Here is a 57,671-nt window from a genome sequence, read left to right as displayed (position 1 = left end):
GGGCGAAGAAAGAAGAAACAGGGGCGACCTTCACATTCGATATGGTGTAAACTCCGGATGCTTCATCGTAAGCTCATACGGAATTTGGCACAGATCCGGTTGCAGCTTAGCCGGTTATCTGCCCGGGTTCAAGCATTACAGGAGCAGGTGAACGAACGGCAAGGAGGTCCAAGCAGCACTGTCACCGCTTTGTTAACTGGAAAATTGAATACTCGGCTGACGGTTGAAACGACGGCGGGCTCCGTATTCGGAACGCTGATCGCGATCGGTGAGGATTTCGTTCAGATCGCAGAGCCGAATGGCAGTATTGCCATCATACCGATGCGCAGCTTCTTATCTATTTCTTGATCACAGTCCGAGGAGGGGAACACAATGGATTTTTCGGAAATTCTGGCGACTTTCATAGGCAGGACGGTAGAGATCATCCAAACCAATCAATTTCTGCAGGGACAGTTACGATCCGCAACGGATGGATTCATTACAGTGGAGGTTGTAAGCTCAAATTATATCCCTACATCACAAGTGGTCACAGTACTTAATGAGAGCATTTCATTTGTTCGCATTTTGCCTCTTTGAGTGATCGGCTTATTCCAATTCATTGAACACATCTTTTGTAGAGTTTCTCCATGCTGAATAGTGCAGAGGATGGCGATGAGTGGTGCTGGAGCTTCGGAGTCTGCGGTGGTATATCGACTCTGGTACATGGTACAGCTTGTGATGAAGGGATAGTCTGGACAGCAGATCGATATCTTCATAGAGTCTTCCTTCAAAAAGCATGTCTTCGTTCCAGCCTTTTACCTGTTTAAGCGAAGAAACATTAAACATGCGCGGAGCTATAGCATATGCATCGTTTCGCAGACTATCGCAATGCAGGGAAGAGGGGGCCGTGTGTACTCTTTGATACACCAGCTGTTTGTTTGCACGCTCAAGCCATTCTACATGATTGCCGTAAATAACGTCAGCATGCTGCACCCTATGGGCTTCTCGCAGAAGGACTTCAAGCGCATTTGGTGCCAGCCAATCATCGGCATCCAGCTCTAGCAGCCAGCGGGCATGGGATAGATGCAATATTCGGTTTAATGCATGCGCTTTACCCCGATTCTTTTGCTGTCTTACTATTGTAATGCGGGAATCTTTGGGCAGATGCTGCAGGCAGGCTTCTGTCTCTTCAGACGTTGAACCATCATCGAGGATTACAAGCTCCCAATCCTTACAGCTCTGTACCAACACGGATCGGACAGCCCAAGTCAGATACTCGCTGTCATTATAAGTACACAGAGCAATTGTGACAAGCGGGGGGCTAACCGCCTCCGCCCGCTGTGAATGGGTATGGGCAGCTGCAAGAAGAAGCGGCGACACCGCCAACCATTCTTCTGCTTCCTTCATCCAGGCAGGGGCCCTGCGATGATGACACAATATGGCTTGGCAATCAATTTCAGACCATTCATATTGGCCGGATAATTGGAGCTGTTTATCAATTAACACATATTTCTGAAACGGAAGCTGATCCTTTGTTGCAAAACCCTTTTGATGGCCGTTCATTACAGCCTGCGTGCGCCATATCAGGGGTCCCCTGGGAATGCGGGGAGGTGAAGCGGCCCTGGAAGACGAAACATGTGGCTGACCTAATGTATGGACGGGATTCAGAATAAAACCTGCTAGTTGGTCAGAGGTGGTTCGCAGCCATCGTTCCAGATCGATCTTTGCATGAGGCTGTACATCATCACCAGCGTAGAGCGTCATAAACCAGGGAAACATCTCCACGGACAAGGCTTCATTCATGACCCATGCAGCGCGTTCTTCACTTGGAATCACAATCGGACGAGCGTCCGGAAAAACGCGTTGAACCGAGGATAGGGTGCTCTCGCTTAATTGAGAATGCGTTCCCGGTAGAATAAATACCAACATCCGCTCACGTTCCTTTCCCTCGTCTTGTCCTTAAGGCTGCATATGTACATAGGTGCAATGGATATGATGCAGGTTCCTTGTTATCGTATGCCCCTACATGAGGGGCGGATACAAATCGCATCTCACATTCTCTTGGGTTGCGACCATCTGGTAAATGGGGAATAATAGAGCTTAGTGTCAGGATTTATAGATGGAGGGGGTTTACGAATCTAATGAAGACAAATGATCATCAGATCATATTGCACGCCCATGAGTTTGCACGTTCGATTCTTGAACGGGATTCGAGCGGTCACGATTGGTGGCATATCCAGCGCGTCACCCGCATCGCCCGTATCCTGGCGAATCTTGAAGGTGCCAATGTATACATATGCGAGCTGTCGGCGCTGCTTCATGACGTGGCGGACGAGAAGTTAAATGAATCCAAGGAAGCGGGTTACGAGCGGGTTCAGAATTGGCTGATGCAAGCCGGTGTTGAGACCTCTGACCGGGAATTAGTACTTGAAATCATAAGCACGATGTCATTTTCAGGTGGAGCGGGAAATACAATGCGGACCCTGGAAGGCCGAATCGTGCAGGACGCCGATCGTCTGGATGCGCTTGGCGTCATCGGCATTGCCCGTACTTTTGCTTATTCCGGCTGGAAGGGGCAGAAGATGTATGATCCTTTCATTCCTCTTCGAGAGAAGATGACGCAAGAGGAATACCGGTCGGGTGAAAGCACGGCCATCAACCATTTCTACGAGAAACTACTGAAGCTGAAGGATCGAATGAACACGGAATCAGCGAGACTTCTTGCAGATAACAAGCATCAGAGTCTCGAACTTTTCCTGCAAGCGTTCGACAAGGAATGGGCGATCGGGAATAACGCATACCTGTCTGAATCTCCCATTCACCGCGGCAATGTAACCAGAGTTCATATTGCGTTTGATGACTCTACCGCCGGCTCGTTAAAATTAATGCTGCAATCGACCCCCGGGGAGATTGTAGTTACACTGGGAGATAACCTCATGGTCGGACCGCTTCCAAACGACCGTGATTTCTCCCATTCGTTCTCCGGCAGAAATGAATGGATTCAGGAGCGATACAGCACTGCATATGCAGACGACAGGAAGCAGAGCATGCTGCAAGCGGCGTTTAGTTGGCACATATGGCCGCAGCAGTTGATGGAGGTGCCTTGTCTTATATGGGCTGGAGATTCCGCTTCTGAACAATTAGGTCTGCGCAGGCTGTTGTCCTTGATGCCAGACCATCCCGATGCCATGGTGATCAATGCAACAAGCATTCTTCATGAACAAGATCCAAATACCTGGTATAAGGGAACATATGAGATGACTCCGAAGAAACTCCAAACCGTACTGAACGTATCCGAGCCTGTGAGGCTATCGCCAGAAGAGCAGGCTGGTTACCGCGAGGAGTGGAGTCGGCTGTTGAACGAAGACGGGACACTTCGGGTGCTGAAAGGCAAGGAGCTGCACACGGTATCGGAGTCTTATTATGATGGTGATATATTAGAAGCCGCATATCGGGTTGAAGCCAGACACGGGTTCTTCAAGAAATCAGCCCGTATCATTGGCGATGTGATCGGCAATGGCGAACTGACCGTTCCGGACTTATTCGTTGAGTACAGGGTTCGCCACCTGATTCGGGAAGGAGCTTTAGTTCATACCGGTGATCTGAGTACAATGCGTAACTACAGCGTGTCTCTTGTGGATCCTTCGATACCTGAGGAGCAATGGAGCCATGAACAGCGATTGGCCAAGGTCGTGAAGGTGAGGTCGCTGCTCCGTGAGATGATGGAGATCAATCTTTCGGAGAAAGACGTGATGGAGCAATTGAGCCAGTTGGATGCTGCCGCTCTCGGCAAACCTCCTTCTCCTCAGCCGGAAGTGGATGAAGGTGGTATCCAAGCTCTATTAGATGAACTGTTGATTACCTACCAACAACATAAAGAACAACGGATATCCATCATGGAATCGCTGGGCAAGATGTTAAGTCACATGCATCAGGATACTCATAAAGAGTAGGCCAGTTCGTACAACCTGGGTGCGGTGTCAATAGAATAGACAGAGAATGACGGAAAGTGGTGGCGACATGTTATTTACGAATCAGCAGCTACGAACCATTAGAGAGCATGCGCTAAGTATGGACAAGGAAAGACAAGTAACTCAGGAAGTATTAGATATCCTATATGATCATCGTCTGTTTCACTTGTTTGTGCCTGATGAGCTTGAAGGTCGAATGACTCCGCTTCCCGAGGCAACACGTATTTTTCAGGAGAGCGCCAGAATCGATGGGAATTTGGGGTGGCTGGTTACGATTGGGGCAGGCGGTGGATTCTTTGCAGCCATGATGAATCCGGAAGTCAGCCGCGGCGTATTCGCATACCGGGAAGCTGTGATTGCCGGCAGTGGGATGCCGTCCGGGACTGCAACAAGGGTAGAAGGCGGGTATGTTGTGAACGGCAGCTGGAAATATTGCAGCGGCTCTACTTATGCGACCACCTTTACAGCCAATGCTGTCATTGAGCCAGCGCCCAACCGTAATGATGCCGTATCCTCTTCAGCACCTGGCGAATCCGAGATTCGTTCCTTCATCCTGAATCCGGAGCAGATTGACATTCTGGCAGATTGGAACGCCTTCGGTCTGCGAGCAACTGGAAGCCATACGATATCGACGGTGGATGCATTCGTACCGGATGACATGACATTCTTGCTCACGGAGACCAAGGGATATGAGCAAGAAACCATCTATCGCTATCCCTTCCTTCCTTTTGCACAAGTTTCTTTTGCAGGTGTTGCGGCCGGGATCGCAGAGCATTTTCTGGAGGCGGCAGAGGCACTTGCGGTCCAGCGGGGAAGCTCATCTTACATCATCGGCAAGCTGGAGGAATGTAAGGCAGCGCTGGAGCAAGCCATGTCCGTCTTTTATGTGACGGTAGAGAAATCATGGGAGGAACTGCTTCGCGTCGGCGGATTGTCAGCTGAGACAGAGGCCGAGGTAACGGCGAAGAGCATAGCAGCGGCAAATACGGCTTTATCCTGTGGTCAGCAGTTGTTTCCACTGCTTGGACTGTCCGCAGCTATGGAGGATGCGGAAGTGAACCGCTGCTGGAGGGACCTTCAAACCGCATGCTCGCATGCGCTGCTAAGAAACTTCTCATGAACAAAAAACCATGAACTGCGTGGTAAGCAGTTCATGGTTTTTTAGTATTACTATCCCGAAGTCTTATATATCTTGGGGTTAAACGAGGAAATAACGCTGTGACAGGGGCAGATTGGCAGATGGTGCGCTTGTCAGCTTCTCGCCATTCACGGTAACTGCGTAAGTCACAGGGTCTACCATAATTTCCGGCGTCTCACCATTGTGGATAAGATCCGCTTTTCTCACGGTCCGGCAGTTCTGAACAGGCAGGAGCTGCTTTCGCAATCCTAATGGATCCAGCGTCCCCATTTCTAGGGAGGATTGCGAGACAAAGGTCGCGCTAAGTGCAGCCTGCGCTCCACCGTAACTGCCAAACATCGGCCGATACATATAGGGCTGCGGTGTGGCGATCGAAGCGTTCGGATCTCCCATGACCGCATGGACAATCATGCCGCTTTTCAGCACCATCTCCGGTTTGGCGCCGAAAAAGGCGGGCTTCCAGAGCACGAGGTCGGCCATTTTCCCCACTTCAATGGAGCCGACATAATTCGAGATGCCATGGGTGATGGCAGGGTTAATGGTGTATTTGGCAATGTAGCGCTTAATCCGGAAATTGTCAGCATTTGTATCCGGACCTAACGGACCGCGCTGTTGTTTCATTTTGTCCGCCGTTTGCCATGTGCGGATGGCGACTTCACCCACACGGCCCATGGCTTGAGAGTCGGAGCTGGTCATGCTGATGGCTCCAATGTCATGCAGGATGTCTTCCGCACCAATCGTCTCTGCCCGGATTCGGGAAGCGGCAAAGGCAACATCCTCCGGGATGCGCGGATCCAAATGATGACATATCATCAGCATATCCAGATGTTCATCCAGCGTATTGACGGTATATGGCATCGTTGGGCTGGTAGAGGAGGGGAGAACGTTCGGCATGGAAGCCACCCGAAGCAGGTCAGGTGCATGGCCGCCTCCGGCGCCTTCGGTATGATAGGTATGAATTGCCCGGCCGTTAAAGGCGCGCAGGCTGTCTTCAACAAAACCGGCTTCGTTCAGTGTATCGGTATGAATATTAACCTGTACATCCAGCTCTTCAGCGACATTCAGGCATTTATCGATGACATAAGGCGTGCTGCCCCAGTCTTCATGAATCTTAAGTCCGGCAGCGCCTGCATGCACCTGTTCCGCCAGCGCTTCAGGGCGGCTGCTGTTCCCGCGCCCCAGAAATACCATATTAATCGGCAATGCATCGGTTGCCTGCAGCATGCGCTGCAAATTCCATACCCCTGAAGTACAGTTCGTAGCCAGCGTACCCGTGGCGGGTCCGGTGCCTCCGCCAACAAATGTGGTCACACCACTTTGAAGTGCAATTTCCACTTGCTGCGGACTGATGAAGTGTACATGCGAATCCACGCCGCCAGCCGTTACAATCAAATTTTCGCCTGAGATGACTTCGGTACCAACTCCGATAATCATGCCGTCGGTAACGCCATCCATCATCAGGGGGTTCCCCGCTTTACCAATGCCGCTAATGAATCCGTCCTTAATCCCGATATCGGCTTTGACGATGCCCCAGGTGTCGATGATGATGGCATTCGTAATGACCAGATCCAGTACGCCTTCCGCACGGGTCGCCAGTGGATGCTGACCCATGCCGTCACGAATGACTTTACCGCCTCCAAAAACACATTCATCCCCGTAAACGGTAAAGTCCTTTTCAATCTCAAGCCAGAGGGAGGTATCGGCGAGTCTTACGCGATCTCCTGTCGTAGGCCCATACATACTGGCGTAGGTAGCGCGATCAATCTTTGTCATAAGCTCACCATCCCATTCGTTTTTCCGTTTATCAAACCAGCAAAGCCATGAATTTCTTGACTGCCTCCAATCTGCACAAGGACAACCTCTGAAGTTTCCCCGGGTTCAAACCTTGTGGATAAACCAGAGGCAATATCGAGCCTGTATCCTTGCGTGCCGTTCCGATCGAATTGCAGGGCCGGGTTGCATTCGTAAAAATGGAAGTGTGAGCCTACCTGGATCGGGCGATCACCGGTATTCGTTACTTCACGCTTAATGCGGGGCCGATCAGGAACCAGCTCGATGGGCTCATCACGAAGATCGTATTCCCCGGCAATCATACCCGCTGAAGCGAGAGTGCCTTGGATCGGATCATGAACACTGACCAACTTGGTGCCATCCACGAAAGTAGCTTCCACCTGGACTTCTGTAAGCAAATGGGCAACTCCATCCATGACTTGATCCGCAGACAGGACATGGCGCGCCTCTTCCATTAGCTCCGCTACAGACTTGCCGTCACGAGCACCTTCAACAACGTAACCTGAAATAAGTGCGGCCGCTTCAGGATAGTTTAATTTCAACCCGCGGGCCAAACGTTTCTGCGCTAATTCAGACGCTAGAAAAAGCAATAATTTGTCTCTCTCTTGGTAAGTAAGATGCATCCAAGTCACTCCCTTTGTAATATTTTGTGTCAGAATACATAACACATAATTGTGAATGCAGACTGACACGCTGCGTAATGGTGTTTATTTTGGATAAATGTAGCACTTCATAGAAAGTTAGTCAATATTTATGTTAGATAAATTAACATAAAATTAACAGAAGATGTTCTAGTCCTCTTAAAATATATCTAACGAATATCCAACGAATGCCACATCGCGCATAGGAACATCTTTAGCGGGAACCTTAGGCTCAGACAGGGTTGATATTGAGGACAAGCAGGAGGGGTTACATGCTGAACAGCATTTTTTTGACAGGGATATTATGGCTCGGGATAAGTCCCGATGATCATCAGAGCATGGAAGAATCCTCGATTAATGACTACCAGCAGGCCATTCTTGAATCCGGCGCCCAGCTCGTCGAAGAGGCCGTGAGGACTTGTGAGGTACATTTCGGAAAGAAGATCCTTTTGCCTCCGCAGCTGCCATCCGTATCTTTCACGCATCAGTATGGTCGCTGCTATGACACACAGGGAGGATTGGACGAGCATTTGGAGATTCATTATCAACATCAACACAAGCCGGAGAATGAGTATACAATCGAGCTGTATCCAAGAAAGAACCGACAACAACTGAATTATCTGTCGTTTGATGAAACGGAGCTTGCGGATCATAACGTGGCCAAGTTCTACAAGGGACCCATCAACTCAATCCAGCTATTGGCATTCGAAAAAGGCGACTGGCAGTATCTGTTGACGGCAGCCAATCAAGCCTCGTCGGCAATCGGTCAACAGGAGTTGACAGAAATCGCGCAGTCTCTAATTCATGTCGTTGATAGCAAAGACCCGACTTATGCGAAGTGGGGGAATCTCGCAGTAAATCAAACGAAGGACCATTATCATATGGACGTAATTGATTATCTCTATATGGGGAGAACCACGAAATCCAGCGAATTGGCGGAGGAGAAATTCAAGCTTTGGTTGAAGAAGGGAACCCGTGAATTCGGCGTTTATGCGATCGTTGTGTTCAATCCGACCACGGATCAATTCATAACGATACGATACGAGGAATTCTAAAAGGAATAACGGTTTGGAAGCAGGGATAACACCATTTTCAGGAAAAAAATTACACATGCTTTTCTGAAAGTCGTGTTTTCCTGCTGTTCAGACGTCTGCTTATGGTGTACCATATTTGGTGATACTTGCCTCCGTTATTTCTACATTTTGCGCCAGTATATAGCGATTTAGGAGTGATTCGCTTTGCCGTTTATTGTCCTTAAGCTCCTATTTGTTCCTTTGATATCGGTCTTTATTATCGTGTCGTCGGTTTATCTGGATTACCAATCATCCATCCCTTTGATGCTGTTATTGGCAGCACTATTGTACTTATCCGTCGTGTTCGATCGAAAGTATGAATCGCTCCGCAATGTTCAATTTCTCTTCCTCGGAGCCTTTCACTATGTTAGCCAATTAAATTGGTGCATTCTCTTGTATTACATATTTATTATTAATCTCATTCATAAGAAAGAGAATTTTAGAGACTCGATGTCGCTGTGCTTTCTCATGATTCTTCAATATTCCGTCATTCGTCTGACCTATTTGCCATTAACGAAGTATCATATATTGGTCTCTGTGTTTGATACCTTGGCGTCTTTTGTCATCGTGATCTCTTTTCATTTCGTGAACTTTCTCGATTCGGAGAAGAAGAAGTTATATAAGCAAAATGATTATCTGACGTATCACGATCCTTTAACGGGTTTGCTCAATTATGATGGATATTTGCATAAAGTTCAGCATTTAATTAAATTGAACAAGCCTTTTCAATTGGTGCTGCTGGATATCAACAACTTCAAATCATTGAATGCCAAAGATATATCGACCGCCAATGAGATTCTTATCAGTTTCTCGCGCGCACTGCGCAAGCTGTTCCTGAACGATATGCTTGCAGCTTCCCGGTACGCAGGAGATCGCTTTGCTATACTGCTCCCGGAGCATGTAAACATCGAGAGCAGCATGTTTAACTTTGAGCATATCGGTGTTCAGGTGACATACAGCATTACGTGTTATCCCCATGAAGCGTTAACCTATCAGGAGATGCTCAGCACCGCGGAGGACCGGATATTTCAGATGCGGCGCAATTCCTGGATGAGAAGCCAGGAGGAGATCCTTCGAACGGAAAAGATGAAGATGGTGGGAGAGCTGGCTGCCGGGATGGCTCATGAAATCCGGAATCCCCTCACTTCGATTAAAGGCTTCATACAACTTTCGAAAAATCAAAGCTATAACATACAGCCCTGGTATGAGGTGATTATGGGCGAAATCACGAGGGTAGGGGAATTGACAGCGGAGTTTCTGCATTTTTCCAAGCCGCATGCCAGCAACATGAAAGTTGAGTCGCTTACGGATTGTATGACCCGTGTCTATTCCCTATGTGAATCCGAAGCTGCTTCCCATGGACATCTTTTTACGCTCGATTTAAGCGATGATCCGATCCATATCGTCATGGACCGCGACAAGATCATTCAGGTGCTGATTAATTTGATCCGGAATTCATTTCAGGCGATGGAGCATACCGGCACGGTTCGTATCTCGCTAGAGGCAGTAGAAGCGCTTGCAGTGGTAAGGGTCGAGGACACAGGTAAAGGGATTGCTGATGAAAATCTGGCAAAGATTTTCGATCCGTTCTATACAACCAAAGAAGAGGGCACGGGTCTCGGACTGTCCCTGTGTCAGAAAATTGTAGAGGATCATGGCGGGAGAATTACCGTACAAAGTGAGCTTGGTAAGGGTACGACATTTACCTTGCGGATTCCGTTGGCCTAGAAAAAATGGATAGCAATATCGTGGAATACATCCTATGATAGGATAGTTATTTAGCAGTCGGATGTTTTAGAGAAGAGATTAATCATGATATGCATCGTTGTGTTGCAGGAAAGGAAGTAACCGTTCGTATGTCGATTTCCACCAATGAAGCCAGCTCTACGATGGTACTAACGCGCAGAAAGAGGCTTCAGTTTGCTCTGATTCTCGGATCACTTTCAGCATTTGGGCCATTATCTGTTGATATGTATTTACCGGCGCTTCCCAAGCTGTCAGAAAGTTTGGGTTCACCTGCCTCATTAGCTCAGCTCAGCCTGACGGCATTCTTGCTCGGACTTGCACTCGGACAATTGGTAGCCGGACCGTTAAGTGACATAAGGGGGAGGAAAGGGCCGCTGATCGTCTCACTGATTATTTATTCGGTGACCTCCTTGCTCTGTGCATTTGCGCCTAGCATATGGGTCCTGGTTGCACTTCGTTTCATACAGGGAGCAAGCGGAGCGGCGGGCATTGTTATCTCCAGAGCAGTCGTCCGGGATTTATACACCGGTTCCGAACTGACCAAATTCTTCACTTTGCTGATGTTAATCAATGGTTTGGCACCCATTATTGCGCCTGTGTTCGGAGCATTTATCCTTAACTTTGTTTCATGGCGCGGGGTTTTTGTTGTATTGTTCCTGATCGGTGTGTTGATGCTGCTTGCTGTCCTCTTCGGTCTTCCCGAGACGCTGAACCGGGAGAAAAGAGCAACCGGTGGCATTAAGCAGACATTTCGCACATTCGGTACACTGATCCAGGACCGTGTATTCGTTGGCTATGCGCTGTCTCAAGCGTTTGTATCCGCCGCAATGTTTGCTTATATCTCGGGATCTCCGTTCGTTCTGCAGGATATATTCGGTGTTTCCCCTCAGATGTACAGTCTGTTTTTTGCCGTGAATGGAATTGGTATTGTTTTGTTCTCGCAGATAACAGGCAGATTGGCTTCTCGCACCGGTGAAACGAAACTGTTAATGACAGGACTTGTGATTGCCGCATTTGGAGGGACCTCGTTATTCGTCATCACATGGCTTGGCGGAGGATTATTATTCATTGCACCGATGCTGTTCCTGATTGTATCGGCCGTCGGTATGGTAAGTGCTACGACAACATCGCTCGCGATGCAGAAGCAGGAAGCCCGTACAGCGGGGAGCGCCTCGGCACTGCTTGGTTTGCTGCCCTTGTTGTTAGGTGCAGCGGCCAGTCCCCTGGTGGGACTGGGTGACGGCACAACGGCGGCACCGATGGGAACGGTAATCGGCATTGCAGAATTGCTGGCGATCAGTTCGTTTTTATTCCTGGTCATGCCGCTCACCCGCCGCAAAGACACTCACGTTGCACTATAAGTACCTTGTGTAGAAACCCGACCTTTCATGGTGCGGGTTTCTTTTTGCATTTTATAAGGCTTTGCATGAATTGTCTGTTAAGCAATCATAATACCATAGAGAAGAAATATACGGAGTAGTAGACCGAGCAAGCACGGACAGAGGATAACCTAAAGAAAAAGCGGGTGAGCTGGTTTGAGATGGATGTCGGTTGTAAGCCTATTGTTCTTACTCTTGCAAGAGAATGAACCGGATAACAACAATTTAACGATTATGCAAGAAGGAAAAGTCATGACCAGTGTAAGTCGTAGCGAACACGCGCTTGACGTGTTCCCGCTGCTGGACATGGATAAATACGAGCAGTGGGTGGATATGCTTGATCGGAAAACATATCTAGAAGCACAGAATGCCCGCATTGGCAGCAGCGGACAGATTGTTCCCGGACAGAACGGTCATCGGCTGAACCGTCGTAAGCTGCTGGAGCAATACTATGCTTATATGTACGGCACCGGCTCTGCTTCCATCGAGGCTCCATGGTACCCGACTTATCCCAAGGTGGACACGGAGCTTCTTGCGGCAATCCGGGTTAAACCCATCGGTTACTATGTCACTTATTTTAATTCCAGCAATAAAAATCGTTCCCATAATATTGCATTAGCTTCAAAAGCGATTGATAGTGCCGTCGTATTTCCGGGCGAAACCTTTTCCTTCAATGAGGTTGTGGGCATGCGAACGATAGACAGAGGTTATAAGCGTGCAGGCGTTATTGTAAGAGGTGAACTGTCAGAGGGAGTGGGGGGAGGAATCTGTCAGGTATCCTCCACACTGTTCAATGCCATCGACCGGGCTGGATTGCAAATCGTCAAGCGGTACTCCCACAGCCGTAATGTTCCCTATGTGCTTCCGGGGCGGGATGCTACGGTCAGCTGGGGCGGACCCGACTTTGTGTTTGAGAATGCATATAACCAGCCTATTCTAATTCGGGCCTACGGTAGTGGCGGAAGAATGACGGTATCCATATTTTCCTCTGAGCTCATTGAATACAAGCCGCGCAATGTGCCTAGCATATCGAATCGATTGCCGGAGGAAACAAAAGACAGCCTGCACAATCCTGTCAGCGGGGATTAATGGAATTGCCAATGAAAGCTTCCCTTGCCTTGATGGGGTCTTCGAACCAGGCCGCGATTTCATCAGCCGTCTGTTGGTCAGCGGCGGCCTTCATGAGTAGTCCTGCAATATGCTCGGGAAGCGGCTGTGTCATTGCGTTGGTCCATTCCGTAACCGCAACGATTAGGCCTTTACCCGGTTCCAATAAGCTGCGCCAACAGCTTCATCCCATGCGGCTTCCTTGTTTGTTACAAGGGTTTCATAGATTTGCTCAGCCGCATAGGATGCCGTATTACAGCCATGACCTGTAATCGGATCAGTCAAAAAGACACTGTCGCCGCATCCCAAAATAAGGGTGTGGTTCTCCATGACATAAGGGCGGTGAATGATCGAAGTGATCGCTGTCTGAAGATAAGCCTGTTCATCAAGGAGCCCACAATGAAACAGGAGTGATTACGAGCAGCGATTTCCGGAAAATATTCCTCGACCTCGACAGTGATCCGCATACGTTCTTCGAACGCTTCGGAAGTTTTAATCTCCTTGAATGTGTCCAATATCCCATCTGGAACAGCTTCAATAAACAAAATCGTGGCACGACCGGAATCGGTGACGGCCGGGATTTCAAATCCTGAGAAGTTACACGACCGGGTACAAAGGTCACGCCTTGCTGCTCAAGATCCTTCATCGCGCTGGAAAAGCGTAAACGTTGATCGGTTGATGTCGCAGAGCCAGCCAGTTTGTGTCCCGTAAATAACCGCTGCTGACCTATACATTAGTTTACATAATATTTATTATGGTATATATGTGAAATGCACTTAAATTAGTTGTGGAAATCGATACGGGTATCCCGTGTTGTTTTCTATAAGTAAGAGGCGAATCCCGTTTAGCGGATTCGCCTCTTGTTATTTGAAGACTATGATTCCAGGATTGCTCATGATTCAGGGTGGAGGGCCAGCGGTATTTCTTCCACGCCCCGGACGATCATGCCAGGTCTCCATCTAAGTTCATCCACACCAGCCTGAAGCTCAAAATGAGGATAGCGTCGGAGCAGCGTGTTGATTGCAATTTCGCCTTCAAGTCTGGCTAGCGGCGCCCCCAGGCATAGATGTATCCCTTTGCCAAAAGCTAAATGCTGGCTCTTCTCCCGCGTAATATTAAAGAGATCGGGATGTTCAAATGGACCTGCGTCACGGTTTGCGGAGTTCAGGGAAACCACGACCAAATCGCCTTTTTTCATCTGAACACCGTGAAACTCCATATCCTCCGCGGCCCAGCGTGAGGTGCTGAATTCAACTGGACCGTTATAACGAAGCATTTCTTCAATAGCGCCATGAATGAGTTCGGGTTGTTCCTGCAGCAGCTTGCGCTGCTCCGGATATTCCAGCAGTGCAAGCACGCCATTGCCGATCAGGTTAACCGTTGTTTCATGGCCGGCAATAATCATAAGCGTGACTACGCTATACAGCTCCTGTTCAGATAAACGATCCCCTTGATCCTCGGCCATGACCAGCTGACTGATCATATCATCGCCCGGATTCTCGCGAACCTTGGCAAACCAATCCTTCAAGTAGGCGATAAATTCATGCATATGCTGAACGACCTCTTCGCTTGTTTCCCGATTCGAAGCGCCGATGATGGAGTTGGACCATACCCGGAACTTGTCCTGATCCTCCGTAGGTACACCAAGGATTTCGCTGATCACAATAATAGGAAGTTTAAAGGCATATTCATCAATGAGATTCATCGTATCTTTAGCGGAGGCTTCATGCAGAAGGGTATCGGCAATGTCTTGTATATGGCTCCGCATATCAGCAATTCTCTGGGGAGTGAAGCCTTTCTGCACCAGTCCGCGGAGGCGTTTGTGATCCGGCGGATCGGCGAACAGCATGTTGGTGCTGAATACACTGCTATGTTCTGCTCCGTAAGCTTTGGTAATGTCTTTTATAAACCGGCCTTCCTTCAGCGCGGCAACCGCCTCGTCGTAACGGGTGATCAGCCATCCATAGCGACCATCAGGAAACTTCAGATTCAGAATCGGTTCGCTTTGTCTTAATTTCTCGTAAACAGGATAAGGGTTTTGGGTGAATTCCTCAGTAAACAACGCATTTTTCAGAGATTCGTTCGCACTCATACATTAGGGTCTCCTCTCGAAAATGTTAGCTTCTTATCCAGTATAAGGGATGGGGAAGACCATAACCAAATTTCACAATTAGTCTATCACTTTGTATAAATTGTCATTTTGAATGAAATCAACATTTCTTTTCACCTTTTGCGAATATCGCTGGCCCGCAGCCTCCATTAATCTGTGATAGAGCACAAAAAAGCTCAATCTGGTGCTTGCCAGCGAGGATTATCCTGATGTGATCTTGGGTCTGAACATTTCACCTGCGCAGCAGATGATCTACGCTACGTGAACGGGCCGACACGGCCTGTAGCGCATTATGCAACTATTCCATGCCAAGGATTTCTATTATCGTACGTTCGATCAAGATCCGGGTGGGGGAAAATGGTTTTTTAAAACGAGTATGGGAGGAAGTCTAGCAGCAGAGGCTCGCGAATCAGCGAATCGTAAGGCGAGTTTGACCGAGACTATATACATGAAGCAGGCCTGCCACGGAGTATAATCCTGGCTGGCCTTTTTGTGCAGATTCACTGATGAATCGACTGCTGCCCAATACGAAGTGAAATCTACCTGTATCTAGTAAAAATGGATGCTGAAATGGACAAATAGGATGCGAGAGACCAATATCAGTGATTGACAATTTATGGGTTGCGTTTAGTATTAAACTGAAGGATAAATTTTATGGTGATCATCACCAGCCAAGGGGGATAATATGAACCAAACCACTGTGCCTTATAACGAGATTGAGCCGCAGCTGCAGACCGGAGATATTCTGCTCGCTCACGGTGTAGCCAAGGGAAGTTTGCGCATTGAAGAGCTGGAGCACTGCCCATGGTCACATGTTGCGATGGTCGTACGTGCGCCGAACGATGAAGTGCTCTTATGGGAATCCACATCGCTCGATAATCTGGAGGATTCATGGTTACATGTCAAAAAGTCAGGTCCTCAGATTGTGAAGCTTCGGGATCGATTGTCAACGGATGTTAGTAACCATTATGATACGATGTTTGCGATCCGTCATCTGCATGCTGATCGAACACCTGAAATGTATGAGCAGCTGGATCATTTTATCGAGCAGGTGCATGATGCCGTGTTTCCGGATAAAAAACAGATGTATTGGGAAATCATCGAAGGCAAGTTTGGCATTACATCTTCCTTCCGCGACTTTTTTTGCAGTAAACTGGTGGCGGAAACTTATATCCAATTAAAACTGCTATCCTCAGCTAAGGCACCTAACAGTTACGAACCCAAAGATTTTACGTCGAAGCGACATCTTTCTCTGCTGGGAAATGCTAGATTAAGCGATGAAATTTACATTGATGCAGCGTCGATTCTCACATGAAATGGCGTAAACACGCGGCGGCACTCATTTTTTTTACCTGATCCTGTCTGTGGATTGCCATTCGAAGGTTGCGGCAGCCGAGTCCTCCACTTCGGTGAAGGACGGTGAGTTACAGTTTATAGAATGGAATTTTGCCACAGATGGGAGTTTGGAGCTGAACGGGAAGTGGGCATTTTATTGGAATCAGCTGCTAGAGCCTGCTGACCTGAAACAGGGAACGATTCCTTCAGTCAGCGCCTACGTGAATGTCCCCGATTATTGGACGAACTATACCTTAAATGGAATGAAACTTCCAGCCGACGGATATGCAACGTATCGTTTGACGATTAACGGACTTGATTCAGAACAGTCCATTGCACTCAAGCTGCGTAATACATATTCCTCTTACAACTTGTGGGTGAACGATACCCTGGCAGCTTCGGCCGGAAAACCAGGATCAACGCCTGATTCCACCGTTCCGAAGTACGGTGCATCTTTAGTCGTACCCGTGCAGCCCGACTTGGATGGACGATTAACACTGCTGATACAGGTTGCCAATTTTACGTATCCCAAGGGAGGAATTAATAACGCCTTTGAGCTTGGAGATGCCAAGCAACTGCAACTGGAGAAGTCAAAGGAGCTTGTACGAGACAGTCTTGTCATCGGCTCCCTGCTGGTTATCGCCGTTTATCATATAATCCTTTACATGCTGAGGCGCAACGACGTCACTCCGCTGTACTTCGGGTTGTTCTGTATTTGCATTGCAGTTCGAACGATGCTGGTTGGCTCGAGATTTGTACTGGAAGTATTCCCAGCGTTCTCATGGGAATGGTTTGCCAAAGCATCGTATTTAACGATTTACGTCGGCGAGTTCTTTTTGATCTCATATATCTATCACTTGTTTCCTCAATTTCTGTCCCGCAAGGTATGGCGTTTGACGCAGTTATTCACGATGGGCTTAACTGTGCTGGTGCTTACAACCCGTATTCGGGTGTATGATTATTCACTGATCCCGTTTCAGATTTATTCCATAGGGCTTGTCCTGTATGCCGTCTATGCATCCATTCGGCTAGCCAGACAAAGACAAGAAGGGGCTGTCCTTCTCATACTCGGGTTCAGTCTCATCTTCCTGACAGCGGTTAATGATACCTTAAATCGCAATGGAGTCCTGGCCACACCAGCTTTGCTGCAATTCGGCGTACTCGGGTTTGTCTTTTTGCAGGCATTATTGTTGTCCATGAAATTTTCCCGGGCATTTTCCCAGGTGGAGCGTTTATCGGAGCGATTGTTAACGCTGGACAAGCTGAAGGATGAATTCCTGGCAAAAACTTCGCATGAGCTGCGTACTCCGCTCCATGGCATTATCGGTTTAGCGGATGCATTGATTGATGGGAGCTCCGGCAAGCTGCCATCCCCCGTTGTCGATCTGTTGCGGCTAATGAAGGTTAGCGGTCAGCGGCTTGCGCATTTGGTAAACGATATACTGGATTTCTCAAAGCTAAAGCATCAGGAGATTGGCTTGGTCATCGTGACGGTTAACTTGCGTCTGTCCGTAGAGCTGACCCTTCAAGTGCTGAACCCATTGGCCCAGAAGAAAGGGCTCCTATTATCTCACCAATTGCCGGACGATATCTACGTGATGGCAGACGAGAATAGGCTGCAGCAAATATTGCATAATTTAATCGGCAATGCGATTGCATACACGGAAAATGGAACCGTTACTGTCACGGCGAGGAGAATGTATGGACAGGTATCGGTTCAGATAAGCGATACCGGAATCGGGATCGCAGAAGCAGATCAGGTCCGCATCTTTGAATCCTTCGAGCAGGTTGATCCCTTGCATCGATCGCAGCAAGGCGGTACCGGGATTGGACTCTCCATTACTAAGAAGTTAATCGAGCTGCATGATGGCAGCATTGGAGTAACGTCCAGACTTGGTGAAGGATCAACGTTCAGCTTTACACTTCCCTTGACTGGTGAGGGAAAACCGAAGGAATCTCCTCTACCCGTCACAGACTATATCCAGACCGAGTCATTCCCCCATTGGGAGATCGTTCAGACCGAGAGGGAGCCAGCGAACTCTAACATGCAGCTGCCCTCCGTGCTTATCGTGGATGACGATCCGATTAATGTCCAGGTGCTCTTGCAGTTCCTGGGCGGAAAGTATTCACACAGGTCGACATGCAGCGGACAAGAGGCCTTGGAGTGGATCGAGAATGGATATAAACCGGATATCGCGCTGCTGGATGTCATGATGCCGTATGTATCCGGACTTCAGCTAGGAGAAGAAATACGCAAGCATTACAACTCGGGGGAATTGCCTATCCTGTTCCTCAGTGCAAAAAGTCAAATGACGGATCTCGTTGCCGGTTTCGAACACGGCGGCAATGATTATCTTGCCAAACCCGTTGCCAAGCAGGAGCTGTTGGCCCGTCTGGAGCTGCATCTCCAACTGGCACGCTGGAATGCAACGCTGGAACGCGAAGTGGAGGCAAGAACCATTGAGCTTGAGCATTCTTTGGAAGAACGGGCCAGGGCTATGTCGAAGGTTTCCGTTCTGGCAGAGCGGAATCGGATTGCTGGAGATATCCACGATCACGTGGGACATATTCTTACAGCCAGCGTTGTTCAGCTGGAGGCCGGTTTGAAAATGTCTGCCCATAACGCACCGGAATCAACAGAGAAACTGAAGCATGCATCGGACCTGCTCCGCAGAGGACTTCATGAAATGCGGAAATCCGTGCATATGCTTGCCGAGGAGGAGGCTGCCTCGGCAACGTTCCGGAACTCCTTGCTGCAGATTATCAATGACTCCCAGCAATATGCGGAAGTTACAGTGGAGCACAAAATTGAAGTTTCGGACGGCAGCCTCGAGCCGGAGGCTGAGAAGCTGATCCGCCATGCCCTGCAGGAGGGGATCACCAACGGAATACGTCACGGGCAGTGTACAATCTTCCGGTTTGAATTAATAGAGACCGAAGAATCCATTCGGTTTACACTCGAGAATAATGGACTTCCCTTCGAATCCGAACGGCTTGGATTCGGTTTGACTATGATGCGCCAAACTACCCGGCGAAGGGGCGGTACCTTCCAGGTCAGCACGAAGGATGGAGCAGGCTGTATGCTAGTACTCACCATGCCCCGATCCACGCTTAAGGAGTGATCAGATATGTCAAGCATAACCATACTTATTGTAGAGGATCAAACCATTGTTCGTGAGGGCCTGGAGACGATTATCAATCTGGAGCCCGACATGGATGTTGTTGCCACCACGGACAATGGACAGACCGCCTGCGAGCTGGTGGAGCAGCTGCGCCCTCAGCTTGTGTTAATGGACATCGAAATGCCGGTTATGAACGGAATTGCGGCAACACGCCAGATTAAGCAGTCACATCCGGAAACCATCGTGCTGATCCTCACGACGTTCACAGAAGAGGATTTCATTATAGAGTGTCTTGCCAATGGAGCATCGGGATATTTACTTAAGGACTTCTCTTCCAACAAAATCATTACTTCGATCCAAGAGGCGGTCCGCGGCGAGATGATGCTCCCCTCGAAGGTGGCGGCAAAATTGGCAGCCCGGTTAAGGACAACCGGAGCTCCTCAGTTTCCGGCACAACATTATAATCTGACACCACGAGAGTTACAGATTGCAAAGCTGATGACGGAATATAAGAATAATCGGGAAATCGCCGATATGTTATATATCACGGAAGGAACGGTTCGGAACTACATTAGCGTCATCTATGAGAAAATCGGCATGAATGATCGGACCAAGGCCATTCCACTGCTTAAACATGCTCTTAGAGATTTTGATTGACATTTTTTTGATCTTCAAGAACACCGCTTTCTATGGAAAGTGGTGTTTTTTTTGTCATGCATATCTACGAGTATAGGGTTTGATCGTCGTTTGGAACAGTTACTCCTGTCATATAAAAGTCATATAAGGATCATACAAATGTCATGCCTTTTGTCATGTAATGGTCATACCAATTGGCCCCCTCATTACTTATAGTAGTTATGCGAGGGAAATACGTTGAAACTGAACAAGATGGCGTTGGTGACGCCATCTTGTTCTTTGTTTTATCAGAATTCATTGCATTTGAGCTCAGTGAGGTTTTGCTTTTGGGGCGAAACTGATATAATATATAACGTGGATAATGATTATCTGTTTTAAGCATAAATTGAGAAACTGCAATTTGAGTCATGCTACTTACCTAAAATCGAGGTGCTGTTCATGCATATGAAAACAGGGGTGGAACAGTCGGTGTATGCTCTGGTCCTGCTCAACATGCTGCCCGACAAAGCGGTGCTGCCTGGAGAAGCGATTAGCCAACAGCTTGGAGCATCGGCAACCTATTTTCAAAAACTGTTAAGAAAGCTGGTCACAGCCGACATTATTACGTCTGTGCCTGGCATTAAAGGTGGCTTCAGGTTAAAGAAGAAGCCTGAAGATATTCGTGTTTACGATGTTTACCTCGCGGTGGAAGGACAGCAGTCGCTGTATTCATCCCACGGAATTCTGGTGGACATGCTGGATTTGGAAAAGGAAGAAAGCTGCTGCCTGTTAACGAATTTGATGGAAGAAGCTGAATCCTCCTGGAAAGCTGTATTGAAGCGGGAGACCATTGCTTCGCTTTCGGAGGAGATGTGTGGTGAACGCTTTAAGGACAAAGTGGCAGCTTTGGAGGAATGGATTAACAACAAAATGGTCGTCTAACCGAAGAAGGGGATGGAATTAGCATGAGATTAAGCGTATTGGATCAGGCTCCGGTGACAAGTGGCAATACAGCGGAGGGTGCCTTGAATAAAGCAGAAGAACTGGCTGTCTTGGCCGATGAACTGGGATACAGCCGAATGTGGATGGCAGAGCACCATGGCGGTAATACCTTTGCCAGTTCAGCACCGGAAGTGACGGCAGCCCGGCTGGCCGCCAGAACGAATCGTATTCGAATCGGCACCGGCGGCGTGATGATGATGCATTATTCTCCGCTCAAGCTGGCGGAAGTGTTTAAAACGCTAAGTGCTTTTTCCCCGGGCAGAATTGATTTCGGCGTCGGACGGGCTCCCGGCGGCGATACAAGTGCCATGTATGCACTGTCTGAAGGGCGCCAGTTAATGCTGCACAACATGTATGACAAACTCGGTATTACGATGCAGCTGCTTCAAGACCAGATTCCGGAAGATGAGCTGTATACGAAGAATCTCGCGGCTCCAACAGATGTAGCACTCCCCGAGGTGTGGCTGCTCGGCTCCAGCGGCAATAGTGCACTCAAAGCTGCGCAGATGGGAGTGGGATATTCCTTCGCGCAATTCTTCAACGGTGCGATGAGTAATGAGATATTGGACCATTACCGGGATAACTACCAGCCTTCTGTCTTCATGGACAAGCCGGAGATTAATGTATCCTATATGGTGACTACAGCTGAAACGAAGGAAGAAGCCGAGTATGAGGCGTTACCGCAGGATATCTTTCGCCTGATGATGAGTAAAGGCAGAATTACTCAAGTGCTGACACCCGAGCAGGCTCAAGAGGTATCCTTAACGGAAATCGACCGGATGGCCATCGCAGAAGGGCGCAAGATCCATCTGGTTGGGGCGGTTAAAGACATCGCCGTACGCTTGCAGGAAGAACAAGCCCAGTACGGATTCCAGGAAGCGATGATATGCAGCATTCCCCATTCGCAGGAGAAACGGCTTGAGGTATATCGGCTGCTGGCTCGCGAACTGCTGGGCTCGTGATAGATTTCATCAAATCAAACGCCAAGTCCTCGACTGAAGAGACTTGGCGTTTTTTTCATGCATTTGTGTTGTAGGCAACAGGTTGGAAGCAGATGCAGGAGAGCAACTTTGTTTGCGTGTGGAGCGTTAAAAGGTAAGGAACGTATTCGCTTAAATTATGAAGAAGTTAGGAGAAGCCATGCCTTTTACATTTGCTCATCCTATCATTACCATGCCCTGGTGGAGGAAAAAATCACTGCCAGTGTCTGCTCTCGTAATCGGCTGCATGGCACCGGATTTCGAGTATTTTATCCGGTTTCGAGCGGCTTCGGTATGGAGCCACGAGGGCTTAGGCGTTATTTTGTTCAATCTGCCCATGATTGTGCTGCTGTATCTGTTGTTTGAATGTGTCATAAGACCGGTTCTACACGTGTATTTACCTTCATGGTTCCCATATCGCTGGAGTAGGGAAGAGAAGCTGCCCATATCATTAAAAGGCTGGCTCCTCGTTCTCCTCATGGGAATGACAGGTGTTGCCACACATTTGCTGTGGGATCAGTTTACGCACAAGGGAGCATGGCTCGTCAATCATATTCCCTTGCTTACACAAACAATTCAAATGGGATCTATACATATCCCGGTGTATAAGCTGTGCCAGCATGGCAGCACCCTCCTCGGTTTGGGTCTGATCGTATGGTGGATTCATCGCCATTTGTACGTAATGCCTGAGAAAAGGAAATATCAGCATCCGATTTTACCATTTTGGTGTGTGTGGGCAGCAATCTTTATCGTCATGATGGTTATGGCGATGATTACGGTGGTGGATGGAGATGGCTTGGCATTTATATTGCAGTTAGTCGTACCGGAGATCAGCAGTTTCTTGCTGGCCTTGCTTATGACATGTCTTGTTTTTTGGAGTAGAGCTAGATAGAATTAGCAAATAACTGCAGAGAGCCCTTTCTGTCCATGACGCCTCAGGACGGTGAAGGGAAATGGAGCCGCTACAGTCTGTACTTGGCCGCGATGGGTGTAATCAGATCAAAATACCGGAGCTGTGCATGGACTCTTGTCACGAAAACTATAAAAGCGTAGTTTGCCTAACAACATTTTCATATTGGAATCATAATTTATGGTAAGGCAGGGAAGTGGGAGGTATGTAGTATGGGCCAAGGAACGCAGGGCAAAAATCAAAAAAACCAGCAAGCAACTTCGAATACGGCTACGCTTAAACAATTAGCATTTATTGCGGCACTTCTAGTGCTAATCGCCGCAGGCATAGGCCTTTATATAGCATATGATGACTTGACCTCGGAAGACAACGTGGAAATTATCATATAACAGCGAAATCAGGAATTATCTGAAACTATCAAAAACTTGCGATACACATATATGATCTGATCTGTGACCCTTATCTCTAACTCCTCACGAGCCATAAATGGATCCTCACAATTAGCTGGAAATGGTGATGTAGATGGAGCAAGGCCGCGCATATTGGAACAGCATACGGCCAGTCGTCTTGCATACAAGCATGGCTGTATTTAGCAATATTCAGAAAGGGACCTTTCCTTATTGTTTCATGAAAAAAGCCAGCTTGTTCTGCGTCGATGCTGAATATGGCTGGCTTTTTTTGTTTTGCTGTAAAACTCAGGCGACCCTAATCCCGACGCGGCAGCAGTTTCATGCCGACATGGTCCAAATGAATATCAACTTGAACGACAGCCAATGACTCCTCATCTATAATGAGAGGCGAGGTTTGCTTCAGTTTTTTCCACAGACCCGGTTCTCGTTTAAACAGAATGTGCTCAAGGCTATAAATGTCAGTTTTCGCTTTCAGCCCATTTCTGAAGGTATCGATGATCTCTTGCCTTACAATCTTTGCGGCTTCCCGTTCATAGTCGCTCTTGGTGAAATCGACAAGCGCTTCAACGACGTTTCCGTCTAATTTAACATGGAGTTCGTATTTAGGCTCCCCGTTTACAATCTTTAACTCCTTGCGAATCTTGGGCGATTGAAGAACCACGACTCCAGCATAGTCTTCATCTTTCATGATCAGAACGGGTGAACGTTTCGTGTTGGCCTGTACCCAGCGTAATCCGTTAAGTTTATCGTTGGTCAAGATCGCACTCATGGTGTCCTTGACGATGGTAAATACACCGTCAACACGTAATTTGGGATTAGGTTTTCTGTCCTTCTCCCAGGTTTCCTTGTCCACGGTGAGGTTAGGAAGCAAGGCCGTGCAGGCAGGCTCGGTCATGAGAGCCAAAAAATCGAAGTACCGAAGGGGAACGATATACGATTTCTGTTTATACTCCTCCAATGGTTCATGGGTCAACGTGCTCAAGGGGGAGAGATTAAAAAACGCCGGCGCCGTCAAGAGATCCTCGATGGACTCCCGAGTCCCGAACACCCACGGTGTCAGACGGACTTCCTGATACCGGGAGAGTGTATCGAGCTGAGAAAGAATCTGGGTTTTCAGTACTTTTTCACTGATAATGATACTGGAGATGTGGCTCCAGATGGTTCGCTGCTGAGCCGTATCGTACAGTTGATTGATGGCCATATCCAATGTCTTGCCTCGCGAGGTCGAGGTCCAAATTTGAGCGGGTTTCCCTGAGTTTCCGGTCTCTGTCTTGGCAACGGAGGTGAAATCCGTCATTTGTGTGTACACAACGAAATGTTTATCCTCATAATCGATGCCAATGGCTGTAATATAATTCATGTCCTGAATTTCTTTGATGTCCCAGCAACCGGAGAGGACGTTTAACGTTAGGAGGACCAACACGATTTTCAATAAGAACCGGATACAGGTCGTCATCTCATGATCCATCCCCTTCTTTGGAGGTGCCATCTATTGGATTAAGCATTTCCGGTCTCCTCTTGCTATATAACCAAGGCTTCTTAAGAATGGCGCTTACCACATCCTTCGGCGTTAACGGCGACAAGGGGGCAAGATACGGAAGGCCAAAGGATTCCAATACGGATAGATAAGCGATGATGCTCATCATCCCTATGAAAAAACCGAGCATCCCGAGCAAAGAGGACCATGCAAGCACGTACAGTCGAATGACGCTAACGGTTCCGCTCAGCGTCTGATTGACCAAGGTAAACGTAGCGACGGCAGTCGTGGCTGAAACGACAAGCATCGTAGGCGATGTAAGACCCGCCCGTATTGCAGCGTCACCGATAATCAACCCTCCAAGAACGGCAATTGTCTGTCCGACCGCCTTGGGGAGACGGATTCCCGCTTCCCGGAACAGCTCGAACATGCCCAGCATAATCAATATTTCCATAGGGCCGGAGAAGGGGAGGCCGAATCTGGAATTGGTTACGGTAGCAAGCAGCGGGAAAGGGAGCTGGTCCATGTTATAACTGGTCAATGCGATCCAAAAACCAGGCAGGAATATGGCGATGAGCAGACCGAATAACCGAAGCAACCGTTCGAATGTGACAAAATAAAACGGGAAATACGAATCTTCGGGGGATTTTAACAGCTCGATGAGATTACACGGACCGATGATGGCCATCGGCGACCCGTCAACCAAAAAAACAAATCGCCCGCGGAGCAAGCATTCAACCACGAAATCGGGTCTTCCGATATAATCAACGAGCGGAAACAGGGACAGTGATGACTTACAGATGCCTTCCTCCAACTGACCGCTGGTGACCAGAGCATCGACTTTAAGTTCATCCAGACGTTTCTTGGCTTCCTGGATAAACTCCGGACGCACAATATCGGAAATATAAAGGAGCGATACTTTGGTTTGACTGCGGACCCCGACGACGGACCGCTCATGATGCAGCGAGGCGGTGCGCAGCCTTTTGCGGATGAGTGCCACATTGGTGCTAATATCTTCGGTAAACCCGTCTCGAGCACCCTTGATGGCGACCTCAGTGTTAGACTCCTCCGGCTGTCTCTTCGGCATCTTGGCAATGTCGATGGAGTAAAAGCATTGATGGGTTGAAAAGAACAGAATCAGACGTCCCGCAAACAATTGCTTCATCACTTCGACATGCTGCTCCACCCGGTTCCATTCCATCGACTTATCCAGCATGTTGGAAAGCTCATCCCATTCCGATGAGTCCCCCAGCTTATGCTCCAGATTCGGGAGAACATACTGCGTAAGTACCATCGAATTGATCATTCCTTCGCAATAGAGAAGGAGAACAGGAACCGCCCCTTTGTCCTTACCGGGGTATGAGGTGATGATGACATCGGCGGAAGAGGAAAACATGGCACGCAAAGATTCTTCATTCAATGATTCCAGATCAGCTTTTTCCTCATCTGCTGTCGCATCTGGGGCTGATTTCACTTCATCTCCGCTTGCTTTAGGTTGACGCTGGAGCATTCGATTTCGGATTTTATGGTGCTTCATGTTTTCTGCCCCCCCTTGTTCTTAGCCTTGATTAAAACAGCGACAGCAATGACTAGCGTTAAGGATGCAACAAAACAGAGGAAAGCCAGCGAATATTTTCCCAGAACGAATAATTCGATCTGTCTATCAATTGTAGAATTCAGAGTCAGTATGGAGAGGGTTACCCCGAGCGCTAACAACGTCCAAGCCCGGTGTTTTGGCTTCTTGAGATCCATGCCGTCGGTGATAATGAACAGAAACAGGGAGATTCGGATGAGTGCACCCGAGATCCACTGATACAATGCCAAGAAGTCGACATGCGTTATATATTTCGTGATCGTTACGAGCATCCACTGATCGTATGCTGGGTAGCGTGCCTGCATGGCAGGAGTGGGTCCGAATGCGGCGATCGCTCCCATTAACGGGCCGAGTGTTAATCCACCTAACAGCAGTGACAGTAACACGATATAAAAATAATTCATCCGGCGTTTCATGTGATGCTGAAAGAAAATAAGGACAATCATCTCCATAAAACCGCCTGCCGCGATGACCATGCTGTTCAGCATGGGAGTATAACCCTCGACAAACAGCGGTGTTAACAAGGAATAGTCTTTGTACTCCAGATTGGATACAGCCACAAAATGTCCCAATAACCATACGATGGGCAGCAGAATTCCGGATATGATGGCTATCGAACGAATTCCGTTATAGGTCACATACACGCATAACAGCACAATGACCAACGAAACAACCATTTTGGGAGTTTGAGGCAAGTACGTGACCCTGATCCACGTTGTGGTTTCTCTTAATATGACCATCGCCATTACAAAAAAGTAGAAACTTGAGATGGTAATGAATATCCGGCCAACCGTCTTACCAAAATGCTCTTGAAACCAGGCAAATATGGATTGGTTGTGGGTTCGCTTCATGATGAAGTAGAGAATATACACCCAGCCGATGTGAAGAATCATGGTCACAATCGTGCCCATCCACGCATCACGGCTTGCGGCCTGCAGCAGCAGCGGAATCAAGATGACATGGTTGGTAATCCCTAAGGAAAGCAGCATGATAAAGAAAACGTCGATGATGGATATCTTTTTGCTAGTGGGCATTATACTAGTCTCCATGTGTGGGAATACATGCTAATTCAATACAGTGAGTATTTACCATTTGCTGAAATTTATGTACGAAGGCTGGAGGAGTATTCTTATCCCATCCGTTATGTGAGCCAATACGAACCAGTATCTGCTGGCTCAGTGAGTATGACGGATGGTTCATTGCTGAGCAACGACATGCCTTATGTCGAATGTGTGTGGTTTTTGCGATTACCCAAGAAATAATTATTGGAATCATGGGCTACAACCTGGCTGGGCAAAAAAAGAAACAGGCACGCTTGCATCGCGCCTGTACATTGAGCATCTCAAAACCAGGTCACAGTTCCATCAGAAAGGGCGCTGAATGGATGGAATCAAACTATTAAGGAGGACATTACATCAATAGTTAATGTAATTAACTATTATAATTAATGAGATTAATTATTTATAGTTAACATGATTAATTAAATATAATTAATGATATTAAGTATATCTCCGAAAATGCCGTTGCCATGTTTGGCAGGTGTGTATCGTAATAAGCACCATGTACAAAAGGCGTCGCAACCCGATTTCTCAGGTTAGGACGCCTCTATGAATTTTCCTGAGTGCTAGTAAGCCACCAACTACTTGGCAGCCGGCAAGTTGTAGCTTTCTCGTATTAAGGAGAAATAATGATCGGCACGGACCACTTTGAAATCCGTTCCGAGCTGCTCGGTAAGCGCCAGTGCATCGGATGGGGTCATGCTCCATGCGAGCAAGCCGAAGGAAATAAACAGCGGCGATTTGCCGTCCCAATTCGCTTTCGCTTCTTGAAGGACCTTTAATCCGTCTTGCGCCGTGCTAATGCCGCGAATCGTAGAGACGGGCATGCTCCCGCCAAGGATTTCTATCCCATAGTTGTCTTCATAGCTAATGAAAAGGCCGGGCGCCTTATAATCCTTCTCGTAAGCGGATGCTTTAAACGGGGTGAGCGGGATGTTCTGACCGTCAACCCGATTCAGCACGTAAGGGATCGTCATTCCTGTCTTTTTCAAATATTGTTCTGTCTGCTGCAGGAATGGCCGGAAGCTTGCATCAGGCCACGGACCCGGATAGAAGTAGCCGGCACCGGAAGGTCCTGCAATCAGCAGATCGTTCTCGGTTGCCGTGTTCAGATAATAATTCAATATCGCAGGGGCACCCTCGTAGAGCAGCGGGCTGGAAGTCCAGTTAATCGGAACTTTGCCTCTGGCCGGATCATCCCACATCACGCGCATGCGATGCTGATTATACTGAAAATTATCGCCTTCGGTAAAGGTATAGGTCACATAGATTTTGTTCTCAAGGGCGGGCCGGGGAGGCGTTTTCGCCAATTTGAAATTCGGCTTGGTTCCCGAGAAAACAGTCAGATTGCTGAACCAATCCGCCGCCAGAACATAAACGCCATAACGGGACGCAATCTCGACCGAGCTGAACTCGCCTTCTACATCATTGCTGAACCAGCCGAGATAAGGGGTACCCGGTTTGACATCAGACATGATTTTCTCGAAGAGCGCTTTCTGCTCAGGCACGTTGGAATCCAGCCAGAATACCATTGCTTTATTGGCGACAGCGTAATCTCTTAAATACGCATAAGGTTCACGCTGCTCGGCGGAGGGTGGCTGAATATTCCCGGCTGAAACCTTGTACTGGTTCCACATATCCACTTCGGCGGTCAAGCTCTTCGTTCCGGCAGGAGGGGAGAATTTATATACAAAATAATTGCCGTTGTCGGCGAAGCGGTGACCGCCTTGACCTTCGGCAAATTTGGAATTCTGTCTGTCATAGAGATAGGCTTCTTCTTCCGGGGATCCTGCAATGAAGTGCGCAATCTCTGTGCCGTCAGCTTTGACCGTTACTTCGTGTACCGCAGGCCCCCAACCATCCTGGGTGAAGGCATCATCAAAGCGAAGATAAACTGCTGATGTTCCTAGGAGAGAGGACAGGTCGAGTGAATACGTATTCCGATTGCTTGCATCCCGAACCTGCTCCTTCTCCTCGGCAATCGTAACAAATGATTCAGGAAGACCTGGAGGAATGCGAATCGCTGTATCCGGATCAAGTCCGATTAACATCTGATGTGTCGTCTGCTTCCACAGGTTCTCATACTGCCAGGTGTAAGCGTCAATCCGATTATCGAATTGACCTCGCAGATCATCAAGGATCTTCAATTTATACGGAGCTTTCGACAATTTGACGGCCAGCTCCGGGCTGGCAACCACGGCATTCTTCAGTCCTGCGAGCGTGGTAGCGACATTAATCGTATCAGGTACCTCAGGATCATATACAATCATGCCTTTGGCTTCGCTGCGATAAGCAGAGAACACTTCCCAATAATCTGGATGAAGCGTGTAAGGCACGTCCATATCCTCAAGCCAGGTCCATTTGCCTTCTTCCTGGGATTCAATCAGATAGATTCGGGGTTGTTCCCTGTTAACGATTCCCTGCAAGGTTCCTAGCAGCAATTTGACATCACCTGGCGCATCATAAATATCGGCAACGTCCAGATGCTTCGGCTTCTTGAAACTTGGCAGTTCGCGTTTTGTGGAGCCGTCAGGTTTAGCGGATTGTACATCCGCATCGGAAGCGTAGGCTGCGCCAGCGGTTAAAGAAAAAGCGCAGAGGAAGGCTAAACAGAGAAGCGTGAATCTACGAGCCATGGCGAATTCACTCCTTGTTATGGTTTAAAATTGGAGCGTGTGTATCTGCAACATCTGTCCTCCTTTTGCGGCTGGTTGGCCATGTAACACATCGCATCACAACACATATTAAATATATACAAATATAACTTTTCAAGGGATTTGACAAAACTTCCTACCGTTCTTGGGAATCAGTCATTTATAACAAAGAGGATGATAACGGGGTTATGACGTTTCTAAATGCGGATATGCTCACGCTTGTTTATTGCGCTTGTATGTGTAAGGATATATTATATATTTCAAATATTATGAATGAATTGGTGATGTGATTAGAATGAGTGCAAATGATCGTATTCCGTTGTATCAACAAATCCAGGACTATATCAGACACGTTATAGCATCAGAAAATATGAAGCCCGGTGATCGCATACCGACAGAGAAGGAACTGATGGATCAGTTCCATGTCAGTAAAATCACGGTGGCGAATGCCTTAACGGGATTAGCGAATGAAAAATTGATTGCCCGCGTGCCGGGCAAAGGCAGTTTTGTAGCGGAAGAAGCGGATATCCCGCCGGCGACATCAACGGCCGCGGTTGCGATTAAGGGGAGGGAGGGAACAGCAACCGGATTGGTTGGCGTGATTATGCCGACCATCCATGATTATTTTGCCATCAGGCTCATTGATGGCATTGAGCAAGCTCTGAATGAGAAAGGCTATCGCAGCATGATCATGTTGACTGACGGGAAGCTTGATAAGGAAAAGAACGCCATTAAAGAACTGAAAGCGCTGGGCGCAGAAGGACTGCTTATCTTCCCGGTTGATGAGGAGAATTATAACGAAGAGATACTCGGCATGAAGTTATCCGGTTTTCCGTTTATACTCATGGACCGGTATTTGCCCGGAGTCGAGACACATTATATTGCGGCCGATGGAAGAATCGGCACAAGGCTCGCGGTTGAGCATCTGTGGGAGCTTGGTCACCGGGATATTGCCATCTGCTCGGATTCTCCGCTTCAAACCGTCACGGTACAGGAGCGGATCGAAGGGTATATGGACGGATTGAAAGACAAGGGAGCGCTAATCAATCCAGCTCATATGATTACGGACTTCAAGCCGCTCAGCGTGCTGAAGGATGCGGAAGCCCACCCCTTATACCGCTATATCCGAAACAGAATGGTGACGGCATACATATCGCTTAACGGAAGATTGGGTGTGCAGATCTATCAGATGGCGAAGCAAGCGGGACTACGCGTACCGGAAGATGTATCGATTGTAAGCTTCGATGACCCCACTTCCATCGTGGAGGAATTCAGCATCTTTACACATGTTAAGCAATTCGAGCGGGATATGGGATACCGGGCGGCCAGCAAGCTGCTGGACATATTGCGTGACCAAGGAGAAATGAAGAGTTACAGCAAAGTGTTGATCGAACCCGAACTGGTGATACGTCAAACCTCGGGGACCGTTCCCAAAACCTGATATGCTCGAAGAAGAACAGCCTTTTCCGTATAAAAGCGGAGAAGGCTTTTTTCATGCTGATATAAAAAACATATTGAATATATTAATATTATATATTATATTCTAGAAAATGATGGATAATCATACACGCAACCCATATCCAACACGAGCAGGGAGGCTAAGCATGTGACAAGAGATCGAAAGGAAGAACGGACCGGATTTCAGGAATCGGCTGCGTATCATCCCGATTATGATCTGCAGACCGACTTTGTGATGGTCTACGGGATTGATGATACGATGCCGGAACGTATTCAGACATGGAAGGAAAAAGGATACGTCGTCCATCTGATGACAGGAGTCGCTTGGGGAACATACAACAGCTACCTGGATGGCGAGGTTGATGGCCGTTCGCATTGGGATGAAGCCCAAATGGACCGTCACGGGGAGATGATCCTTCACGGCGATCAGCCGGTTATTCCTTACATGGTGCCCACCATTTCCTTCGGCCGCTATATAGCAGATCGAATACGCATTGCCGTTGATGCCGGCGTGGAGGCCATCCATCTGGAGGAGCCTGAATTCTGGGTGAACGGGGGATATTCAGAGGCTTTCAAACGGGAGTGGCAGTTGTATTACAAAGAACCGTGGATTCCGCCTCACGCATCGCCTGATGCACAATATCGGGCTTCGAAATTGAAAGCGTATTTATATACCCGCGTTCTGGACCGCTTATGTGCCGAGATGAAGGATTATGCGTTAAGACGCTACGGCCGCGTGCTTCGGTTCTATGTCCCGACCCATAGCCTGATCAATTATACGCAGTGGCGAATTGTCAGTCCCCAATCCGGGCTCCTTGAGCTTCCATCCATCGACGGCTATATCGCCCAAATCTGGACGGGTACATCGAGGACCCCCAATGTGTATGAAGGGGTGCGCAAGGAACGCACATTTGAAACCGCTTACCTTGAATACGGCGTCATGCAGGAGCTGGTGCGGGGAACGGACCGGCGCATGTGGTTCTTGCATGATCCGATCGAAGATAATCCGAATCACACCTGGACGGATTACAAACAGAACTATTTGAAGACCGTTGTTGCCTCGCTTCTGCATCCGGGTGTCGCCCATTACGAAGTCTCACCTTGGCCGCGAAGAATCTTTAAAGGAACTTATCCATCTGATCATGGCTCTGGCAAGGAGCATATCCCGGCTGACTATGCAACAACGCTGCTGCAGGTCATGCACACGCTCGGCAATATGGACCAAGATGTGATTGAAACAGAAGGCGAATCGTTACAAGTGGGTGTTCTGATCGCAGACTCTGCAATGTTTCAGCGGATGAAGCCCGACCCGAAAGCACCCGAAGCCGGTAAATACGATGGAACGGATCCTGAGGGGTTCCAGGAGAATGGCGATACGGAGCTGCTGGATTTCTCCCCTTTTTACGGTCTTGCGCTGCCGCTGCTGAAACACGGAATTCCGGTTCGTCCGCTCCAGCTCGATAATGTGAGGCGGTATCCGGGTTACCTGGCATCCTATCGCGCGCTTGTGCTGAGTTATGAATTCATCAAGCCGGAGTATCCGGACATTCATTATGCACTTGCGCAGTGGGTGCACGATGGCGGGGCGTTAATCTACGTCGGCGATGACAGTGACCCTTATCACGGCATTCGTGGATGGTGGAACTATAACGGCAAGGACAGCAAAGTGGGAGATAACGAAACGACGTACATCTCCCCTCGAGCGCATTTGTTTGAACAGCTTGGCCTTGAGGGGATGGGAGAGGGCGTTCATCGGATAGGAAAAGGAGCGGTTTGCTGGCTGGAGGAGCATCCGGCAAGCTTCTCCCTATCCAAGACAGGGGCTGACCGCCTGCGCCAGTCCGTGAAAGAAACACTTCAGACCCTTCACGGGCCAGATCTCCAATGGCATCCGAAGCCGTATTTTAAGATCAAACGTGGGCCTTACATTATCGCCTCTGCGCTGGATGAATCGGTCAACGATGAACGGCTGGTCATTCCAGGCCCGGTTGTTGACTTGTTTGACTCGAAACTGCCTGTTCTGCGCCAGGTGGCTTTAAATGCCGGAGAACAAGCACTGCTCTATGATGTTGAAGCCGGACGTCCACCAGTTGGGGAAGTATTCGTCATGGCTGCTTCCTCCCGCATAGAAGGTCTGTCCAAATCCGCCGCAGGATTCCGATTTGTAGCAAAAGGTCCGGCCAACATGCAGGCAGCAGCGCGGCTGTATTGTCCGGCCGAACCGATATCCGCCCACTATATGGTCCAAGATCAAGCGATACCTGCGATCTGGGAGTGGGATCCAGAGTCGAGGACGGTGCTTCTTCGATACGAGCATGGGAACGAGAACAATGCAGAGCTTCATGTCAATTGGGCTCCTAACTCCTGATCCTGCAACAGATTGATGTAATAGAGAGGAGTTGATCATCATGCCATACGAACCGATCAGACGAGAGCCGTTAAAACAGATGTTGGATAAACTTCGGGAGGCCATTTATAAGCCGGTTGCCGAGTTGGACGTGACGGCATGGGTGACTCCCGAGCCGGTAACTTACGAAGAGCGAATGTCCGGCACGGAAGTTACACTCGCTCATGGAGAGCGATGGGGATTGTTGTGGGACTGTGCCTGGTTTCGATTTTCAGGCAGGATTCCGGAAGCTAGCCCAAGCGAAAACGTTGTCCTGCTGCTGGATGTGAGCGGTGAGCTGTGTTTGGTCGATCAAGAAGGATCACCTGTACAAGGATTGACCACCGTTAATTCTGAATTCGATTTTTCATTAGGGCTCCCCGGCAAGCGTGTTGTCCAGCTTCATGAGATGTTTATGAACGGGCAGGAAATTGAAGTGTGGGCTGATGGGGGCAATAACGATTTATTCGGTAACTACCGGGGAGGAACATTGAAAGAGGCAGTGATTGCGGTCAGCCGGGAGGATATCCGAAGCCTCTACTACGATACGGAGGTGCTCTTGGAAACGGCAGAGCAGCTTCCTGACGGAAGCGCCCGCAAGGAGAGGATGTATCAGACGCTCTATGACGTCTCTATGCTGCTGGCAGAGTTTTCAGAAGAGTGCTTAGAGCAAGCGAAAAAACGATTGGGTGAGCAGCTGAGCTTGCAGGGAGGCGATCATGTCCTCACGATCAGCGCCGTTGGCCATGCGCATATCGATTTAGCCTGGTTATGGCCGATCCGGGAGACGATCCGTAAAGGAGCCAGAACGTTCTCAACCGCGCTGCGCATGATGGAACGCTATCCTGATTATGTGTTCGGCGCAAGCCAGCCCCAACTGTACGAGTGGATCAAACAGCGTTATCCCAAGCTGTATGCCCAGATTAAGGAGCGGGTACGCGAAGGCAGATGGGAACCCCAAGGTGCCATGTGGGTGGAGTCGGATACCAATGTACCCGGGGGCGAATCTCTGGTGCGCCAGATTTTATACGGCAAACGTTACTTTCAGCAGGAATTCGGTCTGGAGATGAAGTCGCTCTGGATGCCAGACGTGTTCGGATACTCCGCCAGCTTGCCTCAAATATTGAAGAAATCCGGCGTCGATTACATGATGACCCAAAAGCTTTCCTGGAGCGAATACAATCGGTATCCGCACCATTCCTTTCTGTGGGAGGGGATCGACGGCTCGGCCGTATTGACGCATATGCCGCCCGAGGATACCTACAACAGTCCAGCGGCTCCGCGTTCCATCGTGAAGGCAGAGCGAGAGTACTTGGATAAAAATGTATCCGGTCATGCGCTGATGCTCTTCGGGATCGGAGACGGTGGCGGTGGTCCCGGTGAGGAGCATCTGGAGCGGCTGTCACGAGAGAAGAACCTGCTGGGCCTGTCCCCCGTCACGCAGGAGCCTTCGTGGAAATTCTTCGAACGGCTGAATGAAGAGCGGGCGAGATTCCAGACTTGGCGCGGCGAGCTTTATCTGGAGAAGCATCAAGGTACCCTCACCAGTCAGGCTAGAAGCAAGCGGTATAACCGCAAGATGGAGAAAGCGCTGCGCGAATTGGAGTTCGCCTCCGTATTGGCGGCCGCCCGGTTAGGACGGTCTTATCCATCCGAGCTGCTGGAGACGATCTGGAAGGAAGTGCTTCTCTATCAGTTCCATGACATCCTTCCGGGCTCTTCCATCCAGCGTGTGTACGATGAGTCGCTCATACGGTATGAGGAACTATTACAGCAGACAGAAGCCATGATCACGGACACCTACAGCTTATTAGCCGATCACATTACATCTCAAGACGATGGCTCCACAAGGATCGTCGTATTCAATTCACTGCCTTGGACACGAGAGGAATGGCTTCACATGGAAGGACGATGGCGCAAAGTGCGGGTTCCGTCTATGGGCTATACCGTGATCGCAGATGGAGTTGATCAAAGCTCAGAGGATGAAGCAGCGTCCAGCATTGAGATGGTTCCGGAAACCTGGGGTTCGGGAATACGTGTTACAGCTGAAGGACACAGCATAGAGAGCGATACCTTTATCGTGCAATTTGATCAAAACGGTGCCATCCTCTCGATTCTGGATAAAGCCGAGGCTCGTGAAGTCATCCCGCAAGGCCGTCTGGGCAATGACCTTCGCGTCTATCATGACAATGGGGACGCTTGGGATTTCCGTCATGACTATGCAGTAAATCCGGGCATGCCGTTAACTCTGCGCCGCATCCGCGAGCTTCGCGATGGTCCACGAATCGGGCTGTTCTTCGAATACAGCTACGGGGAGTCCTCGCTCTCCCAAACCGTAGTTCTGACAGAGGGCAGCCGGCGGATTGATTTCGAGACCCGCGTGGACTGGAGAGAAGACGGTAAAATGCTGCGCACCTCTTTTCCGGTTCATATCCGTGCCGATCAGGTCCATTGCGAGATCCAGTTCGGCAGCTTGAGCAGGCCGACTCACCGCAATACGATGTGGGACTTCGCGAAAGATGAGATATGCGCACATCAATGGATCGACTTGTCCGAACCGGATTATGGAGTCGCACTGCTCAATGATTGCAAGTATGGCCATAGGGTCATCGAGAACGTGCTGGATCTGAACTTGCTGCGCAGCAGCTCCTATCCGGATCCGGCAGCGGATCGTGCAGAACATGCGTTCACGTATTCGTTATATCCGCATCCAGGAAACCATGTGCAGGCCGAAGTCTATCGAAGAGGTCATGAACTGAACATCCCGCTTCGAACGGTTTCCATGTCATCTCCGCCCGATCCGGAGAACGGACAATTGCCTTATACGACAGCATTTCTGGAGCCGGACCATCCGTACATCATGGTGGAATCCGTCAAGAAAGCCGAGGATGGCGAAGACATCATCATCCGGCTGTATGAAACTTCCGGAACTCATGCCAAAGCGGCCCTCCGGCTTGGATTCCAGGCACTCGAAGCCTGGATGGCTGATCTGATGGAGAACATCCTTTCACCGCTTCCGATTGCCGAGTCATCGGAGATCGCATTAGCCTTCACGCCATTTCAAATCATCACGCTGCGATTAAAATTACCGCAGGTATAAGCAGGGGCGACTATCCGCCCCCCATGAGAAAGGAGAGGTGGGAATGTGATTAAGCAACGAATAACAAACCATCGATTGATGAAGCGAATCTGGCAGCACAAGCTTTTCTATTTGTTCATGCTGCCCGGCATTGTCTGGTTTTTCCTGTTCTCCTACGTGCCTCTGTATGGAATTCAAGTCGCCTTCAGGGATTATACCTTTGTCGGCGGATTCACGGGGAGTCCATGGGCAGGCTTCAAGTACTTTGAACAATTTTTCAATTATTATCAATCCGGCGACATCATCCGCAACACCGTCATCATCAGCCTCATGAAGCTGCTGATCGGATTTCCGATGCCGATCATTCTTGCACTCCTGTTAAATGAAGTCCGGAAACTGAAATTCAAGAAGACGATTCAGACCCTATCTTACTTGCCGTACTTCGTATCCTGGATCGTGGTGGTCACGTTAATGCAAAGACTGCTTACTCCGTATGGTGGTCCGGTCAATGACTTACTGGGTTCATTAGGAACGGAATCGATCCAGTTTCTCAACAACCCCACCTGGTTCTATCAGATGATTGTGGGCTCCGATATCTGGAAGAACATCGGTTGGAATTCCATTATCTTTATGGCCGCCATTGCGGGTATCGATCAGCAGCTGTACGAGGCTGCCAAGATGGATGGCGCAGGCCGATTTCGGCAGATGTGGCACATAACCCTTCCAGGTATCCGCAATGTGGCCATCATATTATTCATTCTCGCCGTAGGCAATCTGATGAGTGCGGGTTATGAGCAGCTGCTCCTCCTGAATGGACCTGCAACCGCGAGCATGGGCAGCGTACTCGACGTGCACGCGATCAACTCCGGTATCCGGGAAGGGCGTCTCAGCTACGCCGCGGCTGTCGGACTGTTCCAAAGCATTATCGGGCTTATCCTGGTTCTGACCGTCAATCGGATCGCCCGCAAAGTCAGTGATGTATCCCTGTTCTAAGGAGGTGACGTTATGAAACGCAAATGGTCCCTGTTCTCAATCGTGAACTATACCTTTCTTGCTTTGGTTGGTTTCTCCATGATCTACCCGTTTATTTACATCCTGGCTTATTCCCTGAATGACGGCAAGGATTCGATGCAGGGGGCGATTTATTTCCTTCCTCGTAAATTTACGCTTGAAAACTATGCCCAGGTGTTCGATAACGCCCGCATTTGGAAAGCGTATCAAATTACGCTCATGCGCACCGTGCTGGGAACCTTCCTGCATGTGGTCCTGTCTACGCTTATGGCCTATGCGCTTTCCAAAAAGACGCTGCCGGGCCGTTCCTTTTTCACCTTTTATATCTTTTTGCCTACGATTTTCAGTGCCGGGTTCATCCCGTTCTTCATTACGCTTCAGAAACTGCATCTGATCAACAGCTTCTGGGTATACGTGCTGCCCATGCTGTTCAATTTCATGCATATCGTCATCATTCGGACGTTTCTGCAAGGGATCCCGGAGGAACTGGAGGAATCGGCCCGCATCGACGGGTATGGCGATTTTCAAATCTTCCTGCGGATTATACTGCCTCTTTCCGGGCCGGTACTGGCCACCATCTCGCTCTTTATCGGGGTGTCGCATTGGAATGACTGGTTCTCGGGTGCTTATTACGTATCCAACAAGGATTTGATTCCGGTGCAGACTCTATTGCAAGAAATGCTGACGGAAGCAGAGGCGCTATCCAATTCGATGCAGCGCGCAGCCCAGCAGGGCGGACAGACGATTGGAGGTACCAGCGGCGCAGGCGCAACGCCAGAATCGCTCCGCATGGCCTTGCTTGTCATCACGGTCTTCCCGATATTGTGTATTTATCCATTTCTGCAGCGGTATTTCGTAAAGGGGGTTATGATCGGTTCGGTTAAAGGTTAGGTCATCCTGACCCGGAATTTGCAAAGGCTTGTAACAAGATCATGGAAATCCATATTCCAGGAGGCGATTGGTTTGAACAGGATTTGGTCGAAAGGCATATCCCTATTGCTCGTGTCCATCATGGTAAGCGGTTTGTTGATCAGCTGCACGAATTCATCAGGGAACGGAGATAACGGAGAAGGCGCTGAAGGAGAGAATTCATACAAACTCAAAATACTGCACAATTGGAACGGTTCCAACGGCTCCGATACGATAACTCCTGTGGAGGAAGTCATTAAGGAGAAGACCGGTGTTACCCTTCAGTGGGAATATACCAAAGGCAGTGAGACGGAGAAGGTCAACCAGATCTTCGCCACGCAGGATTTACCGGATATTTATACCGGTCCCGCATGGGGAGGGGAGCTGGACGGCATCATCAAGGCGGCCAAGGAAGGACAATTGGTTGATATATCCGACAAATTGAAGGATTACCCGAATCTGTCCAAATCCATAGCGGAAGAAAATGTACCGCCTGCATTATACGAAAAAGCGATTGATGCTTATGACGGCAAAAAATATTTACTCCTCCAAAATCAGCCTGCGACCAACGAGGACGGCATGGATTGGCTCTACGGCTTCTACGTTCGCAAGGACATCGCCGAGAAGGTCGGCGTCGATCCGCAGTCTGTCGTGACGAAGGAGGATTTCTATAACTTCCTCAAAAAAATCAAGGACGCCAAGCTGCAGGAGAACGGCCAGCCGGTCTTTCCGCTTGGCGGGTTCAGCAACGGCTGGGCCGTGGGTATCGGCAACACCATGTTCTACTCAGGGGCCAGCTATGTTGACAAAGGCGATGGAACGGTAGAACGTGACTTCTTCACCAAAGGCTATGAAGAATACACGCTATTCTATCGTAAGCTGGTCGAGGAAGGGCTGTTGGATCCTGAAGCCTTTACTCAGACAGATCCGATCGCCAAGGAGAAAATCAATCAAGGTCGCATCGCCATCCTAGCCGCGCATTACCCGGCTATACTGGACGCCTCCAAGGAATATGTCACCTCCCATCCAGGAAGCGACTACATTCCACTCGGTCCGTTGGAGCGTGCGGACGTTGAGCCGAACCGGCCGGTGGATCTTGGTATTCAAGGCAATAACGTGACAGCCATCACGAAGAACTGCAAGGGCGCCTGCGTGGACGCAGCGTTGAAATTTCTCGATTTCATGGCTTCGGACGAAGGCTTCATGCTGGCCCGGTACGGGGTGCAGGGCGTCCACTGGGACATGAAGGACGGCAAGCCTGCTGCCAATCAAGAATGGTTTGACAAATTCAGCACGGACACCAACATGAAGCAACGCAAGAACGAGGGTATCAGCATCGGCCTTGAATCACTGACGGGTCTGGACCGTATTAATTCCGCTGCCGGGGGAGATATCTGGGCCGAACAGGAACGGCTTGATGCCATGGAGCAAGCTCGCAAAATCCTCCGTCCGAACGGTATTCATGTCATTACAGCGTATAATCCGGGTGATGTGATTACGAAAGCACCGGAATGGGAGATGTTGAAACCTTCGATGGATCGAATGGGAGATGCCTGGAAGGAAGCAGTGTTTGCCAAATCGGATGTAGCTTCGATGAGCATCATTAACGACCTTCGCGAGCAGCTCCGAAACACCGGATATGAGAAAGCCATGCAGTTCACGAACGAAAATCTGCAAGGAAAAGAAGTAGTGACTGTCCAAATGCCGAACTGACCGTAATCATGACTTCCCTTAATAAGGGAGTCCGGCAAACCTCAAAAGGCTTCGCAGCACCTTGACGCACAAGGAGGGCGAGGCCTTTCGCCGTATTATGTTCCCAATCGCAAGGAGATCCTTGGCGTCATGAAGAATAAACTAAAGGAGTTGAAGGTAGATGACAACGAATTTCAGACCTTTTAGACCTCCGTCCGTACCTCTGGTAACCGTAGATCCTTATTTCAGCGTATGGTCCGCTGCGGATCAACTGTACGATGATCATACCCGGCATTGGACGAACAAGATCCATGGTATGGTGGGACTTGCGATCATTGATGGGAAGACCCGACGCTTTATGGGGAGAGTGGGTATGCAGGATTCAACCCATTTCCAAGAACCTGAGACGCTTGATCAAACCGATCTGACGGTCAGCCAGTAACCACCCGGTATACATTCCAGGGGGAAGGCATCGAGCTTCAGGTTCGGTTCACCACACCTCTATTGCTGGATGATCTCGATGTGTTATCAAGGCCGGTCACCTATGTGACGTATGAGGTTCGTTCTATGGATGGAGCATCACATCAAGTGAAAATCTATTTCGATGTGACAGGCGAATGGTGTGTACATACACCGGATCAACAGGTGACTTGGGAGCATCATGTGATGGATGGGCAATGGAATGCCATGTCGATGGGCACCGTGGAACAGCCGGTTCTAAAACTTGCCGGAGACGATACGAGAATCGATTGGGGATACGTCTATTTGGCGGTTCCTCGAACGCCTCGTATCCAGACGGTCATTCATTCCGCATCAACTCGCGAGTCGTATGTTCTAAGCGGTCAATTACCAGCGGAAGATGATACTCAGAAGCCGAGAGCTGTTTCCGATAACATGCCGATCATGGCAGCAGAGATTGATATGGGTGTCATCCAGGAAGAGCCAGTGACTCAGTACCTGATGCTTGCGTATGACGATGTTCACGCTATCGAATATTTTCACAAACCGCTGGATGCGTACTGGAAACGAAACGGGTTAACGTTCCGAGACATGCTGTTAATGAGCGCCCAGCAATATGAAGAGATCCAGCGAAGATGTGATCGCTTTAATCGGGAACTGCTGACCGAGAGCCAAGCCGCAGGCGGTGAGAAGTATAGGGATATCCTGGCGTTAACGTACAGACAGGCGATTGCCGCGCATAAATTGGTAACCGATGAAGCGGGATCTGTTCTATTTTTCTCCAAAGAGAATTTCAGTAATGGATGCATTGCTACCGTCGATGTCAGCTACCCGTCGATTCCGTTGTTCCTTCGATATAACCCTGAATTGATTAAAGGCATGATGCGTCCGATTTATAGATATGCCATGAGCCGTGATTGGACGTTTGATTTTGCCCCGCATGACGCAGGGACTTATCCTAAGGCTAACGGACAGGTTTACGGCGAGAACAAGCTTGAATACCAAATGCCGATTGAGGAATGCGGGAACATGCTCTTGATGGCTGCGGCGGTGAGCAAGTATGAGGGAAATGCGGAGTTTGCCCGGGAACACTGGGGTCTTCTTACGAAATGGGCGGGGTATTTACTTCAGAACGGACTTGATCCTGAAAATCAGCTGTGTACCGATGATTTTGCCGGACATTTGGCACACAACGCCAACCTCTCCATTAAGGCGATTTTGGGCATTGCTGCTTATGCGTATATGTGCGACAAACTCAATTTGCAGGAAGGAGCCGTTTACCTTGAAGCCGCGCAGAAGATGGCCAATGAATGGGTAGCCATGGCTGATGCCGGAGATCACTATAAACTGACTTTTGACAGTCCGAACGATTCATGGAGCATGAAATACAATCTGGTGTGGGACCGCCTGCTTGGTTTGCACCTGTTTCCTGAAGAGGTTGCGGTTCAAGAGCTGGCATATTACCAGCAGCAACAGAACCGGTATGGCTATCCGCTGGACAGCCGCGATACGTATACAAAATCCGATTGGCTGGTATGGTGTGCCTCTATGAGCACTACGCCGGAGTTGTTCCAATCATTGATCTCGCCTTTATGGGATTTCATGAATGAGACCTCCGCTCGCGTTCCGGTAACGGATTGGTATGACACGATCTCCGGCAGGCAGATGAATTTCCAGAATCGTTCCGTTGTCGGGGGATTCTTCATCCAACTTCTCATGAAAGAGTTCATGAATGAATTAACCGCAAATTCGAGTGAAGACAGGTGATGCAGGTGAATAACGTTAAGCCGGAAGCTCGTATGGACTTCAACCTATTGAAGCGGGAATTTATGAATCCGCAAGCCGCGTATCGTCCGCAGCCTTTTTGGTTTTTGAACCATGAGCTTGAGAAGGCGGAACTGGAGAGCCAGATTCAAGCGATGTTTGAAGCGGGTGTTGGGGGTGTCGTTCTGCATGCTCGTCATGGTATGCAAATTCCATACCTGTCGCCAGCATTTATGGAGGTACTGGAATTTTGCACAATGGAGTGCGAGAAACGAAATATGGTGGTTTGGCTGTACGATGAGGATAATTGGCCAAGCGGCACGCTGGGCGGTAAGCTGACGCGGCAGCATCCGGAATATCGCATGCATTACTTAAGGGTGGAGGAGAAAAGGCATTCGCGCGCGGCAGATTCAGAAGCGTTACGGCTGGATTTTGCCTGCCATGATCATAATGAGCTAATCGCTATTCTGGCTTATCGTGCTACCCGGAGTGACGAGGAATGGCTGCTGCATAACGATCCCGAAGATATTACACATTTATGGGGACGGGATTGGACCCCGACTACGGAGGACGCCTATATCGTGCTGGCCTGTTGGTCCTGCGAAATCGCGGAAGGCATCACGTTTGCCCAAGGGTATTATCTGGATACACTTAATCCGGAAGCCGTTCAGACCTTCATTCAGATGGCATATGAACCGTTTCTGCCTCTGCAGAAATATTACGGCTCCACCATTCAAGGTGTGTTTACCGACGAGCCAGGGCTTATGATCCATGATGGTTTCTTCGGCGTGGAGGCGATCCGAACGGCTGTGAATGATGTAGGCGCTACCTTGCCGGGCATGGTTTTTGCTTGGACATTTGGGATGAGGGAGCGGTTTCAAGAGGAGAACGGGTATGATCTGGTCCCAAGACTAGGCGCTTTATTATATGGCATGGCGGATGGCAGCCGCTCAACCAAACAGCAATATTATGATTCGATTACCCGCTGGTACGTTGAGGGCTATCATGCAGCTATCCGGACATGGTGTGAGCAATATGGCTTGTTATACATCGGTCATACGCTGGAGGAGCCGGTCTGGGGACAGGCCCGATCCCAAGGGAATCAGACGCGGGTGCTGCAGCAGTTCCATTACGCAGGGGTGGATTATCTCACGGCGGGCATCGGCACGAAGGAGAATCCACACCGCATCGTGTCCGTTAAAACAGCGGCCTCTGTCGCACAACTGAACGGGAAGGAACGAGTGATCTGCGAATCCTTCGGTGCAAGCGGTCACGGCTACTCCATGCGCCAACGGCGGCTGGATGCGAATTTCATGGCATTTCTGGGTGTGAACCTGTTCATCCCTCATGCATTCTATTATTCATTTGCAGGATACCGGAAGACCGATTTCCCGCCGACCGAATTCAAACATGCGCCGCATTGGCCGCATTATCAGTCCTTTGCTGATTATATTGGACGTTTGAGTGTACTGGGTGCTTCGACGAAGCGGAAGCCAGAAGTGCTAATGTTGTCCCCTATCCACACGGTGTACGAATGTATGTTCCTGTCCGGGCGATCGGATCAACATCCTTCTGCTGACAAATGGTTCTCAATCTTGTCAGATCGCCTGCTTCGCAGCTCCATTGATTATGATTATGTCGATGAATGCCAGCTGAGAGAGGCAGAAATCGTTCCTGGAGCAGGGTATCGATTCTGCGGGGGTGAGAACATATATTCGGTTTTGATCATGCCGGGGATTCAGGTGATGTCCAAGGATGTCGCCGCGAGGCTTGTTTCCTTTGTTAAACAGGGTGGAACGCTCATTGCGGTAGGGGCTATTCCGAAGCATAGCGAGCGTATGCGGCAGGATCCAGAGCTGACGAAGCTTATGAATGGGCTATTTCAGCCGCATCCGCGGCATGGTGAAATATATGCAATGGGGAAGGGATACACTCAGTATTATTCCCTAGAGGATACGGCTCATGAAGCGTCCATGGTTATGGACGTCAACCATAGTTCTGTATGTGACCATGACCAGGAAGAGGGAGTATGTAACGACCGTGCTGCAACTCTTGATGAGCAAGAGAAGGTACCACTGCCAGATCTGTTTGAGCGATTTTGTGTTCATGTAAGCAGGCTGCTAAGGATTTCACCGACCCTGCGTTGGCAGCTTGAAGATGGGCGAAATGGGGATTTGATCTATGTGGAACGTATGTTCGACAATCAGCTGCATACTTGGCTGATGAATTGGTCAGAGCAGTCTGTCACGATCAGGCTGGATCCAGGAGCAACGAAGGATTGTATAGAAGAATGGGACTTGGAGAGCGGAAAGGTTCAGCAGTTGAGCCATGGTGCGACTCTATCCTTTGCGCCTGGAGAGCTACGCATATTCTCGGTTACATCTGGTGAGAGTTCGTATATGCATCAAGAACATACGTTCATTAACAGGAGCGAAGAGAACAGCATCTCCGAAGTTGTGGCTATTCTGCAGGATCCATGGCAGTTCCAAACCGCTGAGCCGAACGTTCTTCTTCTCGATCAATGGCAGGTCACTTTGAATGACCGACAGTCCAAAATGAATGCAACGATGCCCGGACAGGTGAATACGTATCGGACTACGTTTACCATGACACAGGAATTGATAGGCCTTGTGCAGTCTGCGAGTCGTTCTGGTCCTTCGAATAAATCCGGAAGTGACAGGCCGACTGAGATAGAGCTGGTTCTGGACGATGTTGAGCAGAACATCCCTTCACATATCGGTTTCCTGCAGCGCAGGCGGAATCTTGAGATTTTTGTTAATGGCGTCCGGCAAGATGCGCTGCGCCCATCAACTTGGCAGGACTCCCACTATAAGCGTGTAGATATCACTAAGCATTTGATTGCGGGCGAGAATGAGCTGGAGATTCTGACGGTATCTTTATTGGAGCCGATGGCGGCGATCTCGTTTCCAGCCTTTCTGTTAGGACCATTTATAATAGAAGGTCATATGACACTAAATGCGGAGTCGGAACATATGTTTGGTTCTTGGGATTCGGCCGGCTATCCTTATTATTCAGGAGCGGGAGATTACACTCAGCAAGTAAATTTGGATATGGCTCAACTCCGACTAGCATCAGAGGATGAGTTATGGCTGGAAGCCGAGGATATCAGGGAGACAGCTTGCTTATATGTGAATGAGAGGGAGGCAGGTGTCCGTTTATGGCCGCCTTATCACTGGAATATCACGTCCTATGCAGGGCAGGGGAACAACCAAATCACTATACGTGCAGCGAATACTCTTGAGAATTTATATGGAAAATCAGCATTGCCTTCTGGAGTGAATGGACAGGTAAAGTTGGTGCGTCGTTCACGAATCCGGGAAAAAGATCGCAGTCAAAACTAAGATATCCCCAAATGACTATAGCCCTGCGTAGGTTATAGTCATTGTCGTCATCTCATAAGTTTACATAATATATAATATGTATACCATTGTTGTGTTGAAACTTAAATATCAGATATTCAACCTGCTGGAAGCCACCGAGATTTAGTAGTCGAAAAATTGAAGACTCTATTCTTACATAATCAACGATTTGTGATGACAATCTCCTAATCCTGGAGCATTAAGCTTAGATGGTTCGGTGACTATTTCAACTCGGAGGTGCCATTAAGTGCAGCTGAAGAAGAAAACCATCATGGTTTTGGCGCTCAGCTTGTCCATTCTTTCGCAAGGCATGGTTGTCCATGCGGCGAAGGAAGAAGGTTACAAGTTTAAGCCGGAAGGTAACGGTAAATGGATGACGGGAGAGTACCACGCACATACTTATCAATCCGATGATGCCAGTCAATCCCTGCAAGAAGTGCTGGACCATGGATTTCAGAAGTACAATCTGGACTGGATTGCAATTTCTGATCATCTTCGAACCTCTACACGGGATGAAGATGGGAATGCGATTGCTGGCGGACCTATTCCGCTCTCTCAGGGACTGGCCCAGTACCAGGTTCCCGGAATCAAGCAGCTTCAGGCAGCAGGGAAATATAAGAACAAAATTATCTTCTCGGGGTTTGAATGGGATATGCCTACCTATGAGCATGTGGGTATCGGTATTATTGCGGGCAAATTCGGCTCAGAATCTAGCCTGAAGGCCGTCAGTCAATTTGAGTATCTGTTCACCAACCGTGAAGAATCGTTGTTCGACCCCGCAGATGTTGCGAATTGGAATAAACAAGGAAGCAGGGCATTTACGACACGGGAGGATGCTCGCACGGCACTGGCTTGGCTGGAGAAGAATTATCGGAATAGCAGTTACGCCTTGCTCAACCATCCCTCTAGAAAAACCGTGTACACCATTGCGGACATTCGCGACTTCAATAACATGGCTCCGAACGTCGTATTTGGAATGGAAGGCATGCCCGGGAATCAGATGGAGCCGGATCGAGGCGGCTTAAACCTGACAACGCCGGAAAACAGAACTTATGGCGGCGCTGACTTCATGATCGCCAAGGTTGGCGGCGTATGGGATGCTTTGCTCGGAGAAGGACGCGAGTTCTGGAATTTCACGAATTCGGATTCGCATTTTGAGATTAGTGAAAACCGGTTGTATTCCAGCGGATATTGGCCAGGTCAATACGCCAAGAATTACACTTGGATACAAGGCCAAGACATGCAAAGCGTATTGGATGGTATGCGTTCAGGTAAATCATTCTCTGTCTTCGGCGATTTGATTAACGCACTGGACTTCCAGGTCCGTCATGGTAACAAGCAGGCAGAAATGGGTGGAGATCTTCATGTTAAGAAGGGAACGCCCATCGAGATCACCATCCGCTTCAAAAGCCCGAAGAAAAATAACAATGGCGATGCTGTAAAGGTGGATCATGTTGATCTGCTCGCAGGGGATGTAACGGGTAAGGCACAGCCAGGCACGGCTGCATATAGCAAGAGTACCAACGATTCTACCAAAGTCGTTAAGCGGTTTACAAGCAAAGACTGGAAGACCGATCGGGACGGATACAACGTGATCGCATATCGAACCGTAGCCACGAAGGATCAATATTTCCGTCTAAGAGGGACCAACCTTGGGGTCAATGTAGCAGGAGAAACAAGCAACGGTAATCCGTTAATGGATCCTAAGACGGACATCGAAGACCATGAGATGCGTTTTGCGGAAATTAACAAACGAAATTATAGTGATCTGTGGTTCTACTCCAATCCCATCTTCGTTTCTGTAGATAGTAAACCGAACAAACATGGGAACCATTCGGAACAAAAATGAATACATGCAATGCATGAAAGAGACTGCCGATCTGTCGGCAGTCTTGTTTATTCATGACGTTAATTATCCCGCTGCTTAAGAAGGAGCGGTTGGGAGTGGGACTGTTTTAGCTAATTGTTATGGTACTTAACAGCTCAATAAAGCCACCTACTGGGGTAGTACCAGCGAAGCTGACACCACCCGCAAAGTAGATGTTATTAAATGGGAAATTTGTTGATGACCTCGTTGTACTCCTGCTGTGCATCAGTGATTGCCAGTTTTGAATAGACTTCCAACGACTTCCGGCTTTCGTGGCCGGAATACGGTTGTATGAGTGCGTCATCGATGCCCTGCTTTTTAAGCCAAGTCAACAGGAAATGTCGTAGCTTATGCGGCGACAGATTTTGTACAAGACCGGCTTCCTCCGAATATTTAGCCAAAATCTTTCGTATTCCCCGATCCGTATATTTTTTCTTCCACGATGATTCGAACAAGTAAACCGCCTGCTTCTTTTTCATTGAATCGGCGTGCATGGCCAGCATTTCCTTGAACGATTGAGGGAAAGGGACAATGCGATCCTTATTCCCCTTGCCCTTATTAATCCGGATTTGGCAGTAGTGGAAATCAACATCGGACAATTTGATATTGATCAGCTCGCTTACCCGAACGCCGGTATATAGCAGCGTCTTGACGATCATCATGTCTTGAAAGTTCTTCGCTTGCCAAACCACATCGTAGTAGCGCTTAAGCTCCTCTTCTGTAGGTACATAGGGGAGCTTCTTCGCTGTTTTTGGAACCTCTACCTCCAGCTCTGCTCGAAGATGCTGAAACAGGCTTTTGAGATAGTCATAATCTGGCCGTTCCCCTCGGAGATACTTCGCCAGCTCCTTCGCTTTGCGTTTCGGGGATATGCGTCTTTCACTCACGCAATAACACCTTCTTCCAACGGAAGGCGTTCACTCATGTTCAGCCTAAATGTGCCGTAAGGGTTTACGTGCGTGTAGATCAGCGGGGTAAGCGCCCGCAAGTCTTCCGAAGTCATCATATCGAACCATTTGCGGTCGGATAGGATGCTTTGAAGCATAATGGTATTGATGTAAACCAGGCAGTTTTGCAGAAGGTGAAGAGACAATACGGCTAGCTCTTGATCTTCTAACCGGTTGGTAGCGATTTCTCCGCCTTTGCCGTAAAAGATAAAGCTGTTGGCCGAGTTCCAATTTTCCACGACATTCAAGCCTTCATTGATCTCGCGGCGCAGCTCCTCCGAGTGCAGGTAATCGCAGAGGAATATCGTTTTGACTGCTTTGCCGAGTTCCCCCAAAGCTTGATAGGTCGGATGCTTTAAATTATTACGGGTAAATCGTTTCAAGATTGCTTCTGTTTCGGCGGTTCCGAGTCGGAGAGCCGTAGCGTACTTCATCATTTGATCGTATTGCTGCCGAATTAGCTCCCAGTTGATTGGGCGGGTCAGCACCGGCTGCAAATTCGGATAGGCATCGGTCATGCCTGGTTCGGGCCGGTAAAGTTTTTGCGAATGAATCGCTTTGAGCCGTGGCATGAGCTGATAGCCCAAAAGGTAACAAAATGCGAACGCAACCTCGCTCTGGCCGTGTGAATCCACGTAATTCTTCTCGACCTCCATTTCGGTACAATGACGAAGCAATCCTTCCATCATGGCAGCGACTTCAGAGGAGGAGCACGATTTGAGCTGCGAGTAAATGCATGTCGAATTCTTCTCAACGTGCCAATATATCATAACGCCGCGGCCGCGGTACCGGATATGCCATTCGGTCATCAGATTTTGATCCCATGCACCAAATTTTTTTGAATCCGATGCACAGGATGTCGTGGCATCGCCCCAAATCTCCTGCATCCGAACGCGAAAAATCGCATTAACCACTTCGGATATCGCATTTCGGAGATTGTCCTTATGAATGAATTTCCTGCGGACGTACAGCAAGTCTTTGTAGCTTTCTCCATGCTCACCGGCACTCACACGTTTCAAGCCGGTATTCGTCCCGAGGCCATAAAGGGATAGGATGAGTCTCTTTTGCAGCGTATCCCTGCTTAACGCTTCGCGTACAGCAACAGTCTTGAATTTTTCAGTAAATCCGACACGAAGATCGGCCTCTTTTAAAATGTCCAACAGGCTCGTCATTGGCCAGCGCCGAAGCATCTCTGATTTTATCCGTGATAGGTTGACTGGCTCTGCTTGTGGTTCTAACGGAGATAAGCTAATCCAACCATTACCCTTCTCCGTGATCCGGACCTTGGGGTTTTTCTGGAGACCGGTATCAAGCTTTTCTAATCCATCTTTCATGGCCTGCTTCAACGTTGCAATGAATGCTTCTGCATCCAGCGGCTGCTTTAAAGCCTTATAATTTTCTTCCCGCCGTTCTTCGAAGTCTGTCGGCAAGTCATCGTCCGGATTCCGGTATCGGTTCGCTCCGGCCACCCATATTTCCTTGCAACGAAGCTTTTCCCGTAAAGCTTGCAGAACGCTTATCTCATAATTCATCCGATTAATTCGCTCTTGGCCTTTCTCGTCCTTCTCAACAATGATTTCTTTATTAACCGTCCGGATTACACCATCTACCGGGATTTCTTCGGACATTGGCAAATAATGATGGCCGGTGTCAGAATATTTCTTTACCAGTTCCAGCGCACGAATCACTGGCCGATGCACTTCATTGTTTGATCGGAATTCCAGAATGCCTAGTATTTCGGGAACCATACGGCGGTAGTGACTCCCATAGGAAGCCCGAATAATGGTATGGATTTTCTCACGGTAAGCCGGTCCGGTATGCTTGAATTCTTTTATCAAATCCCGTAACGTTTGCTCATTTACGACCGGGAAAATGACATCACGAATTACTCCGTCTGGATTGTTGACGGCAGACTGGGCCATGTTGAATAAAATGCCATACTTATTGCTTACTTTCCGTAGGTCATTCAGAATTTCCTTCTCGACCTTGCGTTCTGCCCGTACTCCTATTCGATGGACGATTTGAATAAGTAGCTCAATCAAATTGTCCGTTATCTCCATACTCCTTAGCCAGAAGAATGCGGCCAACAATGTGTAACGGATCGGATCAGGGTGGCGACGAAGTTCCCGGAGATCCTCTGTTGCGGTCCGCTGCCGGTACTTGGTCAATACTTTAAGAGGGATATCACGAAACAGATTATCCGGAAGCTCCAGATTTCGAATCGTTCGCAGCTTGCTTACTTCTCTTAACACACTTTCGACACCTGGTTTGCCCGGATCAGCTTTTAACTCTTGAAAAGAAAGAAGTCCCTCGTCGCTGCCGCCTTGGTCTTCATCTAGAAATGCGATACTATCTACGAGTGAATCCAGTTTGGACAAAGATGCCGCAGGCAACTTTTCCAATGTGACTTGGAAAAATTGTTCCTCATATGTACGGATTGCGGCTCTGATAAGTCGCTCAATGCGATCAGGCGTAGGCGGTACAACTTTCATCTCCCGAAATCGCCCGTATACGGTCTCGACCAAATGTTCGAAATCGTGATCTTGGAATAATACGCTTTTGCATAGCCAATCGATTACCTCTTCGGCATCATTGATGGTATCCTCACGAAAGCCAAAAAACTCCCTGATTTGTGTTCGATGGTAGGTAATGGAGCGACCAGTCCAATCGTATTGTGCGTACAGCTCTGCCGGTGCCTCGATCTGCTTTGCTATGTATTGAATTACTGCTTTGGGCACTTCGAATTTTTGGAAGGGGAATCGCGCTTCGTATTGGAAAAACTTAAACAGAACAGCAAACCCCAACCGAGTCTCCCCCGACTTATTGCCGACTTGCTGCATTTCGTTGGGAAGAAACGTAAAATGCTCAATTAACTCCTCCAGCTCCCAATTTCGCTTCACTTGATCCCCTCCGAGTAAAGTTCCTAAAATGGTTAGAATCGGAATTTTAATCATTAAATTTAGTATACCGAAGCATACTTAATGAGGCAATGTGGAGCAAAAAGCTATCATATTCCAATTACCTAATCAAAAACGGAACTTTTGCAAGATGGAATAGCCGAAGTGATTGGAATGAAGACGATGAGGGAAAAGTATATAATGGTGTTTCCATATTCTTCTTCAAAAGTTGAAAGAGGTGATCTTTATGCCAAAAATTCCGCTTATACAGTCATACATGATAATTATGCTTTCAGTCGGTTTGCTGAACCACGTCATTATTATACCGTTACTGCTCGGTGCTTCAGGGCGAGATGCCTGGCTGGTAGTACTTCTTGTATTAATCGCTTCGCCTCTTTGGATTGGCTCTTTGAACTACATCATCAAAAACATGAACGGCATACATTTAAAGGATTGGTTGCAGCAGCATTTCGGAATGTTTCTCTCCATAACCCTGGTTTTCATATATAGTGTGCTTGTATGGCTCATGGGACTCATTTCCTTGAAGGATACTCTAACTTGGACAATTGCAACTTATATGCCTCAAACTCCAATGCTCGTCCTTGTGGTAGCAACAATTGTCGGATGTTTCTTTGCGGCATATCAGGGGCTTCGCACCATTGCGATTGTGAGCGGGATATTGTTACCTTTCGTTGTCATTCTTGGCGACCTTGTAATGATTGCAAACTTTCAGTTTAAAGATTATACCTTGCTTTTTCCTTTGCTCGAAAAAGGAACACCTCCACTATGGAAAGGTGTTCCCTACGCTGCCAGCGGGTTGCTGGAGTTGTCGTTGCTGATGCTGATCCAGCATAAGTTAACGAAGAAACCGGGCTTCATAAGTTTGATGCTTGTTTGTCTCATTTTATCCGGGCTTACGATCGGCCCTTTGATGGGTTCGATTACAATGTATGGCCCTGATGAAGCGGCAAACCAACGATATCCTGTTTATGAACAATGGAGAATGGTTCGACTGGGCGAGTATGTGGAGCATGTCGATTTTTTCTCGATTTACCAATGGCTATCCGGTATGTTCATTCGAGTGTCCCTTTCCATGTATCTCTTGGGGGAATTATGGAAATTACAAAAGTATAAGTGGATACCTATGTTCCTAGGCGCTTTATTCATGTTGGTTGTTACATTGCTGCCTATTAGCGATATGGTCTTTCAAGACCTATTGAGCCTATATTACTTTCCATCGTTTTGTGTCTTTACAATTGGGGTCATGATCGTATATGTCGTACGAACCTCAACACGAAATAAAAGGAGTATCTACGAATGATAAAACGATTCAGAAATAAGAAGGCGGAGGTCTTACCATCGCCATCAAACAAAGTGGCAACTGTTTCACAACCGCTTAGTGAACCGTCGCTTATCCAACGCTTCCAGATGTGTCAAGATGTTAAGCGTCATGTTTACAAAATAAAAGCTGGTGATGATCAGTCGAGGATCGTTTTGCTGTACTGCGATGGTTTATGTGACAACCAACAGCTCATTCAGGATATGGTGCTGCCCCACTTGACTCGTTTTTATGAAACTTACGGATTTCATAAGAATGAGGAGATTGTTGAGTCGTGTCAATTACAGTTAGAGAGCATTTCTTTCGAGGAGTGGGAGCAACAAGTCGAAACGGATATTTTCGAGGGCAAGCTGCTTTTGTTCATTCCGGCACTAACTTCGTTGTTCTCCCTCGATATTTCCAAAAAACCGGCACGTAAGCCGGAAGAGTCTAACATTGAAGTCTCGATACGCGGTCCAAAAGACGGTTTTGTTGAAGAAGTCGGCGTCAATGTTGCGCTGATTCGGAAACGTATCAAGTCAACCAGCATGGTATACGAAACCAAAACAGTTGGCGTGAGAACTAAAACAACAGTTGCGATTCTTTATATGCGAGACATTGTTAATCCGAATATTGTTCAAGATATAAAGAAAAAATTGGATGGTATTCAAATTGACGGAGCAATCAGCGCCACTCAACTGGAAGAATTAATGGAACCGACAAGAGCTTTGTTTCCTTTGATGGGGTACACAGGAAGACCGGACTTCACCGTGAACTGCATGATGAATGGCCGCGTAGCATTAATTGTGGATGGTACTCCGGCTGCTTTGATCGCTCCAGCCAATTTGTTCTTGCTCCTGAAAACACCGGAAGATATCCACTTTACTGCTTTATCGGCCACGTTCGGGCAAACTCTTCGTTTGCTCGGGTTGTCCGTTTCACTCATGCTGCCCGGATTTTGGGTTGCCATTCTTGCGTATCATCAAGATCAACTGCCTTACTATTTACTTGCAACTATTGGCATTAACCGATTAGGAATCCCATTAGGTGTGGCAGGGGAAATGTTTCTGTCGCTCATCTTTTTAGAAATATTGCGGGAAGCCGGTGTTCGCTTGCCTTCTGCCATTGGCTCTACTGTTACCGTTGTGGGAGGTCTTATCCTGGGGGATGCAGCCATTCGGGCAGGATTTTTATCCCCGAGCATCGTTGTCATAGGAGCGATTACTCAGGTGTTCGGTTCGACTTTATCCAGCCAGTCGTTATCTGGGACAATTAGCATCTTACGCTTTATCGTGTTTATTTTGTCTGCCGCGCTTGGCATCTATGGCTTTTTTCTTGCTTTATTTATCGTGACAACCCATTTAGCCTCATTGCGTTCATGCGGTTTGCCTTACCTGGCTCCGCTTTCGCCCCCATATAAAGATTTCGCCAATGCATTGTTCCGATTACCTTGGAGATGGCGAAAAACTCGACCGGACAATCTGAATACTCACGATCCTACAAGCCAAGGGGATGGGCAGAAATGAAGACGTATAAATATATCGTTGTTCTTCTGCCCCTCATCATACTCACCGGCTGCTGGAGCAAATACGAAGTGCAAAACATGAATTATACGACAGCAGTCGGAATTGACTATGCGGAAGGTCAATACACCATCTATGCGCAATTGCTTGACTTCTCGACAGTGGCAAAGCTGGAGGGCCAACAAAAAGCGGAGCAGCCCCCGGTCTGGGTCGGTAAGGGACAAGGCTCCTCGTTTACAGAAGCAGCGAATGATTTATACAGCACTTCGCAACAGAGGTTAAACTGGGGACAAGTCTCTGCGATTCTGTTCAGCGAACGGTTGATGAAGGAAAGGAAAGTCGGTGAAGTGTTAGAACTGATCAACCGTTATCGTGAAATAAGGTACTTAGCCTGGCTATTCAGCACGCGAGATCCCCTTGACGAGATCTTAATGGCAACATCGTTTTTCAGATTGTCACCAAAGGCATCGATTCTACATAATCCTGAACAGAATTATCGACAGCATTCTATTCTCGCTCCGATCCGCCTGCAACAGTTTGTTCTGGATTCAAATGAAAAGGCTAAGTCAAGCTATATACCAGAATTATCAATTCGAAAAGACCAATGGAAGGAAAATCAAAAGCCACGTGAGTTGCTTAGATTTTCTGGCATACAAGTATATGATCAAGAGCACTATTATGCACGCATGGACATCCAAGATCTGTCCGGGTTGCCGTGGCTAAATAAACACACAATCCGACTGCCTCTTGACTTGTTTTCCGATAAAAAACTTATAGCGGTTCTCGTCGCAGAGAAACCTAAATATGACATTACTCCAAGTGTTAAATATGATAAAGCGTATTTCGATATATCCGTTTCAGTGAAGGCTGGGGTAAATGAGTTGCATGCAGACGTTACTGAACAAGAACTCACGCAAATGGCTCAAAAAGAAATTGAGCGGCAAATTAGGAAAACCTTTCAAACTGCGCTTGAGAAGAATATAGATATTTATAATCTAGGGGAATCTCTTTTTCGCAAGAATCCGCATGAATGGAAACGCATTGCATCAGGGAAACAGCATTTTGTCTTAAACGAGGATTCCTTGCAAGCTATAAGCGTTAATATGGATATCGTATATCCTGGAAGATATAAATTTAAAAAAGAGATTCTTGCTGTCCCCTAATTTTTGATTTCTTCATTGATACAAATACCTGTCATAGAATGTCTAGCGCGGCGAAAAGGTAAAGGATCGAGGGAAATAAGATCCTAGAATTACTGATTTACATATTTGCCCATATACTTTGCGGGTGGTGTCAGCTTCGCTGGTACTACCCCCTACTATATGGGGCATTGCCGACAAAACACAGATAATATATGGTAATACATTTTTTGGAATATAAAACCCTAATTTTTCTAATCTAAGTAGAAAAATCAGGGTTTTAATATTTAACTGAGTGGTTGACTTATTATTGTATATCCATTATATTTAACCATATGGTTGAACAAAATAATAATCTAGATAGTGTTTTCCACGCCTTGGCTGATCCAACACGAAGAGAAATTGTTCGTCTTATTGCCTCTCAAGAACGTACAGTATCGGAATTGGCCGCACCTTTTGATATGTCTTTAGCAGCTATTTCTAAGCATATTAAAGTCTTAGAACGGGCAGGCATTCTTGATAGGAGTGTAAAAGGTAGAACACATACTTGTCGCCTTAATGCCGAATCCTTATCATCTGCAACGGATTGGCTGCGCTTTTACGAACATTTTTGGAACAGACAGTTTGACGCTCTTGAACGTGAGCTTAGTAACGCTAAAAAGGAGGAACATTAAGGTATTTGCAATAAACTTATTACGATAAAATTATTATGAATAGGATGATTGAGATGATCACTTCAACAACTACCCTAACAATGACACGTCGTTTTGAATTCACTGCGGAAAGAGTGTTTGATGCGTGGGTAAACCCAGAAATGATGAGTAAATGGCTATTTAATCCAGAAGAAAAAGCTAATTTTGTAGAGAATGATTTTTGCGTCGGAGGGTCTTATAGGATTAGGGACCCCAAAGAAGGAGAAGCTATTGGGAAATATCTTGAAATCGATAAACCCTTCAAATTAGTATTTACATTTCAAATCCCAAAATATAGCGAAACGATAGACCGAATAACCGTATTATTAGAACCCATAGATGGTGGCTGCGAAATGACTTTCACACAAGAAATAGTGGTTCCTCATGAACAAGGATGGACCACAGAAGACATTGAAAAGGCGCATCGTGAATTTAGAGATGGTTCTGAACAGGGATGGAACAACATGTTTGATGTTTTAGTTAAACATTTATCGAACAGAAATACCCTCAAAAATAACTAATCAAAACAGAAGCATGAACTTTATTGAATGTCTTTTTTAGATTGAATAGTAGTCTCACTGTTTCACGGTTGGAAAACAATATGACATTTGGAGAAGTTTCTTCAACAAACGGGCTCGATTGTGGAATAAAACTTTATTTTACCTCCATCAAAAACTGGACGGGGGTATGCGTTTTGAAAGTATTTAACATGAAATCGGAAAGTAACCTTGTGAAAAAGTGAAAGATCTGTGTCGTGACAGGGTTTTCCGTCATAAAAAGTTGCTAATTTTTTCACAAAATAAACAGGACACTGATTAAGAATCACTCTTTTTATGATATTTATCTTGGAAATTATGACGATCCAAACTCATGAAAAAAACAGGTTCAGGTTCTTCTGGGATATCTGGGACCATTTTAATAATCTGAAACCCAACTTTTTCATAGGCTCGTATAGCTATACTAGGGGTACCGCCAACATTTTAACGATAATATACGCTAAGCCTTCGGATGTACCTGGCTTAGCGTTTTTTCTTACTCTAAGCCCAATAGTCCGGGCT

General features: G+C 48.1%; 41 protein-coding genes and 1 pseudogene (1 of these 42 running past the window's edge). 29 read left to right on the top strand and 13 right to left on the bottom strand.

Annotated elements, in window-relative coordinates:
* Both M2277_RS26950 and M2277_RS26945 read left to right on the top strand, forming a co-directional pair.
* Positions 1-348, top strand: the 3' portion of a protein-coding gene (locus M2277_RS26950; protein WP_280756069.1) for a hypothetical protein. It extends 51 nt beyond the left edge of the window; the window shows 348 of its 399 coding nt (coding positions 52-399); its start codon lies off the left edge, out of view; its stop codon occupies positions 346-348.
* 24 nt (positions 349-372) lie between these two features.
* Positions 373-576, top strand: coding sequence for a hypothetical protein (locus tag M2277_RS26945; protein ID WP_006210728.1), 204 nt, complete (start codon positions 373-375; stop codon positions 574-576).
* A gap of 9 nt (positions 577-585) precedes the next feature.
* Here the strand turns inward: M2277_RS26945 and M2277_RS26940 are convergent, their stop codons facing one another.
* Positions 586-1,908, bottom strand: a complete 1,323-nt coding sequence (locus M2277_RS26940; protein ID WP_280756068.1) for a glycosyltransferase family 2 protein — start codon at positions 1,906-1,908, stop codon at positions 586-588.
* Positions 1,909-2,120: 212 nt separating this feature from the next.
* Here M2277_RS26940 and M2277_RS26935 point away from each other — a divergent pair, with 212 nt between their 5' ends.
* Both M2277_RS26935 and M2277_RS26930 read left to right on the top strand, forming a co-directional pair.
* The gene (locus M2277_RS26935) at positions 2,121-3,932 is read left to right on the top strand and encodes a DUF3658 domain-containing protein (RefSeq protein ID WP_280756067.1); all 1,812 of its coding nucleotides are present in this window, start codon (positions 2,121-2,123) and stop codon (positions 3,930-3,932) included.
* Between the two features lie 67 nt (positions 3,933-3,999).
* Positions 4,000-5,070, top strand: a complete 1,071-nt coding sequence (locus M2277_RS26930) for an acyl-CoA dehydrogenase family protein (RefSeq protein ID WP_280756066.1) — start codon at positions 4,000-4,002, stop codon at positions 5,068-5,070.
* 78 nt (positions 5,071-5,148) lie between these two features.
* Here the strand turns inward: M2277_RS26930 and ureC are convergent, their stop codons facing one another.
* Together ureC and ureA are read right to left on the bottom strand one after the other, a co-directional pair.
* A complete protein-coding gene (gene ureC / locus M2277_RS26925) occupies positions 5,149-6,861 on the bottom strand; it encodes an urease subunit alpha (protein ID WP_006210724.1) in 1,713 nt (570 codons plus the stop codon).
* A complete protein-coding gene (gene ureA, locus M2277_RS26920; protein ID WP_148247346.1) occupies positions 6,858-7,502 on the bottom strand; it encodes an urease subunit gamma in 645 nt (214 codons plus the stop codon). The genes ureC and ureA overlap by 4 nt, the downstream gene beginning before the upstream one ends.
* Positions 7,503-7,792: 290 nt before the next feature.
* Here ureA and M2277_RS26915 point away from each other — a divergent pair, with 290 nt between their 5' ends.
* From M2277_RS26915 to M2277_RS26900, 4 genes are all read left to right on the top strand, one after another.
* On the top strand, positions 7,793-8,575 hold the full coding sequence (locus M2277_RS26915; protein ID WP_280756065.1) for a DUF3889 domain-containing protein: 783 nt from the start codon (positions 7,793-7,795) through the stop codon (positions 8,573-8,575).
* Positions 8,576-8,758: 183 nt separating this feature from the next.
* Positions 8,759-10,321, top strand: a complete 1,563-nt coding sequence (locus tag M2277_RS26910) for an ATP-binding protein (protein WP_280756064.1) — start codon at positions 8,759-8,761, stop codon at positions 10,319-10,321.
* Positions 10,322-10,449: 128 nt separating this feature from the next.
* On the top strand, positions 10,450-11,700 hold the full coding sequence (locus M2277_RS26905; protein ID WP_063479524.1) for a multidrug effflux MFS transporter: 1,251 nt from the start codon (positions 10,450-10,452) through the stop codon (positions 11,698-11,700).
* A 183-nt stretch (positions 11,701-11,883) separates the two neighbouring features.
* On the top strand, positions 11,884-12,807 hold the full coding sequence (locus tag M2277_RS26900; RefSeq protein ID WP_036639174.1) for a VanW family protein: 924 nt from the start codon (positions 11,884-11,886) through the stop codon (positions 12,805-12,807).
* Here M2277_RS26900 and M2277_RS26895 read toward each other — a convergent pair.
* From M2277_RS26895 to M2277_RS26885, 4 genes are all read right to left on the bottom strand, one after another.
* Positions 12,794-12,991, bottom strand: coding sequence for a hypothetical protein (locus M2277_RS26895; protein WP_280756063.1), 198 nt, complete (start codon positions 12,989-12,991; stop codon positions 12,794-12,796). The two genes, M2277_RS26900 and M2277_RS26895, sit on opposite strands and share 14 nt — an antisense overlap.
* Positions 12,970-13,110 carry a hypothetical protein gene (locus M2277_RS26890; RefSeq protein ID WP_280756062.1) on the bottom strand — a complete coding sequence of 47 codons (141 nt, stop codon included), beginning with the start codon at positions 13,108-13,110 and terminating at the stop codon, positions 12,970-12,972. The genes M2277_RS26895 and M2277_RS26890 overlap by 22 nt, the downstream gene beginning before the upstream one ends.
* The gene (locus M2277_RS31800; RefSeq protein WP_481857793.1) at positions 13,107-13,406 is read right to left on the bottom strand and encodes a styrene monooxygenase/indole monooxygenase family protein; all 300 of its coding nucleotides are present in this window, start codon (positions 13,404-13,406) and stop codon (positions 13,107-13,109) included. Before M2277_RS31800 ends, M2277_RS26890 begins: the two co-directional genes overlap by 4 nt.
* Before the next feature lie 311 nt (positions 13,407-13,717).
* Positions 13,718-14,917 carry a cytochrome P450 family protein gene (locus tag M2277_RS26885; protein WP_280756061.1) on the bottom strand — a complete coding sequence of 400 codons (1,200 nt, stop codon included), beginning with the start codon at positions 14,915-14,917 and terminating at the stop codon, positions 13,718-13,720.
* A 703-nt stretch (positions 14,918-15,620) separates the two neighbouring features.
* On the opposite strand from M2277_RS26885, the gene M2277_RS26880 reads away from it, so the two are divergent.
* From M2277_RS26880 to M2277_RS26850, 7 genes are all read left to right on the top strand, one after another.
* Positions 15,621-16,250: a C40 family peptidase gene (locus M2277_RS26880; protein WP_006210712.1), complete on the top strand. Its 630-nt coding sequence runs from the start codon at positions 15,621-15,623 to the stop codon at positions 16,248-16,250.
* Positions 16,251-16,299: 49 nt separating this feature from the next.
* The gene (locus M2277_RS26875) at positions 16,300-19,392 is read left to right on the top strand and encodes an ATP-binding protein (RefSeq protein ID WP_280756060.1); all 3,093 of its coding nucleotides are present in this window, start codon (positions 16,300-16,302) and stop codon (positions 19,390-19,392) included.
* Between the two features lie 6 nt (positions 19,393-19,398).
* Positions 19,399-20,049 (top strand): response regulator transcription factor, encoded by a 651-nt coding sequence (locus tag M2277_RS26870; RefSeq protein ID WP_006210710.1) that lies wholly within the window; start codon positions 19,399-19,401, stop codon positions 20,047-20,049.
* 417 nt (positions 20,050-20,466) lie between these two features.
* A complete protein-coding gene (locus tag M2277_RS26865; protein ID WP_006210709.1) occupies positions 20,467-20,949 on the top strand; it encodes an Rrf2 family transcriptional regulator in 483 nt (160 codons plus the stop codon).
* A gap of 23 nt (positions 20,950-20,972) precedes the next feature.
* A complete protein-coding gene (locus tag M2277_RS26860) occupies positions 20,973-21,971 on the top strand; it encodes an LLM class flavin-dependent oxidoreductase (RefSeq protein ID WP_006210708.1) in 999 nt (332 codons plus the stop codon).
* A gap of 178 nt (positions 21,972-22,149) precedes the next feature.
* Positions 22,150-22,881 (top strand): DUF4184 family protein, encoded by a 732-nt coding sequence (locus tag M2277_RS26855; protein ID WP_280756059.1) that lies wholly within the window; start codon positions 22,150-22,152, stop codon positions 22,879-22,881.
* A 230-nt stretch (positions 22,882-23,111) separates the two neighbouring features.
* Positions 23,112-23,288 (top strand): hypothetical protein, encoded by a 177-nt coding sequence (locus tag M2277_RS26850; RefSeq protein WP_006210706.1) that lies wholly within the window; start codon positions 23,112-23,114, stop codon positions 23,286-23,288.
* A gap of 316 nt (positions 23,289-23,604) precedes the next feature.
* Here M2277_RS26850 and M2277_RS26845 read toward each other — a convergent pair whose 3' ends face one another.
* From M2277_RS26845 to M2277_RS26830, 4 genes are all read right to left on the bottom strand, one after another.
* Positions 23,605-24,765 (bottom strand): Ger(x)C family spore germination protein, encoded by a 1,161-nt coding sequence (locus tag M2277_RS26845; protein WP_280756058.1) that lies wholly within the window; start codon positions 24,763-24,765, stop codon positions 23,605-23,607.
* A gap of 1 nt (position 24,766) precedes the next feature.
* Complete coding sequence (locus M2277_RS26840; RefSeq protein WP_063479531.1) at positions 24,767-26,323, bottom strand: spore germination protein; 1,557 nt, start codon at positions 26,321-26,323, stop codon at positions 24,767-24,769.
* On the bottom strand, positions 26,320-27,414 hold the full coding sequence (locus M2277_RS26835; protein ID WP_063479532.1) for a GerAB/ArcD/ProY family transporter: 1,095 nt from the start codon (positions 27,412-27,414) through the stop codon (positions 26,320-26,322). Before M2277_RS26835 ends, M2277_RS26840 begins: the two co-directional genes overlap by 4 nt.
* A gap of 605 nt (positions 27,415-28,019) precedes the next feature.
* The gene (locus tag M2277_RS26830) at positions 28,020-30,074 is read right to left on the bottom strand and encodes a GxGYxYP domain-containing protein (RefSeq protein ID WP_280756057.1); all 2,055 of its coding nucleotides are present in this window, start codon (positions 30,072-30,074) and stop codon (positions 28,020-28,022) included.
* A 313-nt stretch (positions 30,075-30,387) separates the two neighbouring features.
* Between M2277_RS26830 and M2277_RS26825 the strand changes: the two genes are divergently transcribed.
* The 9 genes and pseudogenes from M2277_RS26825 (at position 30,388) to M2277_RS26780 (ending at position 48,079) form a co-directional block, all read left to right on the top strand.
* Positions 30,388-31,533: a GntR family transcriptional regulator gene (locus M2277_RS26825; protein ID WP_280756056.1), complete on the top strand. Its 1,146-nt coding sequence runs from the start codon at positions 30,388-30,390 to the stop codon at positions 31,531-31,533.
* Positions 31,534-31,698: 165 nt separating this feature from the next.
* Positions 31,699-33,918 (top strand): hypothetical protein, encoded by a 2,220-nt coding sequence (locus M2277_RS26820; RefSeq protein WP_280756055.1) that lies wholly within the window; start codon positions 31,699-31,701, stop codon positions 33,916-33,918.
* Between the two features lie 40 nt (positions 33,919-33,958).
* On the top strand, positions 33,959-37,036 hold the full coding sequence (locus M2277_RS26815) for an alpha-mannosidase (protein ID WP_280756054.1): 3,078 nt from the start codon (positions 33,959-33,961) through the stop codon (positions 37,034-37,036).
* A gap of 45 nt (positions 37,037-37,081) precedes the next feature.
* Positions 37,082-38,008, top strand: a complete 927-nt coding sequence (locus M2277_RS26810) for an ABC transporter permease (RefSeq protein WP_006210614.1) — start codon at positions 37,082-37,084, stop codon at positions 38,006-38,008.
* A gap of 12 nt (positions 38,009-38,020) precedes the next feature.
* The gene (locus M2277_RS26805; protein ID WP_006210615.1) at positions 38,021-38,917 is read left to right on the top strand and encodes a carbohydrate ABC transporter permease; all 897 of its coding nucleotides are present in this window, start codon (positions 38,021-38,023) and stop codon (positions 38,915-38,917) included.
* A 72-nt stretch (positions 38,918-38,989) separates the two neighbouring features.
* Positions 38,990-40,648, top strand: a complete 1,659-nt coding sequence (locus M2277_RS26800; protein WP_280756053.1) for an extracellular solute-binding protein — start codon at positions 38,990-38,992, stop codon at positions 40,646-40,648.
* Between the two features lie 160 nt (positions 40,649-40,808).
* Positions 40,809-42,853: pseudogene (locus M2277_RS26790) on the top strand (glutaminase family protein).
* Between the two features lie 32 nt (positions 42,854-42,885).
* Complete coding sequence (locus tag M2277_RS26785) at positions 42,886-46,212, top strand: glycosyl hydrolase (protein ID WP_481857792.1); 3,327 nt, start codon at positions 42,886-42,888, stop codon at positions 46,210-46,212.
* A 265-nt stretch (positions 46,213-46,477) separates the two neighbouring features.
* Positions 46,478-48,079 (top strand): PHP domain-containing protein, encoded by a 1,602-nt coding sequence (locus M2277_RS26780; RefSeq protein ID WP_280756050.1) that lies wholly within the window; start codon positions 46,478-46,480, stop codon positions 48,077-48,079.
* 197 nt (positions 48,080-48,276) lie between these two features.
* On the opposite strand, the gene M2277_RS26775 is transcribed toward M2277_RS26780, so the two are convergent.
* Both M2277_RS26775 and M2277_RS26770 read right to left on the bottom strand, forming a co-directional pair.
* On the bottom strand, positions 48,277-48,984 hold the full coding sequence (locus M2277_RS26775) for a tyrosine-type recombinase/integrase (protein ID WP_006211811.1): 708 nt from the start codon (positions 48,982-48,984) through the stop codon (positions 48,277-48,279).
* Positions 48,981-51,944: a Tn3 family transposase gene (locus tag M2277_RS26770; RefSeq protein WP_024631230.1), complete on the bottom strand. Its 2,964-nt coding sequence runs from the start codon at positions 51,942-51,944 to the stop codon at positions 48,981-48,983. Before M2277_RS26770 ends, M2277_RS26775 begins: the two co-directional genes overlap by 4 nt.
* Before the next feature lie 244 nt (positions 51,945-52,188).
* On the opposite strand from M2277_RS26770, the gene M2277_RS26765 reads away from it, so the two are divergent.
* The 5 genes from M2277_RS26765 (at position 52,189) to M2277_RS26745 (ending at position 57,134) form a co-directional block, all read left to right on the top strand.
* On the top strand, positions 52,189-53,262 hold the full coding sequence (locus M2277_RS26765; RefSeq protein WP_006211809.1) for an endospore germination permease: 1,074 nt from the start codon (positions 52,189-52,191) through the stop codon (positions 53,260-53,262).
* The gene (locus tag M2277_RS26760; protein ID WP_006211808.1) at positions 53,259-54,785 is read left to right on the top strand and encodes a spore germination protein; all 1,527 of its coding nucleotides are present in this window, start codon (positions 53,259-53,261) and stop codon (positions 54,783-54,785) included. Before M2277_RS26765 ends, M2277_RS26760 begins: the two co-directional genes overlap by 4 nt.
* Positions 54,782-55,945, top strand: coding sequence for a Ger(x)C family spore germination protein (locus tag M2277_RS26755; protein WP_006211807.1), 1,164 nt, complete (start codon positions 54,782-54,784; stop codon positions 55,943-55,945). The genes M2277_RS26760 and M2277_RS26755 overlap by 4 nt, the downstream gene beginning before the upstream one ends.
* 311 nt (positions 55,946-56,256) lie before the next feature.
* Positions 56,257-56,595 (top strand): ArsR/SmtB family transcription factor, encoded by a 339-nt coding sequence (locus M2277_RS26750; protein WP_076151955.1) that lies wholly within the window; start codon positions 56,257-56,259, stop codon positions 56,593-56,595.
* A 53-nt stretch (positions 56,596-56,648) separates the two neighbouring features.
* Positions 56,649-57,134, top strand: coding sequence for an SRPBCC family protein (locus M2277_RS26745; RefSeq protein WP_280756049.1), 486 nt, complete (start codon positions 56,649-56,651; stop codon positions 57,132-57,134).
* Positions 57,135-57,671: the final 537 nt, after the last annotated feature.

The organism is Paenibacillus sp. LBL, from assembly GCF_029893715.1.
In the GTDB taxonomy this organism is placed as follows: domain Bacteria; phylum Bacillota; class Bacilli; order Paenibacillales; family Paenibacillaceae; genus Paenibacillus_AQ; species Paenibacillus_AQ glucanolyticus.
This window is presented reverse-complemented; position numbering and strand designations above follow the sequence as displayed.

Bases quoted from the DNA above. Each gene is read 5' to 3' on its own strand.
- M2277_RS26945 (WP_006210728.1), top strand. From the start codon at position 373: ATGGATTTTTCGGAAATTCTGGCGACTTTCATAGGCAGGACGGTAGAG.
- M2277_RS26940 (WP_280756068.1), bottom strand. From the start codon at position 1,908: ATGTTGGTATTTATTCTACCGGGAACGCATTCTCAATTAAGCGAGAGC.
- M2277_RS26935 (WP_280756067.1), top strand. From the start codon at position 2,121: ATGAAGACAAATGATCATCAGATCATATTGCACGCCCATGAGTTTGCA.
- M2277_RS26930 (WP_280756066.1), top strand. From the start codon at position 4,000: ATGTTATTTACGAATCAGCAGCTACGAACCATTAGAGAGCATGCGCTA.
- ureC (WP_006210724.1), bottom strand. From the start codon at position 6,861: ATGACAAAGATTGATCGCGCTACCTACGCCAGTATGTATGGGCCTACG.
- ureA (WP_148247346.1), bottom strand. From the start codon at position 7,502: ATGCATCTTACTTACCAAGAGAGAGACAAATTATTGCTTTTTCTAGCG.
- M2277_RS26915 (WP_280756065.1), top strand. From the start codon at position 7,793: ATGCTGAACAGCATTTTTTTGACAGGGATATTATGGCTCGGGATAAGT.
- M2277_RS26905 (WP_063479524.1), top strand. From the start codon at position 10,450: ATGTCGATTTCCACCAATGAAGCCAGCTCTACGATGGTACTAACGCGC.
- M2277_RS26900 (WP_036639174.1), top strand. From the start codon at position 11,884: ATGTCGGTTGTAAGCCTATTGTTCTTACTCTTGCAAGAGAATGAACCG.
- M2277_RS26885 (WP_280756061.1), bottom strand. From the start codon at position 14,917: ATGAGTGCGAACGAATCTCTGAAAAATGCGTTGTTTACTGAGGAATTC.
- M2277_RS26880 (WP_006210712.1), top strand. From the start codon at position 15,621: ATGAACCAAACCACTGTGCCTTATAACGAGATTGAGCCGCAGCTGCAG.
- M2277_RS26870 (WP_006210710.1), top strand. From the start codon at position 19,399: ATGTCAAGCATAACCATACTTATTGTAGAGGATCAAACCATTGTTCGT.
- M2277_RS26865 (WP_006210709.1), top strand. From the start codon at position 20,467: ATGCATATGAAAACAGGGGTGGAACAGTCGGTGTATGCTCTGGTCCTG.
- M2277_RS26860 (WP_006210708.1), top strand. From the start codon at position 20,973: ATGAGATTAAGCGTATTGGATCAGGCTCCGGTGACAAGTGGCAATACA.
- M2277_RS26855 (WP_280756059.1), top strand. From the start codon at position 22,150: ATGCCTTTTACATTTGCTCATCCTATCATTACCATGCCCTGGTGGAGG.
- M2277_RS26850 (WP_006210706.1), top strand. From the start codon at position 23,112: ATGGGCCAAGGAACGCAGGGCAAAAATCAAAAAAACCAGCAAGCAACT.
- M2277_RS26845 (WP_280756058.1), bottom strand. From the start codon at position 24,765: ATGACGACCTGTATCCGGTTCTTATTGAAAATCGTGTTGGTCCTCCTA.
- M2277_RS26840 (WP_063479531.1), bottom strand. From the start codon at position 26,323: ATGAAGCACCATAAAATCCGAAATCGAATGCTCCAGCGTCAACCTAAA.
- M2277_RS26835 (WP_063479532.1), bottom strand. From the start codon at position 27,414: ATGCCCACTAGCAAAAAGATATCCATCATCGACGTTTTCTTTATCATG.
- M2277_RS26830 (WP_280756057.1), bottom strand. From the start codon at position 30,074: ATGGCTCGTAGATTCACGCTTCTCTGTTTAGCCTTCCTCTGCGCTTTT.
- M2277_RS26825 (WP_280756056.1), top strand. From the start codon at position 30,388: ATGAGTGCAAATGATCGTATTCCGTTGTATCAACAAATCCAGGACTAT.
- M2277_RS26815 (WP_280756054.1), top strand. From the start codon at position 33,959: ATGCCATACGAACCGATCAGACGAGAGCCGTTAAAACAGATGTTGGAT.
- M2277_RS26805 (WP_006210615.1), top strand. From the start codon at position 38,021: ATGAAACGCAAATGGTCCCTGTTCTCAATCGTGAACTATACCTTTCTT.
- M2277_RS26785 (WP_481857792.1), top strand. From the start codon at position 42,886: ATGGACTTCAACCTATTGAAGCGGGAATTTATGAATCCGCAAGCCGCG.
- M2277_RS26765 (WP_006211809.1), top strand. From the start codon at position 52,189: ATGCCAAAAATTCCGCTTATACAGTCATACATGATAATTATGCTTTCA.
- M2277_RS26760 (WP_006211808.1), top strand. From the start codon at position 53,259: ATGATAAAACGATTCAGAAATAAGAAGGCGGAGGTCTTACCATCGCCA.
- M2277_RS26755 (WP_006211807.1), top strand. From the start codon at position 54,782: ATGAAGACGTATAAATATATCGTTGTTCTTCTGCCCCTCATCATACTC.
- M2277_RS26750 (WP_076151955.1), top strand. From the start codon at position 56,257: ATGGTTGAACAAAATAATAATCTAGATAGTGTTTTCCACGCCTTGGCT.
- M2277_RS26745 (WP_280756049.1), top strand. From the start codon at position 56,649: ATGATCACTTCAACAACTACCCTAACAATGACACGTCGTTTTGAATTC.